This is a genomic window from Phocaeicola plebeius (assembly GCF_003437535.1).
GTDB lineage: Bacteria > Bacteroidota > Bacteroidia > Bacteroidales > Bacteroidaceae > Phocaeicola > Phocaeicola plebeius_A.
Window position 1 is genome coordinate 1 of the sequence record NZ_QSQT01000027.1, and the last position, 48,884, is coordinate 48,884.

General features: G+C 45.9%; 36 protein-coding genes. 7 read left to right on the forward strand and 29 right to left on the reverse strand.

All coding sequences use genetic code 11. The annotated features are described in order from the left end of the window. The first annotated feature begins 408 nt into the window (after positions 1-408). From DXD04_RS12920 to dnaG, 3 genes are all read left to right on the forward strand, one after another. Positions 409-1,410, forward strand: a complete 1,002-nt coding sequence (locus tag DXD04_RS12920; RefSeq protein WP_117673675.1) for a malate dehydrogenase — start codon at positions 409-411, stop codon at positions 1,408-1,410. 394 nt (positions 1,411-1,804) lie between these two features. Continuing rightward, positions 1,805-3,199: a phosphatase PAP2 family protein gene (locus DXD04_RS12925; RefSeq protein ID WP_259299557.1), complete on the forward strand. Its 1,395-nt coding sequence runs from the start codon at positions 1,805-1,807 to the stop codon at positions 3,197-3,199. Positions 3,200-3,250: 51 nt separating this feature from the next. After that, positions 3,251-5,380: a DNA primase gene (gene dnaG / locus DXD04_RS12930; RefSeq protein WP_117673677.1), complete on the forward strand. Its 2,130-nt coding sequence runs from the start codon at positions 3,251-3,253 to the stop codon at positions 5,378-5,380. 49 nt (positions 5,381-5,429) lie between these two features. Here dnaG and folE read toward each other — a convergent pair whose 3' ends face one another. The 18 genes from folE to ruvA form a co-directional block, all read right to left on the reverse strand. After that, positions 5,430-6,023, reverse strand: coding sequence for a GTP cyclohydrolase I FolE (gene folE / locus DXD04_RS12935; RefSeq protein ID WP_117673701.1), 594 nt, complete (start codon positions 6,021-6,023; stop codon positions 5,430-5,432). A 2-nt stretch (positions 6,024-6,025) separates the two neighbouring features. Further along, positions 6,026-6,487, reverse strand: a complete 462-nt coding sequence (locus tag DXD04_RS12940) for an SPOR domain-containing protein (protein WP_373104174.1) — start codon at positions 6,485-6,487, stop codon at positions 6,026-6,028. Positions 6,488-6,609: 122 nt separating this feature from the next. Continuing rightward, the gene (tpiA, locus tag DXD04_RS16960) at positions 6,610-7,365 is read right to left on the reverse strand and encodes a triose-phosphate isomerase (protein ID WP_117747577.1); all 756 of its coding nucleotides are present in this window, start codon (positions 7,363-7,365) and stop codon (positions 6,610-6,612) included. A gap of 24 nt (positions 7,366-7,389) precedes the next feature. Next, complete coding sequence (locus DXD04_RS16965) at positions 7,390-8,706, reverse strand: BT_3928 family protein (RefSeq protein WP_259299558.1); 1,317 nt, start codon at positions 8,704-8,706, stop codon at positions 7,390-7,392. Beyond that, positions 8,696-9,238, reverse strand: a complete 543-nt coding sequence (locus tag DXD04_RS12950) for a DUF1599 domain-containing protein (protein WP_022052766.1) — start codon at positions 9,236-9,238, stop codon at positions 8,696-8,698. Before DXD04_RS12950 ends, DXD04_RS16965 begins: the two co-directional genes overlap by 11 nt. A 144-nt stretch (positions 9,239-9,382) precedes the next feature. Continuing rightward, on the reverse strand, positions 9,383-10,291 hold the full coding sequence (locus DXD04_RS12955) for a peptidoglycan DD-metalloendopeptidase family protein (protein WP_117673678.1): 909 nt from the start codon (positions 10,289-10,291) through the stop codon (positions 9,383-9,385). A 282-nt stretch (positions 10,292-10,573) separates the two neighbouring features. Then, the gene (locus tag DXD04_RS12960; RefSeq protein ID WP_117673679.1) at positions 10,574-11,242 is read right to left on the reverse strand and encodes a DUF3256 family protein; all 669 of its coding nucleotides are present in this window, start codon (positions 11,240-11,242) and stop codon (positions 10,574-10,576) included. Between the two features lie 70 nt (positions 11,243-11,312). After that, a complete protein-coding gene (locus DXD04_RS12965) occupies positions 11,313-14,087 on the reverse strand; it encodes a hybrid sensor histidine kinase/response regulator transcription factor (RefSeq protein ID WP_117673703.1) in 2,775 nt (924 codons plus the stop codon). Positions 14,088-14,212: 125 nt separating this feature from the next. After that, positions 14,213-15,097 carry a carbohydrate kinase family protein gene (locus DXD04_RS12970; RefSeq protein ID WP_117673680.1) on the reverse strand — a complete coding sequence of 295 codons (885 nt, stop codon included), beginning with the start codon at positions 15,095-15,097 and terminating at the stop codon, positions 14,213-14,215. A 10-nt stretch (positions 15,098-15,107) separates the two neighbouring features. Further along, a complete protein-coding gene (locus DXD04_RS12975; RefSeq protein WP_117673681.1) occupies positions 15,108-16,271 on the reverse strand; it encodes an MFS transporter in 1,164 nt (387 codons plus the stop codon). 142 nt (positions 16,272-16,413) lie between these two features. Continuing rightward, positions 16,414-18,183 (reverse strand): glycoside hydrolase family 32 protein, encoded by a 1,770-nt coding sequence (locus DXD04_RS12980; RefSeq protein WP_259299560.1) that lies wholly within the window; start codon positions 18,181-18,183, stop codon positions 16,414-16,416. A 54-nt stretch (positions 18,184-18,237) separates the two neighbouring features. Next, on the reverse strand, positions 18,238-19,809 hold the full coding sequence (locus tag DXD04_RS12985) for a fimbrillin family protein (RefSeq protein ID WP_117673683.1): 1,572 nt from the start codon (positions 19,807-19,809) through the stop codon (positions 18,238-18,240). A gap of 33 nt (positions 19,810-19,842) precedes the next feature. Then, entirely contained in the window at positions 19,843-21,423 is a 1,581-nt protein-coding gene (locus tag DXD04_RS12990; protein WP_117673684.1) for a glycoside hydrolase domain-containing protein, read from the reverse strand. Between the two features lie 18 nt (positions 21,424-21,441). Then, on the reverse strand, positions 21,442-22,848 hold the full coding sequence (locus DXD04_RS12995; protein ID WP_117673685.1) for a DUF4960 domain-containing protein: 1,407 nt from the start codon (positions 22,846-22,848) through the stop codon (positions 21,442-21,444). A 21-nt stretch (positions 22,849-22,869) separates the two neighbouring features. Then, on the reverse strand, positions 22,870-24,603 hold the full coding sequence (locus DXD04_RS13000; protein WP_117673686.1) for a RagB/SusD family nutrient uptake outer membrane protein: 1,734 nt from the start codon (positions 24,601-24,603) through the stop codon (positions 22,870-22,872). A gap of 25 nt (positions 24,604-24,628) precedes the next feature. Continuing rightward, positions 24,629-27,727, reverse strand: coding sequence for a SusC/RagA family TonB-linked outer membrane protein (locus DXD04_RS13005; RefSeq protein WP_407438680.1), 3,099 nt, complete (start codon positions 27,725-27,727; stop codon positions 24,629-24,631). Positions 27,728-27,955: 228 nt separating this feature from the next. Then, positions 27,956-28,783, reverse strand: coding sequence for a prolipoprotein diacylglyceryl transferase (lgt, locus tag DXD04_RS13010; protein ID WP_117673688.1), 828 nt, complete (start codon positions 28,781-28,783; stop codon positions 27,956-27,958). A gap of 228 nt (positions 28,784-29,011) precedes the next feature. Further along, a complete protein-coding gene (gene ruvA, locus DXD04_RS13015) occupies positions 29,012-29,608 on the reverse strand; it encodes a Holliday junction branch migration protein RuvA (protein ID WP_117673689.1) in 597 nt (198 codons plus the stop codon). 171 nt (positions 29,609-29,779) lie between these two features. On the opposite strand from ruvA, the gene DXD04_RS13020 reads away from it, so the two are divergent. Next, on the forward strand, positions 29,780-30,679 hold the full coding sequence (locus DXD04_RS13020) for a diaminopimelate dehydrogenase (RefSeq protein ID WP_117673704.1): 900 nt from the start codon (positions 29,780-29,782) through the stop codon (positions 30,677-30,679). Between the two features lie 68 nt (positions 30,680-30,747). On the opposite strand, the gene DXD04_RS13025 is transcribed toward DXD04_RS13020, so the two are convergent. From DXD04_RS13025 to glmS, 4 genes are all read right to left on the reverse strand, one after another. Continuing rightward, positions 30,748-31,593, reverse strand: a complete 846-nt coding sequence (locus DXD04_RS13025; protein WP_117673690.1) for an SDR family oxidoreductase — start codon at positions 31,591-31,593, stop codon at positions 30,748-30,750. A gap of 1 nt (position 31,594) precedes the next feature. Next, positions 31,595-32,818: an NADH:flavin oxidoreductase gene (locus DXD04_RS13030; RefSeq protein ID WP_117673691.1), complete on the reverse strand. Its 1,224-nt coding sequence runs from the start codon at positions 32,816-32,818 to the stop codon at positions 31,595-31,597. A 14-nt stretch (positions 32,819-32,832) separates the two neighbouring features. Continuing rightward, a complete protein-coding gene (locus DXD04_RS13035; RefSeq protein WP_117673692.1) occupies positions 32,833-33,600 on the reverse strand; it encodes a DUF1295 domain-containing protein in 768 nt (255 codons plus the stop codon). Between the two features lie 221 nt (positions 33,601-33,821). After that, positions 33,822-35,666 (reverse strand): glutamine--fructose-6-phosphate transaminase (isomerizing), encoded by a 1,845-nt coding sequence (gene glmS / locus DXD04_RS13040; RefSeq protein ID WP_117673693.1) that lies wholly within the window; start codon positions 35,664-35,666, stop codon positions 33,822-33,824. Positions 35,667-35,876: 210 nt separating this feature from the next. Between glmS and DXD04_RS13045 the strand changes: the two genes are divergently transcribed. Beyond that, on the forward strand, positions 35,877-36,449 hold the full coding sequence (locus DXD04_RS13045) for a superoxide dismutase (RefSeq protein WP_117673694.1): 573 nt from the start codon (positions 35,877-35,879) through the stop codon (positions 36,447-36,449). 72 nt (positions 36,450-36,521) lie between these two features. On the opposite strand, the gene DXD04_RS13050 is transcribed toward DXD04_RS13045, so the two are convergent. Genes DXD04_RS13050 through DXD04_RS13070 form a run of 5 tightly spaced genes read right to left on the reverse strand, consistent with a single transcriptional unit; the run spans position 36,522 to position 44,593 of the window. Continuing rightward, positions 36,522-38,888, reverse strand: coding sequence for an FtsX-like permease family protein (locus DXD04_RS13050; protein ID WP_259299559.1), 2,367 nt, complete (start codon positions 38,886-38,888; stop codon positions 36,522-36,524). A gap of 22 nt (positions 38,889-38,910) precedes the next feature. Then, positions 38,911-41,271 (reverse strand): ABC transporter permease, encoded by a 2,361-nt coding sequence (locus DXD04_RS13055; protein ID WP_117673695.1) that lies wholly within the window; start codon positions 41,269-41,271, stop codon positions 38,911-38,913. Between the two features lie 35 nt (positions 41,272-41,306). Continuing rightward, the gene (locus DXD04_RS13060; RefSeq protein ID WP_117673696.1) at positions 41,307-41,933 is read right to left on the reverse strand and encodes a GIN domain-containing protein; all 627 of its coding nucleotides are present in this window, start codon (positions 41,931-41,933) and stop codon (positions 41,307-41,309) included. Positions 41,934-41,946: 13 nt separating this feature from the next. Continuing rightward, on the reverse strand, positions 41,947-43,197 hold the full coding sequence (locus DXD04_RS13065; RefSeq protein WP_117673706.1) for an efflux RND transporter periplasmic adaptor subunit: 1,251 nt from the start codon (positions 43,195-43,197) through the stop codon (positions 41,947-41,949). A gap of 25 nt (positions 43,198-43,222) precedes the next feature. Further along, positions 43,223-44,593, reverse strand: a complete 1,371-nt coding sequence (locus DXD04_RS13070; RefSeq protein ID WP_117673697.1) for a TolC family protein — start codon at positions 44,591-44,593, stop codon at positions 43,223-43,225. Between the two features lie 212 nt (positions 44,594-44,805). Here DXD04_RS13070 and DXD04_RS13075 point away from each other — a divergent pair, with 212 nt between their 5' ends. After that, the gene (locus tag DXD04_RS13075; RefSeq protein WP_117673698.1) at positions 44,806-46,179 is read left to right on the forward strand and encodes a sigma-54-dependent transcriptional regulator; all 1,374 of its coding nucleotides are present in this window, start codon (positions 44,806-44,808) and stop codon (positions 46,177-46,179) included. Next, positions 46,169-47,473, forward strand: coding sequence for a sensor histidine kinase (locus tag DXD04_RS13080; RefSeq protein WP_117673699.1), 1,305 nt, complete (start codon positions 46,169-46,171; stop codon positions 47,471-47,473). The genes DXD04_RS13075 and DXD04_RS13080 overlap by 11 nt, the downstream gene beginning before the upstream one ends. Before the next feature lie 74 nt (positions 47,474-47,547). On the opposite strand, the gene DXD04_RS13085 is transcribed toward DXD04_RS13080, so the two are convergent. Next, positions 47,548-47,994 (reverse strand): hypothetical protein, encoded by a 447-nt coding sequence (locus tag DXD04_RS13085; protein ID WP_117673700.1) that lies wholly within the window; start codon positions 47,992-47,994, stop codon positions 47,548-47,550. 167 nt (positions 47,995-48,161) lie between these two features. Beyond that, the gene (locus tag DXD04_RS13090) at positions 48,162-48,806 is read right to left on the reverse strand and encodes a MarC family protein (RefSeq protein ID WP_022052789.1); all 645 of its coding nucleotides are present in this window, start codon (positions 48,804-48,806) and stop codon (positions 48,162-48,164) included. Positions 48,807-48,884 lie beyond the last annotated feature (78 nt).

The following is a 48,884-nucleotide window of genomic DNA, read 5'->3' on the forward strand; positions in this document are numbered from 1 at the left end:
TACGCATGTTACTAAATAAATTGTGTCAACTTATTTAGTACACTACAGTTTGATCTTAAACGCAAGTGCGTTTTGAATTGAACGCAAGTACGTTTTCCAAGGAAGGAAAAAAAACTTGCTGAAGAGAGAAAAAAGGGTGTCTTTATATCCTATATAAATAAGGTGATAGGGAAAAGAATTTAAAGTGACAAAATGCAAACAAAGAAATGTAACCTACTCTTTGCAAAATTGGGATATGACATCTAAAAATAGTGAAATTTTTCCGTAATTGCCGAAAATCATCTTTTTTCATCCTATATTTACCAGTGTAAAGATTCGTTTTTCACTGATAACTTTCCTATCTTTGCATTGAAGAAAAAACAAAGACTGACTATACACTTTTATACATAACTTAAATACATAAGAATTATGGAATTTGTAACAAACGAAAAACTTACCATTGTTGGTGCTGCCGGTATGATCGGTTCTAACATGGCTCAGACTGCTATCATGATGGGCTTAACTCCTAACATCTGCTTGTACGACCCGTACGCTCCAGGTTTGGAAGGTGTTGCTGAAGAATTGTTCCACTGCGGTTTCGAAGGTGTGAACATCACTTTCACTTCAGATATCAAAGAAGCGCTGACTGGTGCTAAATATATCGTAAACTCAGGTGGTGCTGCTCGTAAAGCTGGTATGACTCGTGAAGACCTGTTGAAAGGTAACGCAGCTATCGCAGAAGAATTCGGTAAGAACGTAAAACAGTACTGTCCGGATGTAAAACACATCGTAGTTATCTTCAACCCTGCTGACATCACAGGTTTGATTACACTGTTGTACTCTGGTTTGAAACCGGGTCAGGTAACTACTTTGGCTGCTCTTGACTCTACTCGTCTGCGCAGCGAATTGGCTAAACACTTCGGCGTTTCTATGGACGCAGTTGAAAACTGCCGTACTTACGGTGGTCACGGCGAACAGATGGCTGTATTTGCTTCTACTGCTAAAGTAAACGGTAAAGCTTTGACAGACATCATCGGTACTGACGCTTTGACAAAAGAACAGTGGGCTGAAATCCAGCAGAAAGTAACTAAGGGTGGTGCTAACATCATCAACTTGCGTGGCCGTTCTTCATTCCAGAGCCCGTCATACGTTTCTATCGAAATGATTGGTGCTGCTATGGGTGGTAAAGCATTCCGCTGGCCGGCTGGTACTTACGTTTCTAACGAAAAGTACGACCACATCATGATGGCTTGGGAAACTTCTATCACTGCTGACGGTTGCCACTGCGCTGCTTTGAACGGTACTGCAGAAGAACAAGCTGCTTTGGATAAGAGCTACGAACACTTGTGCGCACTGCGTGACGAAGTAATCGCTATGGGCGTTCTTCCTCCAGTAGCTGAATGGAACAAGCTGAACCCGAACATTAAATAATCGGATTTTCCATTAATATAAAAGGAGACTGAATCATCGGTCTCCTTTTTTTATGCCCTTCCCCAATGTCGTTGTACATCATATAAAATTATAAACATCTCATTTTTACGTATTTATACTTTCCTAATGTACATCTGAAAACTTTCAGTCGCTCTCTTAAAAGCACTACCTTTGCCGCTCTCTTTACCATGTATTTCTAAAACTACGGGCAGCAATGAGAATATGCACTTTATTATTTTTCTTTATTTCAGCACTGACCTGTCACTCGCTGTGTGCACATACTCCCGCGAGCAGTTATTTTTTGATGCAAGACTCTACGTCTTCTCTCACCTCATCGGCTCTTCCTGCGAAACAAAAGAAAACAAAGGAACTTTTCCAGCAAAATTTTTCGTACATGGGAATTCCTTTTATCGTTTCCGGATTAATCGTCAAAAAACAAAACCAGGATTTCCGTACACTGCGCAATCGCTTCCAGCCGACCTTTCACCACGAATATGACAATTATACACAATATGTCCCGTTAGTTACTACATGGGGCATGAAATTAGCTGGAGTAGAAAGCCGCAGTTCATGGAAGGAACTCACAGTCAGCAATGTTTTCTCAGCAGCCTTGATGGCCGGCTTTGTCAACACCTTGAAATATACGACCAAAGAAATGCGTCCGGACAATTCATCAAACAATTCATTTCCTTCCGGACATACAGCCACCGCTTTTATGTGCGCCACAATCCTGCATAAAGAATACGGCATGCTCAGCCCGTGGTACAGCATCGGAGGATATACCTTAGCGGGAATAACCGGTATCACACGCCAGCTGAACAACCGTCACTGGATTGGCGATGTGCTGGTAGGAGCTGGGATTGGCATGATTTCAACGGACTTAGGCTATTTCTTTTCCGATCTGATTTTTCGTAAGAATACCACCAGCAGCCAGTTAACAACCCACTTCAACCGCTACGATACACCTTCATTCCTGAGCCTCAACATGGGATTTGCCACAGGACCTTCTACCCTGCGTACTGCCGAACTATATGACACAGAAGAAGGAACTCCTTTGGGTATGCGCCTGCGTACGGGCACATCGACCGTCGTCAGCGCAGAAGGAGCCTACTTTTTCAATGCGTACATCGGTTTGGGAGGGCGCCTGAGAGTAGCTACCGTACCTGTTATCGCCGACATTCCCGAAGAGAACAAAAAGCATTTTGACCTGGACAATGACCTGAAGGAAGGAGCCCCTGTCAACATGTACCTGCTGGACGGACTGGAATCTGACCATTTAGGCATGTGCGACATCGATTTAGGGCTTTACTTTTCTTATCCGCTCAGCAATCGCTTCCTGATAGGAAGCAAACTGTTAGCCGGACGACGCACTAATGCAAACTTTACCTTAAACTCTATTTCACGGATTAATCCAGCCATTTTCGACCGCCAGAAAGTGAGCCAGGAAGCTTACGACCAATTCTATAAAGCCGACGTAGATTACTATATCCAGCAGGAAGGTCTCAGCATTCAGGAAATGCTACAGAGTACTTTCATTGATGAGGAATTTCTTCACATTCGTAAAAGTTCTACTTTCAAATTAGGAACCGGACTTTCTCTCGCCTACCGCTACAAAGAAAATGCGGCCCTGCGTCTCTATTGCGACTATGACTTTGCCTCCCCCCGACTGACATACGACCTGAAGAACTCCTGGGCAGACGAAGACGGTAACCGGGAAGTCCGTTCGTATAGTAAAAGAACGCCTATGCATAATTTTACTTTCGGAGCTTCCATCGCGTTCATGTTCTAACACGAAAGCCGTTGCACATTCTACTTATTTTTATTATTTTCGCCCTTCGAAATGATTGACCAAGCTACCATAGACCGAATACTGGATGCTGCACAAATAGTAGATGTGGTATCCGAGTTTGTCACACTCCGCCGCCGGGGAGTGAACTACATCGGACTATGCCCGTTCCACAATGAAAAGACCCCTTCTTTCAGTGTATCTCCCAGCAAAGGATTATGCAAATGTTTCAGTTGCGGTAAGGGAGGGAATGTGGTGCACTTCATCATGGAGCACGAACAGCTTTCTTACTACGAGGCACTGAAGTGGCTGGCTAACAAATATCACATCGAAGTAAAGGAACGGGAACTCACCGACGAAGAAAAACAAGCACATAGTCTGCGTGAAAGCTTGTTTGTAGTCAATCAGTTTGCATCCGAATATTTTCAAGACATACTTTATAATCACATCGACGGACAGCGTATCGGTATGACCTACTTACGCAGCCGAGGATTCCGTGATGACATTATCAAAAAGTTCCAGTTAGGATACAGCACAGACAGTCACGATGCACTGGCACGTACAGCCAAACAGAAAGGCTATCAAGAAGAGTTTCTGGTAAAAACCGGCTTGTGCTATAGAAAGGACGACGGTTCACTTCGCGACCGTTTCTGGGGGCGTGTCATTTTCCCCGTACATACCTTATCGGGAAAAGTAGTAGCTTTTGGCGGACGTGTATTGAGCGCTGCCACCAAGAACGTGCAGATGAAGTATGTCAATTCTCCGGAATCGGAGATATATCACAAAAGCCGGGAACTCTATGGCATTTATTTTGCCAAGCAGGCCATTGTACGCCAGGACCGCTGCTTCTTGGTTGAAGGCTATACCGATGTCATTTCCATGCACCAGAGTGGAATTGAAAACGTGGTGGCTTCTTCGGGTACGGCATTGACCTCCGACCAGATACGACTGATTCATCGCTTTACCAATAACATCACGGTATTGTATGACGGTGACGGAGCCGGAATCAAGGCCAGCATACGCGGTATTGACATGCTGCTGGAAGAAGGCATGAACATCAAGGTATGTCTGCTCCCCGATGGAGACGACCCCGACAGCTTTGCCCGCAAGCATAATGCCACCGACTATCAGACCTACATCAATGAGCACGAAGTGGACTTCATCCGTTTCAAGACGAACCTGCTGATGGAAGAAGCAGGAAAAGACCCGATCAAACGTGCCAGCCTGATTTCCAGTATCGTAAAAAGTATCTCTGTGATACCTGACTCGATTGTCCGCTCCGTATATACACGCGAGTGCAGCCAGCTTCTGCAAATGGAAGAGAAAATCCTGATAGAAGCGGTAAACAAACTGATAGAGCAGGCACAGGAAAATAAATACAAGGAAATCCAACGGAAGCAACGACAGGCCACCCAGGATGCTCAACCTGCTCCTCCGACTACTTACCCGGAGGCACAGCCGACAGAGATTCCTATACCGGATGAGACTCAGCTTCCTCCTGCTCCTCTGGAAACAGCAGCAGAGTATATACCTCCAACTGCTGAACAGCCAGCCGGACAACCCGCAAGCACTCCTGTTCCTACGGACAATTACCTTTCGTATATCCCATTGGAAGGGAACGAACAGAAACTGTTCTACAAGAAGGAACAGCTCCTCCTGCAAATGATTGTCCGCTATGGGGAGAAAGTGATGTGTTATTTTGAGGATGAAAACGGAGAAGAGCAACCGCTCACTGTCATAGAATGTATTTCTTCCAGCTTGAAGGAGGATGAACTACAGTTTCACTATCCTTTAGACCGCCGCATCCTAAAAGAAGCAGAGAATCATCTGCATGACGAAGGCTTTGTGTCTGAGCGCTATTTCCTGACTCATCCTGATCCGGAAATCAGTAAACAGGCCGCAGAACTGGCCAGCGACCGCTATCAGCTAAGCAAGTACCACTCCAAAGGACAGGCAATCATCACCGATGAAGAAAGACTTTATGAGTTAGTTCCCAGGTTGTTAATTGATTTCAAGCTATCGATTGTAGAAGAAGAAATGAAGCATACCCTGCAGGCTTTAGCCAATCCGGACATCTATAACAATCCGGAGAAATGTCAGGAAATCATGCAACATTACAAAGAGTTGCAAAAAATTCAGATTCCAATGGCACAAAAAGCAGGCGACCGCGTCATTTTACGTTAGCTATTTCCCCTCTCCACTTACGATAAAAGGGGAAATAGTCTCTTTCATATTAATATTTTGCACGAATCAGGTTCATGAACTCTTCGCGCGTCTTGGCCTGATTGAATGCGCCTGTAAAGTCAGAGGTAGTCGTTACAGAATTCTGCTTTTCCACGCCTCTCATCTGCATACACATGTGTTTGGCGTCTACTACCACCATTACGCCTAATGGATTCAGTGTTTCTTGGATACACTCCTTTATTTGAAGCGTCATGCGTTCCTGCACCTGCAAACGGTGAGAAAAAATATCTACCACACGAGCAATCTTACTCAGCCCCGTAATGTATCCGTTAGGAATATATGCCACATGGGCCTTTCCGTAGAACGGCAGCATGTGATGCTCGCACATGGAAAAGAAATCAATGTCCTTCACAATCACCATCTGGCTGTAAGGTTCCTTGAATTTTGCGGCATTCAGCACTTCTCTCGGATCCATTTCATATCCGCGAGTCAGCGTCAGCATGGCTTTTGCTACACGCTCAGGGGTTTTCAACAGTCCTTCTCTTTCAGGATCTTCACCCAGCAAAGAAAGGATTTCCTTGTAATGCCCGACCAGTTTCTCAACCTTCTCTTGCGGCCAGTTTATCGAATTTGTATCTGTCATCATTATTCTATAGGTATATTAATCTGTTCACGCACAATAGACACTTCCTTAAAAACTCCTGTAGCTTTCAATTTACGCATGGTTACATGTGCTTCTTCAATACTTTTAAAGTCTCCTACCCGGCACAGCCAGCGAGGAGGCTGAAAATAAGTATAAACCGGAAGTTCCGGAAATTCTTCTTTCACTTTCGTTGCTACCCTATTCGCTTCACTACGCGCCTGACGGGAATTATTCCCAGCGTATACCTGTACGCGAAATCCACGAGCTTTTAATGTCTTTACCGGCTCCGAACTGGTAGAACGCACATAACGTTTCCCTATCAAAGAGGTAATCTGTGCATCCTGGTGGATAGTCACTACACCTTCTCCCGCCCGACGGGTCTGCAGGCTTTCGATAATGTTCTGCTGGGCATAAGCCCCGCCGACACACAAAACAGAAACTACAAATAAAAGATATTTCAGCATAAGCGGATTTTTAGATAGACATAGAAAACAAAAGTCAATTGAGCACAGAGACCATACGACGGTGCTACGTCCTCACATCATCTCTGTGCTCATAAGTCGCTCCTGACTAATTCAAAAAAGAATTATTTAAAAGCGTCGATGATACCCTTGAAGTCTGCAACTTTCAAAGCAGCACCACCAATCAGACCACCGTCTACATCAGGATTAGCGAACAATTCTTTTGCGTTAGAAGGCTTGCAGCTTCCACCGTACAGGATAGAAGTATTTTCAGCTACTTCCTGACCGTATTTAGCAGCAACCAAAGAACGGATGTGAGCGTGGATTTCCTGAGCCTGTTCCGGAGTAGCAGTCTTACCTGTACCGATAGCCCAAACCGGTTCGTAAGCCAAGATTACTTTACCGAAATCTTCAGCAGACAAAGAGAATACAGAAGCCAGCTGAGCTTCTACTACTTCATTCTGTTTGTTAGCTTCACGTTCTTCCAATACTTCACCGATACAGAAGATAGGTTTCAAGTTGTTAGCCAAAGCCAGTTTAACTTTTTCTTCCAGGATTTCAACTGTTTCGTGATAGTAAGCACGACGTTCAGAGTGACCCAAGATTACATACTGAGCACCTGTAGATGCAACCATTTCTGCAGAAACTTCACCTGTATAAGCACCAGAGACTTTGTCAGCGCAGTTTTCAGCACCTACACCAATGATAGAGCTGTCCACCAGAGGAGTTACAGAAGCCAAGTGAATGAAAGGAGTACAGATGATTACATCGCAGTTTGGTTTGTCTGCTGTCAATGCTTCGTTCAATTCTTTTGCCAATGCAATACCTTCCTGCAGGTTCTTGTTCATTTTCCAGTTACCTGCTACAATGTTTTTTCTCATTTTGTTTAAATTTTAAAGGGTTAGTTATAATGTTTCTTTTTTATTCTCTTCCTCTTTTTTCTTTTTGCGGCTTTTTATGCGCAACCATATCAGGTCGATCACGGTCAGCAGCAGCAAAGGCCCCAGGAACCAGCCGGTCACTTCTACCACCTTATGCACATTGGTTTTCGGATTCCATGTACTGAATGGAAGTTTCTCCAGCGGTGCATTCAACTGGTATTCATCTGGCAGATTGGAAACACTCCATTTACGCAGCACGACTCCTTTTTTCAGCAGCATCAATCCCGGATTGGAACGAATCATCGTTTTCAGCGTAATCTCATCCATCAACGCAAACGGATATTCCGCTCCTGTATTTTCCTGCCAGTCTATGATATCCTGCTCCGAAGAAGCTGTCAGACAAAGGAAACGATACCCGTGTTCCACGCTGTAATCATACACTTCATTGATCAAATCCATACCACTATCGTCTGCCTGCTTCAACCATGGTGCCACCAGTAAAAACGTGTACTGGTCGCTATGAAGTATGTCATCGGTCAAATCCTCTCCCGTTTCCAGTGAAGTAATCGAGAAGTCGTGAATAGGAGGTTCATAGCCCTTCTCCTTCACCCGCGTCTTCGAATCGACAAAGGTCCACGTGGAATCTGTCGGGAAATTATCAATCGTAAATTCCTGTTCTTTACCGTCTTTCGAATAAATAAAAATCGTTTCATACTCGGTAGGCTTCTCACCTTCAGGAATTGTCATGCCTTTTATGATGTCTGCTCCTACATGATAAGGACGAAAATCGAACACAGGCAGGTAGCGCAGGCAGAACAACATGAAGAAGATGATGAACAGAATACTGTAAAGCGAAATCAGCCAGTCCACCTTCGTGGTGACCAGATTAAAGATATGCCGACGCCACTTAAACACGGAAATAGCCGCAATAAGCAACACGATGTTCTTGAAGAAAGTCTCCCAGTTGGTCAGCACAACCGCATCACCAAAACATCCACAATCGGAAATCGGATTGGCTATGGCCAGCCACAATGTCAACGGTGTCATAAACGCCATCATCAACAAAGCCAGCAAAGGAGCTACCCTCCGACGAATACCGAAGAACAGATAAATGCCAAGAATAAACTCAAACAAGGCACAGAGCATAGCTGCCAGATAAGGCACATATCCTGCGCTCAGGCTCTGCAGCCCCCATGCTTCCAGGTAATCCTGTACCTTATAGACCGTGCCCAAAGGGTCATTGGCCTTAACAAATCCGGAGAACAAAAAAACGACAGCCAGTAAAAAACGGCAGACGTTACTCCAGATCACAGTTGCTTTATGTAGAAACTTATTCTCCAAATTCCAGCTTAATCAATCCGAAAACGGCATAATTAATCATATCCATATAATTGGCGTCTACACCTTCTGAAACCAAGGTGTCTCCTTTCAAAGATTCGATTTGCTTGGTCCGATAAATCTTCATCAAAATCAAATCTGTATAGGAAGTGATGCGCATGCTACGCCAAGCCTCATCATAGTCATGATTCTTCGCCAGCATCAGTTTCAGCGCCTTGTCGGCATAGGTATCATATAATTCCAGCGCACGCTCTTCAGTTATATCTTCCTTCTCAGCATAGCCCAGTTCCAGCTGAATAAGCCCGATAATACCATAATTGACAATTGCAATAAACTCCGGACGAATGCCTTCATCTATCAAGGACACGCCCTTCACTTCGATACTGCGAATACGGTTTGCCTTAATATAAATCTGGTCTGTCACGGAAGACGGACGCATGATGCGCCAGGCAGCTCCGTAATCATGCAACTTTTTAGCAAACAAATCACGGCATACTGCAATTACATGCTCAAATTGTTTCTTGGTTTCTTCCATCTTTTATGCTCGAATATGTGGCAAAGTTACTGTTTTTTCAGAGAGCACACAAAAATAATGGAAATAAAAATGCCATTTCATACAGTCCTGACAGAACTGTATGAAATGGCATTTCCTTTTATTTCAATAAATTTGTTTCCCAGATTAAGAACATCTCAAGACTTGTCCGATACGCAACGTTGTAGTACGTTTTATACCATTAATCTGACACAAGCGGTCGATGGATACGTGATACAAACGAGAGATACGTCCCAATGTATCACCCTTACGGATTTTATGATAGCGGATAGCTGATTTTTCCGCCTCTGCCGCACCGGATTTTCCTGATTTTACAGCAGCCAATGCACGAGTACGCTGATATGCATAACGGTTGGCACCACGCACAAACAAATAGCTGTCTGAAACGATATCCTGGTTCGGGAAATCAAACATAAATTCTGGATTTATCACCTCACCTAAGAAACGAGTTTCAAAATGAAGGTGAGAACCGGTAGAACGTCCGGTATTTCCTCCCAAACCAATCGGGTCACCCGCCTTTACATATTCATCTTCAGCTACAATCTGCTTAGACAAGTGTCCGTAAATGGTTTCCAAACCATTGTCATGACGAATTACTACATATTTGCCATAACCTCTACGTTCATATTTCACCATGCGCACACGCCCGTCGAAAGCAGCACGGATGGTATCGCCGATATAGACCTTAATGTCCAATCCGTTGTGCATACGCCGCCAGCGCGGACCACATTTAGAAGTAATTTTTGTATGAGTTGTCGGCATGCAGAAGCCTGTCAGATCGATTCGGAAACTATCTGGAACCTGTACATTACCACCGTAAGCATGAACGCGATCATTGTTCCAGTTTGGATAAAGACTGTAAGCGGGATATACTGCCTGTTCTGCCTTAATCTGGCGAATCAGGGCTAATGAATCCACTGCTTTTAATTTTCTGTCAATCGGCGCCTGACGAGCCAGAAGATCTTGTCCTGAAACATTGATACTGACCATGGCCAGAGCCGCCATTGCTACTGTTCTAATACACTTTAAAATCATTATACCTTATATTTTTCAGCTAGTATCCGTCGGATGGCCTTTTTCCAGCCCGACCCTTATTCAGAATACCATTACTGGTTTAAAACAAATCACTTTCAGAGTGCACTTCTGCCTTCATTTCATGCAGATATGCTTGACTGCTTTACAAATAGCGTTCCAAAGATAAAAAAAATTCGGTATATCCGGCTGAGGGATTAACGATTTTTCATGTATTTTTATACGCAAAACATAGAATAAATGTTTTACAACATAACATTCAGCAATACAAAGAATTAAACAAAATCACTTTAACGAAGGATTCCAATCTTCCCGAGCCACAAATTTTCCCTCTTTCCACTCCAGACAAACGGGTTGCGATTTCAAATAAGGCTTTAAATCTTTTGCGGTTTCCTTGTCCAGATAGTCGGGCGTAGTATAAGTGAACTTGAGCACCGGTTTGTCAGACGACAATTCAGCCTTCCACAAGTACATGTCGGCATAGGCACGAAGGTTCTTCAAGGAGTCAGCCTGGGCTGTCGAAGCCGGAGTCAAATAAAATTCATCTTCTTGCGGAAGCTGTAAAAAATCGGAAAGCGGCAATTCATGCCAGTTCGTATCATAAAAAGTAATCTGACTGTCAGCAGCCGGAGCCGAATAGGTTGAAACGGCACAAATCACTTTCACGGAGTCATTCAGCGGAAGCAGCTTCAGTTCCAAGGTGCTGGCCGAAGTCGTTTTCAGGAACAAATAATCTGAAGTCAGTTTAGTCATTTCCGACATATTCCCAAAACGGTTCTTCACCTCTGCCTTCATCCCACTTTCCAGAAAATCACCGAAGTCGGCCCGGTTTACCTCCGTCAAAAGCGGTGACAAGGAATCTGGCAATGCCACAAAAAGCGTTTTCAAATCCTGCGCACGCCCTGCAGCACCACATACATACAACACGAATATCAATATCAAAATACGTTTCATAACCAGCTATTCAAAAAAGTGCCCAAATATACAACTATTTCTGTTAGTAAGAAAAAATCTCTCTCCCTTCTCAATTTTTCCCATCCCGCCTTTTCAGGAATTCACTGGGGCTTTCTCCAAAATAGTCTTTATAACACCGGGTGAAGTAAGACGGAGAACTGAATCCCACTTCGTAGGTGATTTCGGCCACCGTCTTTTCAGAGGATGCCAGCAAAGAGGCGGCCTTTTTCAACCGGGCAATGCGTAACAATTCATTCGGAGCATATCCGGTCAGAGACTTTGTTTTACGATACAGCTGCACACGCCCCAATCCCAGCTCGGCTCCCAAATCTTCCACGCTCAATTCGGAGTCGCCCATCTTCTCGTCTATCAATGTCTTCAGTTTTTCCACAAATCCCTTATCCACTTCACCCAACGACTGTTTGCCGCCTCCCGTCACATCTTCTGCCAACGATTTCAACCGTTTCCGGTTGTCTATCAAATTGCGGATACGTGTCATCAAGAGTTTCGCATTGAAAGGTTTGGTAAGATATGCATCTGCTCCCGAATCATAGCCCTGAATCCGCTGCTCATCCATGGCGTATGCCGTAAGCATCAGCACAGGGATATGCGAGGTCTGCAATTCACTCTTCAACCGCTTGCAGCATGCGATACCGTCCATGACAGGCATCATGACATCGCACACCACCACGTCTGGCACATACTTCATGGCTTGCTTCACACCCTCCAGCCCGTTGACCGCCTCAACCACGACATATTTATCTTGCAACAGCATTTTCACATAATCACGCACATCCTGATTGTCATCAATGACCAGCACCATCTCCTTGTCGGCAGATTCTTCCACACCCGTATTTTCTGTCCATTGATGCAAGGTTTCTTGTCCGGCATCCAGTACGGCTCCCTCCTGTAAGATTTCCAAGGCTTCATTCTTCTCTGTCAGCCCCTTTACTTCACCTTCCTGTTTCATGGGAAGTATCACCCGGAAACATGTCCCCTTCCCTTTTCCACTTTCCACCTGCACCGTACCCCGATGCAAATTCACAAAAGCTTCCACCAGAGCCAGTCCCAGTCCGGAGCCCGTATGCTGCACATCTATCTGATAGAAGTGCTCAAATACATGATGTATATGTTCTTCCGACATGCCTATACCCGTATCTCTGACCTCCATACAGATGCAAGCCTGATTGTTTTGCTCTATCCGTGAAAGCACCACCTTTATCTCCCCTTTTTCCAGAGTAAATTTAAAGGCATTGGACAATAAGTTGTAGGTAATGCGCTCTATCTTTTCCGCATCGGCCACCATCACATACTGCGCCACATCTCCTTCCGCCTTCACTTCAAACTGAATATGTTTCCGGAACGCCAAAGTATGGAATGCCTCTGTCCAATCCTTTATACATTCCAGCGCATTAAATTCAGAAAGCCGCAAAGCCAGTTTGCCATGTTCATATTTCTGGAAATCCAGAATCTGAGTAATCAATCTCAATAAGACTGCGACGTTTTTCCGCACAATCTCCAACATATTCCGCTCCCTCTCACCTAAATGCTTTTCCTCAAGCAACTGGTTGATAGGGTCTGCAATCAGTGTCAACGGTGTACGGAAATCATGCGACACGCTGGTAAAGAAAGCCAGTTTGGCGTGTGTGGCCTCCTCCAACTGGCGTGACAAGACAATCAGCTGGTCACGCTGCGCCTGCAACTGGTCGCGCTGCTGCTCCAGCTGCTGTTTCTGGCTGGAAAGTTCCGTATTCAGCCGGTTCTTCACCCAGAATGCACGCACCAGAAAGAAAAACAAAAAGCCTGCTAAAACCAGTATCACGACACAAGCGTACAGAAACATTTTCTGTGCAGAATAGCGAAGGAAATAATCATCCAGTTGCCGGTTCAACAACTCAATCTTCTGGTCAAGTGTCAGAATGTGCTTCATCTGCATCTGCATCACACGGGCATTGGCACGGTTCACCAGTGCCGTAGATAAGATATTCTCTCTTTGATACGGCTCTCCCCGTAATATAGCCATGGCTACCTGCATTACCTTATCTCCTCCTGTAGGATAAATAAAAGTAGCATCCAGCCTGCCTCCTGCCACACTTTCCACCCCGTCGGTTACCGCATCTACCCCGACAAAAGCTATCTGTCCGGCACGCTTCTTCTGGCGAGCCTTTTCGTATGCCCCGATGGCCATCCGGTCGTTCTGTGCAAAGACCAGGTCGACTTGCGGATACACATCCAGCAAAGAATCCATCACCTCCCCAGCCTTCTGCTGGAACCATCCGGCTTCTACAGAGGCTATTACCTGCACATCCGGAGCTGCTTTCAAAGCCTCCACCATGCCCCGATGACGCTCTACCGCCGGAGTAGAACCTTTCAGTCCGGCAATTTCTATCACCCGCCCTTTCCCTTTCAGGCGGTCTGCGATGTATTCACCTGCCCTACGGCCAATCTCATAATTGTCGGCTCCCACGTATGCCGTATATTTTTCAGAGTTGATTTTCCGGTCAACCAAAATGACAGGAATGCCCGCGTCGTACACTTTCTCGATGACCGGCGTAATGGCCTCTGCCTCATTAGGGGCCACAATCAGCAAGTCAACCTTTTTCTTAATCAAAGACTCAATATCCTGAATCTGACGGACATTGTCATCGTGAGCCTGATACACCTCGATATTCACTCCCGGATAGAACAGGGCTTCCCGAAGAATTTCTTTATTCATCTGGGCACGCCAGTCATCTTCGCTGCATTGTGACACGGCGATGGTATAATCCGCTTCCTTTCGGGAACAAGCCACTGACAAAAACAGCAGGCAGAAGCCTCCTATCCAAGCACAGACTAAACGTTTCATATTCTTTATATCCATTTCTGCAAATGTATGAAAATAGTAGTTACCTGGAAATTCTGATGAAGATAAAATCTCCGGAAGTACAGAAACATACCTCCGGAGATTTTTCACAAGATAAACTGTAAACCCTAAATCTTTTCCTTCAAACACATCGGAAATTCCGGCATGGCTCCATTCTGGGTGCATACAAACGCCGAAGCCTCCACAGCCAGTTCATGTGCCTCACGCACCGTCTTCCCCTTCAAAATAGAAGCCACGAAAGTAGCTGTAAAAGAGTCACCCGCCCCCACCGTATCGGCTACATTCACTTTCGGAGTCTCTACGAATGACACATTACCCGGAGTAAAGACATAACTTCCGTTCACGCCACAGGTCAGAATCAACATCTTCAAATTATATTTTGCCAGCAGAATCCAGCACTTGTCCTGCAGGTCAATACCCGGATAGCCGAACATACGGCTCACAGTGACAAGTTCTTCATCATTTATTTTCAGCACATTACATTTATGGAAAGAATTGCAGAGCACTTCCTTGGTATAAAATCCCTGACGAAGGTTAATGTCAAAGACTTTCAACGTGCCTTCCTTCGGCATGGCATCGAGGAATTGATTGATGGTTTCTCTGGAAACCACGCTCCGCTGAGCCAGTGAACCAAAACAAACGGCTGTGGTCTGCCTGGCCAGCCCTTCCAGTGCCGGGGTATAAGGAATGTTATCCCACGCCACACCTTCCTTTATATCATAACAAGGAATTCCTTCCGCATCCAGCTCCACCTGCACCGTACCAGTAGGATAGGGTACAATCTCAATCATACAGTTCAGTTGCTTTTCACGGAAATTGTCTAATATCTCAACTCCCAGTTTGTCATCGCCCACGGCACTGACCACACGGCTGTCCAGACCAAACTGAGATACATGATAAGCGAAATTAGCCGGAGCCCCGCCCAGTTTCTTGCCTTCCGGAAGCACATCCCAAAGCGCTTCACCCATTCCAACTACAATAGTGTTATTCATGACAATAAAGTTAATGTTTGATTTTCAAAGTATAAAACAAAAGATAAATCACGCCGACCGTCATCACGGCAACCGCGCCGTCCTGGCCTACCGCATCGCTGGCGAATCCCATCAGCAACGGGAATATCGTACCTCCAAACAATCCCATAATCATCAGGCCGGACACTTCGTTCTTCTTGTCGGGCTGAGCGAGCAGGGCCTGCGAAAACACGATAGAAAACACATTCGAATTTCCGAATCCGATTAAAGCAATACATATATATATAACAGCAAGCGAATGGAACGCAAACAGCCCAGCCATAGCCAACAACATACAGCACACGCTGACCAGGAAAAACAACCGGGCAGACACGGCACGCAAGATGAAAGCTCCGGAGAAACATCCCAACGTACGGAAAATGAAATAAAGGCTCGTAGCGAATCCGGCTTCCGTCAGACTCATGCCCACCCGTTCCATCAGAATTTTCGGGGCGGTAGTGTTCGTACCCACATCAATTCCCACATGACACATGATGCCGAGAAATGAAAGCAATATAAACGGCTTTCCAAGCAACTTTAAACAGGCTTTAAAACCCGATGCACTGTCCGCTTCCTCTTCTTCGATAGGCGTAGCCGAAAGGAAAAAGATAGCAAACACCGCAATGACCATATAAATGGGGAACAGCACACGCCAGCCCAATCCGAAGGTAGGAATGCTCTGCACCGCCCCCCACATCGCAATATAAGGAGCAAGGAACGAAGCAATGGCCTTCACAAACTGACCGAAAGTCAGCGTACTGGCCAGACGGTCGCCCGGAATGATGTTACTCAACAACGGATTGAGCGAAGTCTGCATCAACGCGTTTCCAATGCCAAGCAGAGAGAACGAACAAAGCATCACTCCATAACTGTCGCCAAACATCGGGATGAGAAGCGAAGCAAATGTCACCACAAGACTGAGCAGCACCGTCTTCTTTCGGCCGATACGATTCATCAATATGCCCGTAGGCACAGAAAAAATCAAAAACCAGAAGAACACCAGCGAAGGAAAGATATTGGCCTGCGAATCGCTTAATCCCAAATCCGCCTTCACATAATTTGAAGCGATTCCCACCAGGTCAACAAAACCCATCGCAAAGAAGCACAGCATTACGGGAACCAGCTTGGCATATTTCATTTTATTTTCAGTAGTCATTTTGTTCAGTTAATAGTTAATTATTGAATTAAGAATGAAGAATTAATAACGGTCTGGAGCATTTCGCTCCCCTCTATTCATTCTTCTTTGTTCATTTTTCATCATTCTTCATTCTTAATTTTTCATTATTAATTCTTCATTCTTAATTAATCCGATAGACCGTCATTGATTTCACCGTAAAATTGCCACGGTCAGAAACAAACGACATCCTGTTGTATGGCTCGGACGGAAAAACCTGATTGGTCATCACAAACTTGCCGTTCTCACCGAAAGCCTCAATGCTGGAACGGTCGACAAAGAGACGCAGGGTAATGTCGTCAGTTTCAAACACCGGAGCCACCGTCACGGCAGGGAAGTCCACACTGAAGTCCACTTTTCCACTCTCACTACGGTCCATCACGAACTGCTTGCGCATGATGTCGTAATACATGTTCACTTTTTCATCTTTTTCATTCAACAAGGCAAACATGATTTTCGATGCACCGGAGTTCTTTATCGTCATCTCTATTTCGTAGGCTCCGTCGTTGTCCTTCAACAGACTGGCTATCTCATAAGCATCCTTCACTTTAAACGGCTTTATATCGACCTTTTCCTTTCTAGCCTGTTCTATTTCGACAGAAGGAGCACAACGCAACCACAGTTCACCATCTTGCCGATAAAGAGTAAGGTCACGGGCAATCGTATTCGCCCCACGGAACTGCATGGTCGGAAGCACATTCTGATACTGCCAGTTGCTCATCCATCCCAGAGCCACGCAGCGTCCGTCAGGCGCATTGCTGAAAGTAACTGTCGCGTAGTGGTCTTTCCCCCAGTCCATCCATTTGGTCTGTGTGGGCGATTCATTCACGAACTTTTTGCCATTGAATGTACCTACAAAGTACTGTGCGGCATTCCCTCCGAACGGCCCGCCCGGATTGATGTTGCAGATAAGCACCCAACGCTTTTCCTTCGTGCCTTCCACAGGAAGTTCCACCAAGTCAGGACATTCCCACACTCCACCGTGCGCTCCTTGCTTCGCTCCGAAACTGCTCTCATACTTCCACTCTTTCAGGTTCTTCGAAGAATAAATATCCATCTCCTGACCGCCGGCCAGAATCATCACCCAATGCTTGCCGGGTGCATACCAGAACACTTTCGGGTCGCGGAAGTCACGCTTTGTGGAAGTAACTACCGGATTGTTCTCGTATTTGGTAAAGGTCATTCCGTTGTCCGTGCTGTATGCCATGCTCTGCGTCTGACAATCACCCCAGGGTGTCGGCTTGGCAGAAGTGTAGAAAGCCACCACTGCTCCTTTGCCGAATCCTGCCGTATTATTCTCGTCTATCACCGCCGAGCCGCTGAATATGGAGCCCCATGCATCGGGCACAACAGGCGTTCCTTCGAACTTCCAGTTCACAAGGTCGGTACTCGTGGAGTGTCCCCACGTCATGTTCCCCCACGTAGAGCCGTATGGATTGTGTTGGAAGTACAGATGCCATACGCCGTCCTTGTAGAACATACCGTTCGGGTCGTTCATCCAACCGTAGGCCGGAGTATGGTGATACACCGGACGGAACTTCTCACGGTTCGTCATATCGAACGTGTCCGACAGTTTCATCTTCTTCCAGCAAAGCGAGCCTTCAGGCATATTCTGTACATCTATTGAAAACTCTTTTCCTTTATATGCCGACAAATCGAGCGGCACATAATAATCCACTTTCTCGCGCGCCAGACGGACATTAATTCCACTACCCGTGTGAAGGTTATTGACTACAATGTAAATCTTACCTTCCGGTGCATTGTCCTGTACGGGGAGAAGCAAATACTTCTTCTCCTCCTTCAATGTGAGGATGTTCTGCTCGTTGGCCAGATGACGAATCTGCAGGTTTCCCTGCGCACCGGCCATGAGGCCGGTACACAGAAAGATTCCCATGCACAACGTTTTTCTGGCAGCAGACAAATTGTAATGTTTCATCGCTTTCACCTTTTATTCCTGCATCAAATAATCAATCGTATTCTTCGCAAGCTTGTAAAGGTTCTGGATTTCAGTTGTTTCAGCCTCTTCGCTTGCCTTGTTCCATTCAAAAGCGGGGTCACCGATTGCAATCACATTGCCTTCGGCTGTGTTTGTGAACTCGGCCATGGTGACGGTGTTTTTTTCACTACCATTCTGAGCGAGGACGGTTGCACCGGTTGCCCCAGTCCATTCTTTTTTACCTGTTTCATCGTTTGCATCCTCTCCAAACTTCCAGAAAAGCATCTTTTTCTCAGAATAGAAACCATTCGGACGCAAGTTTACATGAGTTCCTGCAAACCCATCAAACATAGGATGCTCCGTGGCTACAATTTCAATTCCTGGAGCATAGCCTAACGTCTCTGTCACTGCATCTCTGGCAAATTCCGTAATTCCTCTTCCGCTAGGTATAACACCCCATGCAATCAGTTTGGTCACCGCTTCACGTGAAGCAAGGATATTCCCACCAGCCGCATAGTATGACTTGACAGCCTCATCTATATTATATGCAGCATCGTTCACTACAATCTCATTCCAATGCGCCCACACCATCAAGTAATCACTCAAATCCGCATTCGCCTTTGTAACCGGAATATAATCAACTGTCACATTCGTATAATTGGATGTCAGCCAAGTATAGGCCGCTTTTTCTTCGTCATTGAGGGCATCCGAAGTTTCCGCATCACCAATAAAAGCGATTTTCCCGGCGGCATCCTTCCAACCTTCAATGGTATTGCCGTTTATCGTAATCTGCGCACTGATTTTTCCGTCATCTATCGTGGCGGTCACAGTGTATTTATATCCTGCCTGAAACATATTCTGTCCTAATGACAGTTTCGCTTCCTGCTCACCTATCTTTACCGCCAGTTCGTTGGCATCCTGCGGATAGATAAAGCCGGAGAACTCAAATTCCGTACCAGAGACGGCAGTCCCGACTGTCCAGTCCTGTGCTTGAGCTTCGGCTTTGGGCTTCGCTTCACCTATGACCGTATTGAAACCACCGTCATGCTTCAATCCACCAATCACCACATTCTGTCCGGACAAATCTTCATCAGAAGTGACCTGCACTTCCAACAATGCCATCTGATGGCGGAAAGTGAAGCTTACCACCGGAGCTTCCGAATAAGGACGGTTGTTCACGCTTGACCATAAGAAGTCAACGCCCTCCTGCGTCTCCGTTGTATTCTTATAGATAAAGCCATTGTCCAGCGTTTCGGCATAAGGATAATAAGCAGTAAACGACATAGGAGCATCAGCTGTATAGCAGATGGCCTCAGCCACCGGATTGAAAGCAACCGAAGCACCCGCCTCAGCCACCTGATACTGCACGTTGGAGTAAGACGTGCCGCCACCCGTTGCCGAGATGCCAACCTTGTCTTCTGCATCCCAACTGCTTCCTGACGCACGGCTCAGAATGCCGGCTGAAAAGCTGACTTCCTCCGGGCTGTCCAGTGCCTGTACATCACTTGCCAATTCATTTTCGTCACCGCATGCCACCAATGCCAGTGCCAATGCTGCAACCATAGAGTGTTTCATAGTTTTCATACTTCCTTTTATTTTTAAAGTTAATGTTTATTTTCATTCCTGAACGCTTACCTTAATGTCGCTCACCTCAATCGAACCACCATAATTATTGACTGACCAACAGTTTTTTTGCATACCGTAGATACGATTGGTATAGGCCACATTGTCATTTATATAAACCACACAGATTGAATTATCCGTATAAACCGTTATATGATAGATGTTATCCGCCGGCGTATCGAATATGTAACCATCAATGCCGTCAATAAAGCCTTTTCCTTCCTCTCCTTCTTCTTCAAAGTTGAGTTTCCGCTTTACATCTGATTCCGGATTGACAATCACCGAATAATACTTCTTGGAATCCGTTCCGCGAACCAGCGAAAAGCCGAACTTGTCAGTAGCAGAAGACGTCTTGACCGTAAACGAAATTTTATTGTGTACCTGCAACCTGTTGAACAACAGGTATGAATCGCCCGTCATCGTATAGACACCGTTGTTGGCTGTCACACCCGATTCGCTTTGCGCCATTATCTTTACTTCCTGCTCCGATACATACTTCTTGTCGATTCCTTCCACCGCACCTAAAGTAAGCGTACCGTCCTCGTGTTGGATTATCTTATGAGCCACCAGATTTCCTGCCCATTCCGGTTCGTTAGGTGAGGCACCGACCTCTGTATTGTCGTTTCCTGAACGGGTCGGACACCACCCCCAGATATAACGGTTCGTACCGTCCGAAGCTGTCTTTCCGGCATAGAAGCCGCGCGAGTCCAAGAAGCCTTCGTGATTGTCCGGCCAAATGCCTGCATCATTCGCAGTAGTCGCTTTCAGTTCATCCAAAGTCCGTCCCTTGAAATACTGCACCTTACGGATTGCCGCATGTTTCTCGGAATAAACCAGATACCACCAGTCGCCCATCTTGAACACATCGGGACACTCATAGAAACGATCCCACATCATGGTCATGAACACACCTTTATGCTCCCATGATTTCAGATTCGGAGAAACAAATTCCACCAACACGCCTTTTGTGCCCTGCATGGTAGACACCAGCATGTGGAACTGGCCATCGTCACCCTTGAACACAAACGGATCACGGAAGTCCCTTACGCTATAACCATAATCCGCGCCTTGCAGATAAAAGCTCCGGTCCTTCGTCCATTGCTTGAAGTCGGAGGAAGTAGCCACCATGACCACCTCCTGACTTGCCGTATGTCCGGTATAGAATGTATAATACATCTTTTCCGACTCATTATAAATTGTGCTTCCCGTACCGATTGCCGCATCAGGCTCAGCCGCTGTTCCGGTAGGAATCACTTCTCCCATAGAAGTATATGAAGCGGCATCTTTAGTGCTTACTCCCCAGATGGGATGGTAAGTTTCTGGATTCGGACGAAAATCCTGAAGATATAACACCTTGAAATCCTGTGCCACCGGATCATAGAACGGCATCGGGTCGCCCACATATCCCACGTACGGCTTATAATATGTAGCGAAAGTCATTTCATCGGTCGATGCAAAATAAGTTGCCGTACCGTCCCAGTCTTTCTGTGTCAGAACCGGACTGTCGTCATCGCTGCAGCTGCCCAACGGCAACAACAAAGCGGTTAAAGCTAAAGAATATATCATTGTTTTCATACTTTACATTGTTTATAATTATTCACCTTTCAGATAATTGATTGCATTAAGAGTCATCGTTGCCACATTGCCGTGATACTGGTCATTGGAAGCATCTGTTGTTGTATACCAATCATAACAGCCCGACCCGATACACAAGATTCTTCCTTTATTATCTTTGGGTTCAAATTCCCAAATGACAACTGTGTTCGGATCGCCATAAGCCAGATCAATCGCACCGGTCTTTGTTCTCCAATCGTTATAGTCTATATAAGTGCTCCAGTCTTCTTTTTCTTTAGTAATCCACTGTGCCGTTGTATTGGTTATGCCATAGCCTGTATCACAAGTGTAAACCCTATTTGCTTCTGCCCCGGAAACCAAGTTTGCATAAATCGGATGATTCTCATGTCCGGTCTGTTTCACAAAGCTCCATGCACCCGTTGTTATCTCCGGATTGCTTTCAGCTCTTCCCAACCAACAATTGTTAGGGAACACACTTTCATCGGTTACGCCCAGCACTGCCGGATAGAACGTAGCATAACGGGTAAGCAGCAGACTGCCGCCATTCTGATAAAACTCTTTCATACTCGTAGAAGCAGAAATCGCATCAGCAGCACGATTCCTAAAATTATCCACATTGTCTATCGTTTCGTCAACGTGGAAGTGCCACCACATCACCTTGCATTCATCCAAATCCACCGCATTAGTACGTACTTCTTCAAATGAAACATAACGGGCATTCGGCACATTCTGCAACATCCAGTTAGCTGCTTCCTTCTCTTCTGGATTCAATTCATCAATTGTAGCAGCCAAGCCTACATAAACCGCACTCGGAGAATCCGACTGAATCACAGTCACTGTATAAACTGTTTTCGCACTCTGGCAAGTTACCGTAAACTCTACAGGATTTGTAAAATCGACAGCCTGTCCAGAAAGTGGAGAAACTTCAGCCCCTTCGGATACTTCAATCGCAGGAATTAAATCCGTCACCTTCACCGTTGTCGGCACATAGACCAGAATCGTATGATTTCCTTCGTTGATAATTCCCTTATAACTGCCGTTCAACTCGAACGAAGTGATTCTTGCCTCATCGTGCTTCACTGTTACCGTATAGTCCAGGAAAGTATTTCCACTGGTCACGCGCACCGTTTGAGGAAAAGAAAAGTTAGCCACATCACCTGCTCTCATTGAAGCAACTGCACTTTCGGAAGTCTCGATAGCCGTCACTTTCATCTCATCAGTATTATATGATTCGGGAACTCCTACCACAACCGTACATGTTGTATTATCAATTACCCCCGGATAACTGTCCAGTTCAAAGACCGTCAGCCATACATCTTTATCTAACTGTAGACTCGATTTATTATCGTCACTGCATCCACCCGTTGTGATTACCACAGCCATCACAAGGAAAAGAACCGTAAATTGTCTTATTATCTGTTTCATTGTTATTGTCTTTTTAAAATTTTACCAACCTCCACAATTCTGTGTATAATGCCCGTTGCTGGCACTGATTTGTGCAAACGGAATAGGCAGGTATTCATTCTTGTTCTTTGTAAACGAAGCATTCGAATAAATTGTACAATTATCTGCTTCACCCGCATAATATTTATTCAGCACCTCAGATGCTTCACCCCAACGAACCAAATCAAAGAAACGGTCGCTTTCCATCGCCAGTTCCACACGACGCTCAAATTTCAGCATCTTCAAAGCTTCTTCCTGTGAATAAGTACCATTGTATGGCTGCACATTGAAGTTTACATTATACCTGGCAGGATAATCAGAAATCATTGCCGTACTCTGCTTTGCCCTGTTACGGACTTCATTGATAAGACTTACCGCCTCAGCAATACGTCCGTCATTCAACTGAATTAAAGCTTCTGCCCGCATCAGCAACACGTCCGCATAACGAAGTACAATATGGTTCATCGGGCTTCCCCACCAGGCTCCTTTTATCAGATAGTCACCGTCTGGGTCTACATTATGTTTCAGAGTCACATAATATCCGTACAAGCCGTTGCTTCTGCTCCATGTGGATGAATTATCCATCATATAGTTTGTATTGAATTCATACGGGAATCCGGGCATACCTACAGTCAGGAACAGACGAGGGTCGGCTGTATCTTCCGCTTTGTCATAATCCTTGTCATTGAAGGTATCCAGATAAGGATGGCCATTTGCGTCGGTACGGAAAGCGTTCACCAGATTCTGGCTCGGCTTATAGAAGTCACATCCTCCGTCGGTGACACCCGGTATGTTCGGGACAATCAGACCATACGACCAGTTACAGTTACCATTGGTCGTACCATCATTCATGGAATACTGCATTGCCCATAAAGACTCCGGACCGTTTTCATATTGAGGCTCCGGACGAAAATTATTATGGAAGTCCGGTTCCAAAGCGTACCCCCCTGCCGACATGATGCCCTTTTCCGTATACTGAACTACTTTCTTCAAATCGTCTGCATTGATACCTGTCACTTCATTGCTCTCCGGGTTATCCTGACGGTAGGCTTTATACAGATAGGTCTTTGCCAGATAAGCCGCCGCTGCTGCTTTTGTGGGACGTCCTTTGTCTGCTTGCGTATCAGGCAAATTGTCGTATGCGAACTGGAAATCATCCGCAATCAGCTGCCATCCTTCATCATTCGTATAAGCCGTATTCGACAGGTTATTGTATTCTTCAGGAGAAAGATTTTCATCGTTCGCAAATACAATGTTCTTATACAGCTGTTTCAACAAGAAATGTCCGTGACCGCGCAGGAAACGCATCTCGGCAATACGCTGCTGTTTTAGCGGATATGTACTTTCATCCAATTGGTTCAACAGTTGCAAGGCTGCATTTACACGTGAAATGCAATTATACAAACGCTGCCACATATCACTGATGTTCCAGTCCGTGGTCATAATACCTTGAGAGATTTCCAGTTTGTGAAACACATCACCATCTTCTGTTCCGTTTCCTCCTTTATAAGCATCGTCCGAACGCACGTCGAAATTCCACATGGAGAAAGAAGAGTTAATGTCTTCCGCTGAAATCCATACAGCATAGGCAGAAATTACCAGATTGTCCACATATTCCGGATTCTGTAGCTGTTCATTGTCTATTGTTCCCTGTGGCACCTGGTCTTCCAGGAAATCGGAACATCCCGTACAAGCCAAAGCAAGTCCTAAAACTGTAGTATATAATAGTTTTTTCATAATCTTCAAATCTATAATTCATTCATTAAAAACTGACATTCACACCAAAAGTCACGTTTAACGGAATCGGATAGCCGTAATTAGGATTCTCCGGATCGACACCGGTAAATTCTTTACTCTTAATCGTTAGCACATTCTGTGCACTTACATACAAGCGCAGCCGCTCCATCTTCATCTTCTGAGCCCATGCCTGAGGTACGTTATATCCCAGCTGGATATTACGTAGTTTCAAGAACGAACCATTCTCCACAAAATAGGTGGAAACACGCTTTTCGTTGTTCACATCGTCACGGGACAAAGCCGGAATATCTGAATCAGGATTTGTGGGAGACCAGGCCTCAAGCACACGTTTACCTTTATTCAGGAAACCGATATTCAATCCACTCCACAAATCGGTTTCTTTTTTCAAATCACTGATAACGTCCACTCCCTGCACACCCTGCCAGAACATGGTCAGATCGAAATTCTTGTATTCGAGATAAACGTTAAGCCCATAGCTGAAAGCTGGAGTCGGGTCATAAATCCATTGCTGGTCTTTTTCATTAATCACCCCATTCCCGTCGAGGTCACGCCAACGGATACGTCCCAATCCGGCACCTTCCTGAGTAGCATGATTGTCAATCTCTTCTTGCGATTTAAATATTCCGTCGGCCACATAACCCACTTGCGAGCCGTTCGGATGGCCGATTACACTTTCAACCCCATTACCACCGAAGGTTCCGTTTGCTGCAACCGTGGCGGGAAGAGCCGTTATCTTGTTACGATAGGCAGAAATGTTCGCGTTCAAATCGTATTTTAAGCCAAAAGCCGTTGTATTCCTGTAACCAAGATTCAGTTCAAACCCTTTGTTCTCCATCTCTCCGGCATTAATCCATTGCGAACTTCCCTCACCCATGGCTGCAATACCTGCCATCTGCACAAGAATATCCGTAGTCTTTTTCCAATACCAATCGAACGATCCGTATAAACTCTGATTGAAGAAAGAGAAATCAAGACCTAGATTAGTCTGGGTTGTTGTCTCCCATTTAATATCATCATTTCCAATCTGGTTACGTTTGAAACCGGATTGCAGAATGCTTCCTCCGTTCGTTCCGGCAATGTCATACGAGGTTCCGTAACTTTGGCCTCCTGATTCAGTCACACCGTAATTAGGCACATAAATCGTGTAACGGGCGATATTAGAAATCTCCTGATTACCAGTCTGTCCCCATGAAGCACGGATTTTCAAATCATCAAGCCAAGACACATCTTTCAAGAAATTTTCACGGCTGAGACGCCATCCGAGAGAAACTGAAGGGAATGTCGCATAACGGTTGTTTTTACCGAAACGTGAAGAACCGTCACGGCGTATTGTCAGAGACGCCAGATATTTATCATCATACGTATAGTTCAACTTGCCGAAAAATGACACCAACGAATATCCTTCACCCGAACCGTATGCCTGAGCTGTGCCCACACCTGCATCCGGCCACATAAAATCTGTATTCAAAATAGTAAATTCTTCCTTATAGCCCGAGAACCAGCTATCATCTTCACGGTTCAACTCTATACCAACCATTGCATCGCCACGGTGTTTTCCTATTTCCAGATTATATGTGGCAATGGCATTCCACATCCATTTTGTCCAATGTTCTTGTTTGGCTTCCACCGCATTCTTGTCATTCGCCACATTACCTTCCGTCACCGGAAACGTAAAGATACGTTGCTGTTTCTGAGAATAGTCCAGTCCGAAAGTAGAACGGATGTTGAATCCTTTGAATGGATTCAGATTAATGTATGCGTCACCAAACATACGCCAGTACGTATAACGGTTATTAGAATTGCGTTCCAGACGTGCCACCGGATTCTCACGGTCTGGATACCCCCCTACAGGCCCCGCATACTCGCCATTCACATCATATACAGGCAAAGAAGGATTGAACTGAAGCACATTCTGCAAGAAACCACCAGGAGCCTGAACCTCAGATGTACGATTTAATGTGAAATGCTCCCCTACTGTCAGAATCTTATCAATCAAATGATACTCTGAATTCATACGTGCGGAAAAACGTTCGAAATCACTCTCGTTGATAATACCTTTATTCTTGTAATATCCTAAAGAGAAAAAAGAAGTTCCTTTCTCTGAACCGTTACTAACAGAAACATTGTATTGCTGAATCACACCAGTACGGGTAGTCTCGTCAAACCAGTCCGTATCGGCAGAAGGAACCGTATTGCCGGAATCAAGGAAACGCGACATGCTGATACCATTCAATTGCGGATAACCATTAGCATCATATCCCCAATCATATCTATACCCCAAAGCATTTGTATTAGGATCTTGACCACCATTGACGTATGCCTGCCACATCGCCCTGCCATATTCTTCCGCGTTCAGCACTTCCATCTTATTATTATACATAGAAGCAGAAACTGACGCATCAAAATTAATTTTCAACTGCCCCTCTTTTCCCTTTTTTGTAGTAATAATAATTACTCCATTGGCCGCACGAGAACCATAAATAGAAGCCGATGCCGCATCTTTCAGCACCTGAATCGACTCAATATCATTGCCATTCAATTCATGCATACCTCCCTTTGTCGGTACACCATCAATAATATAAAGAGGATCATTGTTATTCAAGGTTCCGATACCCCGGATACGGATTGTTGTAGAACCACTAGGATTACCGTCAGAAGTAATGTTCATACCCGGCACACGTCCCTGCAAAGCTTTCATCGGATTGTTTTCGTTCTGTTTCGAAATGTCATCCATACTTACCATAGAAACAGCACCTGTCAAATCAGCCTTACGCTGAGTTGTATACCCAGTCACAACTACTTCTTCCAACATTTCAGAGTCTTCTTCCAGCACTACATTCAAAACTCCATTGGCTTTTAATGTCTGGGACTTAAAACCTACGTAAGAAATTACAACCTCAGCCCCTTTCTTCACCGATAAAGAAAACTTACCGTCAAAATCAGTAATTGTACCATTCGTTGTTCCCAATTCCAGCACTGTTGCTCCAATAACAGGCAGCCCATCGGATTTGGAAACAACAGTACCAGACACCTGCAAGTTTTGTGCCTGCATCATCAAACATGTCATCAGAAACAGACATGTAAGAAAAAATGTTCTTTTCATGCTTTCCATTGTTTGCATTAAAAATAAGTTCAACATAATTAAAACACGTATGTACGTTCTCATAACAATCACTTCGCTAAGGAACGACATCGCAAATGTATTGTGCACAAGCCCAAGGATATAAAAAAAATGTTTCCTCCCGTTGCATTTTTGTTACAAAGAAACAAAAGTACAACAAGAGGAAACATTTATAAGATATTACATTTCAAACTCTTAACAAATTCCGATTCAAAAGGCTTCTTTCCTTTTTCCGCTGGTTGCAATCAGATATATACCTAACAATATCAATGGTACACTCAGCCATTGTCCGATGTTCAACGTCATGCCTACTTCTTCAGCTACCTGCGGATTCTTCATGAATTCCAATCCGAAACGGGCACCAAAAAAGATTAGCAAAGAAACGCCCGTAGTCAGTCCGATTCGTTTTCCTAGATGAAGCTTGTGATACATGAACCACGATACGACCAGTGCCACCAGACAATAAAGCATTTCATAAATCTGGGTAGGATGACAAGCCTGTGCCACTCCATTCTGATTGTATAATTCCTGCCATTCACGCGAGCGGACAAACTCAAATCCCCAGGGTAAAGTTGTAGGATAACCGAAAATCTCGGAGTTCATCAGGTTACCGAAACGGATACACATACAAACCACCGCTACGGCAGGTATCATACGGTCGAACAACCACCACACGCTTTTTTTCGTCACTGTCTTAGAATACCAGATTAAAGCCAGTATCAAGGCAAATACACCTCCGTGACTGGCCAGTCCGCCTTTCCAAATTTTCAGGATTTCTGCCGGATGCGCTCCATAATAATCCCATTCATAAAACAGGCAGTGCCCCAGACGAGCTCCAATTACACTGCTGACAATACAATATACAAACAGTTTGTCAGCCCAGTTTTCCGGATACCCTTCCTTCTTAAACAAACGGGAGACCATTTCGTAAGCCAAAATAAATCCCAGCCCCCACATCAGCCCGTACCAACGGATTTCGAGCGAACCCAAATGAACCAGCACCGGATCCACATCCCATACAATGCTTGCAAATGTCATGCTACTTAATTTTTAATCAATAAACTTCACAAAGGAACAAAAAAAATGCATTGCTTCAAAACAGAAGAAACACTCTTTGAGGGTGCGGCGCCCTTTCACGCGAAGACCAACCCCACCGCTCAGTACTCCCTAAGCAGTACTTCAGTACTTCCGTGGGAGTACTCCAATACTGCCAGGAAAGTACTACAGTACTGCCAAGGAAGTACTGGCAAACGATAAAATTCTGATTTAAAGTCGCTTTAAAGCAAGCTTGATCACTTTTTCCACAGGCGCATCCGGTTCCTCTTTAAGAATCTGCGCGGTCACCTTTTGAGAAGGCGCCTGTGCAAATCCCAACATGGCCAATGCAGCCACTGCCTCTTCATATATTTCCGTATTGGCAGCTACAGCCACCGATTTGACGGTTGCCGCACTCTCTATACCTGTCACTGCAATCTTATCTTTCAGCTCCACAATGATACGCTGGGCAGTTTTCAAGCCAATCCCCTTCACGGTCTTCAGCAGCTTGTCGTTTCCACTGCCAATCACGTTACACAATTCCGAAGGAGAAAGTGCCGACAAAATCATACGTGCTGTATTTCCTCCAATGCCCGATACACTGATAAGCAACAAAAACAATTCCCTCTCCTGACGAGTGGCAAATCCGTATAACACATACGCATCTTCACGGATGGCCTCATATATATAGAGTTTGACCTCCTTTTTTCCCTGTACGGCAGAGTAAGTATTCAACGACACATTAATTCCATATCCTAATCCATTACACTCTACAACCACCCACGCCGGAGTAGCATCCACAAGTTCTCCTTTGATATATTCAATCATGTTTTTCTAACAATTTATAAAATGGAGAACAAAAATAACGATAAGAAAGTTATAAATTGTAAGTTCAGCCAGATTTTTTTGGAATTCGTGGCTTTATTGCTTGTTTGGAATGATTCTAATTCTGTATTTTTGCGCCAACTAAAACGAAACAACTTAAAACAAATAAGAAATATGAAAAAGATTAGAGCAGCCGTAGTAGGTTACGGAAACATCGGAAAATTCACACTGGAAGCACTTGAAGCAGCTCCTGATTTTGAAGTAGCAGGTATCGTACGCCGTAATGGAGCAGAAAACAAACCTGCAGAACTGGCCGATTATCCTGTAGTAAAAGATATTCGCGAACTGAAAGATGTAGATGTAGCTATTTTGGCAACTCCGACCCGCAGCGTAGAACAATATGCAAAAGAAATCCTCGCATTAGGAATCAACACGGTAGACAGCTTTGACATCCACACTCAGATTACCAGCCTGCGCCGTTCTTTGGGTGAAACAGCAAAAGCTCACAACGCAGTAGCCATCATTTCTGCCGGATGGGATCCGGGAAGCGACTCTGTAGTACGTACGCTGCTGGAAGCCATCGCTCCGAAAGGAATCACTTACACTAACTTCGGTCCGGGCCGCAGCATGGGACACTCTGTAGCCGTTCGCGCCATTGCCGGAGTAAAAGATGCATTGTCTATGACTATTCCGGTGGGAACAGGTATTCACCGCCGTATGGTATATGTAGAACTGGAAGAAGGTGCAGATTTCAAGACAGTAGAAGCAGCTATCAAAGCTGACCCCTATTTTGTAAACGATGAAACACACGTTATCCAGGTTCCTTGCGTAGACGACCTGAACGATGTAGGTCACGGTGTAAACCTGGTTCGCAAAGGTGTATCAGGTAAGACTCACAACCAGCTCTTCGAATTTGACATGAAGATCAACAACCCGGCTCTGACAGCTCAGGTACTGGTTTGTGTAGCTCGTGCTTCTATGAAGCAGCAACCGGGATGCTACACCATGATTGAAGTTCCGGTTATCGACCTGTTAGCAGGCGACCGTGAAGAACTGATTGCTCACTTGGTATAATACATAATCTTTAACGCTACGGGCCGACTTGTCACACAGATAAGCCGGCCCGTTTTCATTTATACATCTTATAACCATTTCTTCACAATCTCCTCCGTACGCTCCCACAGTTCCCGCTGTTGCACATGAGGAAGATACTTCCCGGATAACCTTACAGCATGTCCGCTTACATTCAATGTACCGGTACGCTTGCCTGCCTCTTCATCCAGCAGCAAACCGATGGCCGTGGCTGCCCCTTGACGAGGTGTCCGGATAAACGGCCGGAAGAAAATATCCGTCAAAGGATCAAACCACATGTGCATGGTGATAATATCCGTCGAAACAATGCCCGGATCAGCCGCATTCACCACAATTCCTCTCTCCTTCACACGAGCTGCCAATTCAAGCGTAAAAAGTGTCAAAGCTAATTTCGTATTGCTATAAACCGGAATTCGCCAGAAACTCCCCTTCTTTCCGCGCAAGAAAAAATCCGGGAAATCCAGCCGGCCGATTGCATACGTACACGACACCATGTTGACTACTCTGCTCCCCTCTCCCATTAGTGGAAGCAACCTGCGTGTCAACAGATAAGGCCCCACATAATTCACACTCACCGTACGTTCCAGTCCATCCTCCGTCAGTCTGCGACCGGTTTCCATCGTCCCGGCATTGTTCATCAGCAATGCCAGTCTCTCCCCACGGGCACAGAGTCGCTCCGCAAAGTCAGCCACAGAAGCCAACGAAGCCAAATCAATATACATGACCTCCACCTCCGGATTCCCCGTTTCCTTCACCAGCCACTCTCTCTTAGCCTCAGCCTTTTCCTTGTTACAGCAGGCCATTATCACCCGATAACCAGCCAACGCCACCGCACGGGTAATCTCTGTTCCCATTCCTCCGTCGGCACCTGTAATCACTGCTAATTTACGCTTCATCTCATCCCTTGCTTTCAATTCGTTCGATTTCTTTCTTCAGACAAGGCGGCAGTTCCTCCTGCAAATGCTGATGACAAGCCATGTCCAACGTGTACATACGGGCAATGCAATAATTACTGTGACGACAATTGCACCGTGCATTCTCCTCACGTCGCATACGATTCACAAAATCGGGCTCATTCAGCAGCGCACGCCCCATCTGTACCGCTTCAAAACCATGGCTCAATACCTCCTCTATTTTCTGTCGCGACACCAGACCTCCCACATACACCAACGGTATGTCCAGTGCCTCACGAAACTTCAAGGCATCTTCCAGGAAATAAGCCTCACGGAAAGGCACAGAGGGTATCATGTATTTACCTACCAGTCGTACGCCATACTTTAGCCACCAGCAGGTCATGTAGTGTGTCATGGTTCGGATAGGCATCTCCCCCCGCATCACATACATTGGTGCCTTACTGACAAATCCGCCGCTCAGCACCAGCGCATGTGCTCCCAATTCCTGCAGTTTCCGTGCCACTTGTAACGACTCATCCAATTCCATACCTCCCCGAAAACCATCGCGCATATTCATTTTCACGAGTACAGCCATGTCATTTCCCGCTGCTTTCATCACTTCCTCCATCACCATCTCCATGAAACGCATACGGTTCGCTAACGTTCCGCCAAATTCATCCTTCCGGTGATTGGTAGAAGGGGAAAGAAACTGACTAATCAGGTATCCATGCCCGGCATGTATTTCCACCGCATCGAATCCTGCTTCACGCGCCAAACACACAGACCGTCCGTAAGCCTTCGCCATTTCCGGCAATTCATCGGCACGCAACCCACGCACAAAAGTAGGTGAATACAAATTGAATCCGCTGCTTGCTCCTACCGGAAGGCATCCGCAAATACTCTTATGCGACATATTACCACAATGCCCCAGTTGAATGCTTGCTGCAGCCCCTTCGGCATGCACCGCATCCGTCAGCTCACGCAGCCCCGGCACAATCTCCGGCCTCATCCACAACTGCCGGTCGAATGAAAGTCCACTACGCGTCACGGCTGCATACGCCACCGTAGTCATCCCCACTCCACCGGCAGCCACCGAGCGATGATAATCCAGCAATTGCGGTGAAGGCACATTTCCCGGACACATGCTTTCAAATGCGGCTGAACGAATGCTACGGTTGCGCAGTGTCAGCGGCCCCAAAGTGACCGGAGTAAATAAAAGTGAATCCATCTTTCCTCCTTTCCCTAATATATATAAGGTATAATTCTTTTTCTGCTGCCTACCGCCTGTTTTCCGAACTCCTCACAATAGCGTTTGTAAATGGCATCGGCACGCGGCACCAAGTTGGCAGCTGTCCACCACACAAACACCCAGGCCGCAGGAGAAGCCGTCAGTAAGGCAAATCCAGTCCATTCCACCAGCTCCCCAAAGTAATTGGCAGAAGTCACATAGCGATAAAAACCTTTCTCCGGCAGGTAATGACGCGTATCTCCCGGCTTCCGTAAATTCCGTATTACATGGTCTGCATGCAGATTAATGGCCATTCCTATGAAAAATATCGCGGCTCCTACCCAAGGTAAAGGATTTATCCAAAAGGTGGCCGGTTCGTACATTCCCGGCAAAGCACAACTGAAAAAGCTGGCTGCCAACAAGGTCGCATTGATTACATTGAAAAGTATCCCCATCGCCATGATAGCCAGCGGCATCCGGCTCTTCCCTTTCATCAGTAATGGAAAGACAAACGAACGTTGGAAATAATGTAGCATGAACAATCCTACGAATATGACCTGCGGAGTATACGCCTCTACTCCTGCCTTCCACGCCCAAAGCCCCATTGCCACAAATGAAGGAGCTTCCATCAGTACCCAGCCTACTTTGTTCGGCACAGACCATCCCCACGAGCGGGTACGAAACATGCCGTACCCGGCCTTCACAAAATAAAGTGCTATAAAGACTATCACTGCCAGAAAGGACAGGACATATAGCATGATTTGATAAGTTTCGTAATTCATAGCATGCGGTTTTGCCTTTGAAGATACAGAAAATATCTGTAAAGAGGAAAAACAGCACGCTTTCTTCTTACTTATCAACCATTAATTATGAATTACTTACGGTTTTCTCTTTTTCAACACTACGTTTTCAAATCTAAAACAGTAAAGAGTAAAAATCCCTGCATTTCTCACCAAAGGCGTCAGAAATACAGGGATTTAAGTGTATCTGTGAAAAACTTACGTCATTCCACCGTTACAGACTTAGCCAGATTGCGTGGCTGGTCGACATCCATTCCACGGCATACCGCAATGTGGTAAGCCAGCAACTGCAACGGAATAGAAGCTACTAACGGATTCAGACATTCCAGTGTAGCCGGAAGTTCGATGCTGTAATCAGCCAAGTTACGGATAACCGTGTCTCCTTCGGTCACTACGGCCACGACTCTTCCTTTTCGGGCCTTGATTTCCTGAATGTTGCTCAGCACTTTTTCGTACAAAGGCGACTGTGTGGCCACGATGACCACCGGCATTTCGGCATCAATCAGGGCGATGGGACCGTGCTTCATCTCGGCAGCCGGATAACCTTCGGCATGGATGTACGAAATTTCTTTCAGCTTCAAGGCTCCTTCCAAGGCAATCGGAAAGGCGTATCCCCGACCTAAATAAATGAAGTTGCGGGCGTAGGTAAACATCTTTGAGAAATCGGCGATGAACAAATGCTGCTTCAAGACGGTCCGCATCTTTTCAGGGACGGCGACCAGTTCTTTCACTATCCGATGATACTCTTCTTCCGAAAGTGTACCTTTTTCTCGCCCCAATGCCAAAGCCAGCAGGGTGAGCACGGTAACCTGTCCGGTAAAGGCTTTCGTAGAAGCCACTCCGATTTCGGGACCCACATGGATACAGGAACCGGTATCCGTAGCACGGGCAATGGAAGAACCGATGACGTTACAGATGCCATAGATAAAGGCTCCCTGCGACTTGGCCAGTTCAATGGCAGCTAATGTGTCGGCAGTTTCTCCGCTTTGGGAGATAGCAATCACTACGTCATCAGGATGAATCACCGGATTGCGGTAACGGAACTCGGAAGCGTATTCCACTTCCACCGGAATGCGGCAGAAGCTTTCAATCAGTTGCTTGCCGATAAGTCCGGCATGCCACGAAGTACCGCAGGCTACGATAATAAAGCGTCCGGCACGCAACAGTTGTTCCTTGTAATTGGACACAGCGGAAAGGGTGACCGTACAAGTGTCCGTATTCACGCGCCCACGCATACAGTCGCTGATGCAGTCGGGCTGGTCGAAGATTTCTTTCAGCATGAAGTGGGGGAAACCTCCTTTTTCCAGCTGCCCGATATTAAGGGCTACAGTCTGTGCCTCATGCGGACACTCTACATTATTCAGGTCGACAATCTTCAAGGGAGCATCTGCCCGCAGTACGGCTATTTCTCCGTCAGAGAGATACACCACCTGATTGGTGTAAGTCACCATAGGAGTAGCATCGGAAGCTAAGAAGAACTCTCCCTCGCCTACTCCGACAACTAACGGACTACTCTTGCGGGCAGCAATAATCTCGTCGGGATGCTTACGGTCGACCACTGCAATGGCATAAGCACCGATGACTTCCCGCAAAGCTAACTGAACGGCGGTCAGCAAGTCCAAATTTCCTTGCTGCTGGATGTAGCCAATCAACTGCACCAGCACTTCCGTATCGGTACTGCTCTTGAAGGTGCAGCCCTTGGCCTGCAGCTTTTCTTTCAGCACAGCATAATTTTCGATAATCCCGTTGTGTACCAGTGCCAGATCACCGTTCTGGCTGCAATGCGGATGGGCATTTACCGTACTGGGCTCTCCATGGGTGGCCCAACGCGTATGGGCGATTCCCACACAGCCGGACACATCCTGCCCTTCGGCTGTCCGTTCCAAATCGGCTACTTTTCCCACAGACTTATACACATTCAACTGATGAGTGTCGCTCATCAAGGCCGCTCCGGCACTATCATATCCGCGATACTCCAGGCGCTTCAGGCCTTCTACCAATATCGGCCAAGCCTTTCGCTTTCCGATATATCCTACAATTCCACACATGTTACTTTTAACCTTAAAATATTATAGAAATCTACCTAATCTGTCAGCGAAATTACGATTTCTCACAATATAGAGGGAATTTAGGGAGAGATTTTCTATGAAAACACCGATTTTTATATTAAATTAGTACCGCAGTTTCAACTTTACGAACGATTTGTTTGTTTATATAGAAACAGAATTGAAATTTATCAACTTTAAATCAAGAAAAAAATGAAACATTTACTTCCTGAACTTCCTTATCAACTGGAAGCACTGGCTCCGAAAATGAGCAAAGAAACACTGGAATATCATTACGGAAAACATTTGCAAACGTACATAGACAACCTGAACAAATTGATTGCCGGTACGCCTTACGAAGAAAAAACGCTGGAGCAAATCTTGCTGGAAGCGGAAGGGCCGATGTTTAACAATGCAGCCCAGACCTGGAACCATACGTTCTTCTTTGATACACTGACTCCTCAGCAGCCGGAAATACCTCAACCTTTAGCAGATGCGTTGACTCGCGATTTCGGTTCGGTAGAAACTTTCAAAGAGAAGTTTACACAGGCAGCCACCACACTATTCGGTTCGGGATGGACTTGGCTGGTGAGTGACAAAGACGGACATTTGTCCATCGTCAGCGAATCGAATGCCGGAAATCCGCTCAAGAAGGGACTAAAACCGTTACTGGTTATCGACGTGTGGGAACATGCGTACTACATTGACTACCGCAACCGCCGGGCGGCCTTCATCGAAGCATTCTGGACACTGGTGGACTGGCAGAAAGTAGCTGCCCGTCTCTAAAATATAAATCGGGGCCTCGGCAAATGAGCGGAGGTCCCGATTGTTTTATCTGTTTTTACACACTATGAAAAATTATTCCGTCTTAATGTGATTCACCGGATTTTCACGAACGGCTCCCCAACTGATGAGACACACGGAGCCTAAAGAAATCAAGGCTACCAACAGAAAGGCGACGCCAAACACGCCCCACATCGCCATGGGTGAATAGTGCAGGATACCGTCTATCTGCTGTACGCCGAACCATGCCAAAGGAACGGCCAGCAGCATACCTGCCAGCAAAGACAGCAAGGAGAAACGAAGCAGTCGTGCCCGTTCCATACCTGCACTGGAACCAAAAACCTTTCGGATGGCCATGTCGCGCTTGCGCTGGCTGATGAAATAAATGCTCATGGCAGTCAGTCCCAACAGGGAAATCAACAGGGCCGCACACGTAAAGGCTACAATAGTAGTACGCATATGCAACAAATCTTTGTAGACTTCCTTGATTTCATCGGCATACCATTTGGATTCAAAGGGAATACCCTCCACCACTTCCGAAAACAAGGCATCAAGTTCTCTCTTATATGCTGCCTGGTCGCCTTCAATGGTTTCTACCAGCACGTTCCAGGGCCTTACTTTGTCCGGATGCTCTACTGAAATCATGGTGGGTGACTGCGGAAGGAGAATGGAACCGAATTTGATGTCGGCATACCGTCCGCCTACAGCATACTGGCGGCCATATTCATTCCGCAATTCTGCCGTACGCGCGTAATCCAGCTGCAAAGAATCGAACGTACTTTCGGAGAAATACATGTTCCCCCATTTCCGTGGAAGTTTCCTATCATCGAACACCTGGATGTGAAAGATGTCCAAAAAGGCCGAATCGGTACGGAATACCTGAAAACTGACATTTTGAGGTATCCCGTTACTATCGTAAAGCTGGGTGGTATTGTTGTTTCCCCGGTTTACAGGCGTACCGGCGGTCAAGCAGACATTCCTTACAAAAGGCTTCTTGCGGGCTTCGTCACGGAAAAGACGTATTTTTTCGGAAGAACCGACTGTCATGGCAGGATAGTCGAGTACATGACCGTATGTATAGCCCAACGGTTCACGCAGAATCCGGTAGATTTGTGCGGACAGATAGAGGGTACAAGTCAGCATGGCTACGGTGAGTCCGCTCTGCACCACATACAGTGCCCGAAGGTACACCGCCTTGGTTTTCCGTCGGAAAGTGCCTTTCACCACATCTAATGGATGGTAGTGAGAAAGCAGAACGGCAGGTACCACTCCGGCCAGCAAGGAAAGCAAGACAATGCCTATCAGATAGATTAGCAAAGTAATGGCGTTCAAGTCGTCCCAAATGTCCAATCGTGTCTGTAGCAGGTCACAGACAGTCGGTTCCACTGCCTTAGCCAACAGCAAAGCCAGCAGAAAGGCTCCTGTGGTAAACAAGGCCGACTCTCCCAACAAGCGCCAAAAGATGCTCCGTGCGGAAGAGCCCAGCAACCGACGGGTAGCCATTTCCTTGGCACGGTAGCTTACTTGTGCCACGCACATGCTGACGTAATTGAATATAGCCATCAGCAGAATCAGAATACCTGCCACTAAGAATATCCATACTTTTACCGGATTGTATTGACGCAACTGAGGGCTCATTATTTCGGAGAAACATACGTCTTTCAACGGCATCCAGAATGCCTCGCGGAACAAGTCATGCTGATACCCCCAGGAAAAGGTTTTGAGAAAAGACAGCATGTCGGCAGCTTTCTGGTCGGGATTGACACCTTGAGGAAAACGGACCAGTATCGCCGTTCCTCCCATGTTGTTCATATCCGGATTGTGCATGCTGCTTCCCCAGTTCACAAAATCAACATAATCGAACGGTACAATGGCTTCTACCTCATCGGGGATGACGGAATTCTCAAAATCTTTTATGATGCCTGTCACTGTGTACATCTCCTTCTTGTCTGCAGACAAACGAAGCATCTTGCCTTCCGCAGGTTCATCCCCAAACAGTTTACGGGCAGCCGATTCGGTCAGCACGATGCTATGTGCATCGACCAGTGCCTGTTCCGGATTTCCCGACAACAGCGAATAGCCAAAGAAACGGAGGAAATTATCTTTCACACAATATATTTCGAGGCTGGTTTTCCGGTTTTCTATTACCGCATAACTCCCCGAGTTACAAGCTTCAGCATTCACAGCGCACCAGTCGGCCATTTCCGGATAACGGTTGGCCAGCCGTTCACCCACCAGGTAATTGCTGGCGCTATATTCCTCGTTCGACAACACATAAATATGCTCGATGTCCTTTATATCGCTGCCCACAGTGAGCTGCCGCACCACCATATTGGCAATGAGCAGCACAAACATCAGAGAGATGCCCAGTCCTGCCACGTTGACCAATGTAAACAGCTTGTTGCGGTGAAGATAGGTAAAATAAGTTTTCAGTCCTTTCATCGTATTTTATAGTTTTATGTGTTTATTCCGTCTTAATACTCCGTACAGGGTTTTCATTGGCATTCTTCCAGCACTGGAATGTCACTGTCAGTACCGTAATGAGACTGACCAGCAGGAAGGAGGCCACAAATACCCAGGCACGGATAGGCGTCTTGTCGGAGAAGCTTTCCAGCCAGTCGTGCCCTATCCACCAACCAAAGGGAACTGCCAGTACGAAGCAGACCACCAGCATGACAAAATAACGCTTGGTAAACATATAGAGAATCTCACCAGTGGAACTTCCCATGATTTTCCGGATACCAATCTCCTTCCGGCGGTATTCGCTTTCAAATAAGGTCAGTCCGAACACACCAATCATACTGAGGACAATAGCTATCAGGGAGAACAACAGAATTTGACGAGTAAAACGCAACTCCCGACGATAGTTCTGGTCAATCACCTCATCCATGAAACGGAATCTGAAATCACGGCCCGGTGCCATCTTTTCTGTTGCCTCAGCCAAGCGGTGAAGCATGTCCACTTTGTCTACTCCCGCAGCCACCCGGATGTTCAAGATATTGTTGGCATCCCAATTTGCATAATCTTTTCCGTAAATAAAGAAAGCCATCGGCTCTACGGCATCGTTGTTGCGAAAACTGCTGAAACGAATATTCTCACAGAATCCGACCACAGGATAGTCACCAGGAGTAGCGGGTTCGTCCACCTTCATCCAGGAATATTTCTTCTGGGCTGCTTCGTTGAAAATATACACATCTCCGTCGCCCGGTTTAAAGTTCCTCCCCTCAGTAATCTTGATGCCAAGCACAGATAAGTAGCGGTAATCTACCGGAAAACAGACCAACTGTATGTGATGTTCTCCTTCTCCTCTTCCCCACGACATGTAATTATCGGCTGAACTTAAAACGAACTGGGAAATCGAAATACCTTCTATACCCGAAAGTCCGGACAATTCACTGACAATCGCTTCCCTGCGATCGAGATATTCATAAGGAATCGCTCCCACCAGTACGACCTCCTTGTCATAGCCATAGTCGCTCTGCTGAATATAACGGCTCTGCAGGTACATGATGCCCACGGAGATAATCAGCATGAAAGAGACAAAGAACTGGAAACAAACCAGAAACGTACGCAGCATCTTTCCTTTCGGGGAAAGACCGAACGAGCCTTTCAGTACCAGTGCCGGCGGAAAAGAGGTGACGTAGTAAGAAGGATAGGCTCCAGCCAGCAAGCCCATGCACACGGCCATTCCGCCCAAAGCTATCAGTAGGTTCGGATGATTCATCAAAGAGAGGTCTGATGCCACCAAGGTATTCAGGGAGGTGTCTTGCAACAGATAGAGCCAGAGCAAGGACAACAGGAAGCCACACACACAAACCAATACGGATTCTAACAGCAGATACATCCGCAAGGAGAAAGTGGAAGCCCCCAACACCTTTTGGGTATTGATGGAACGTAACCGCATGGGAGTTTCTGCCAGCGAGAAGTTCATGTAGTTGACTGCTGCTGTAAGCAGAATCAGCACCGATACACACAGCAGCAGGTACACGGCGGCCTTGCTGGTAGCCGCCTTGTTGCCCACCGTAGAATAGTGCACTTCGTCCAGCGGTGTAAAATGAATGAAATTCTCCCAGTCTTCCTCTCCCTCTCCGCTAATCAGGTCTCTTGGAATATTCAGCTTGCAGCTTTCGATGACCGACCGCTCCACATCGGTCAATGAAGCTGGACTGTCAAGCCGGATATACAAGGCATAATTCCAGTTTCTCCAGGAATCTTTGTTCAGGTTCGGGGAGTAGGAGGAAAAAACACAGTTTCCTAACTGGGAGTTTTCCGGCATGTCCTGATAAACTCCTCCTACCACCAACGGCTGGTTACGAGATTTACGGTCTACGTAGATGGTCTTGCCAATGGCATCCGTGGTACCGAAAAAGCGACGGGCCATGGATGCGGAAATCAGGGCATGGCCGGGTTCATTGAGGGAGGCGGTTGTACCGCACACCATAGTAGGCTGAAATACCTCCAGGTAATCACCAAATCCCGTAAACCAAGGTTCAGAGTAAATGTGTTCGTCTACCTCAAAATCATTGAGAGAGTTTGACAATGAAGTAACTGAAATGGCCTGTATGTGTGGAGAAGAAGCTCCCACCAGCTCACAGAAAGGACGAGCCAGCCAGATTTGCCAGCCGTAATCTCCGCCTGCATCCACTTCTACCCGGTAAATACGATCGTGTGCCGGATAGGCTTTGTTGTAGTTATAGTCGTAGTCCACCTGCGTCAGAATGACGAAACAGGCCGCAAAGGCAATACTCAATCCTAACAGATTCAATACGCTGGCCGTAAAGAAACGCCGGAAGGTATGCGAGAAATTTCTAAAAAGTGTGTTCATGAGTGGTAAGTGTTTTTATACTGCAATTACGAAATTTATTCACCGACTTTCAACCTCCGGGTAGAAACGCTACCGATTCCGTCTTTGGAGATTTGAGCCGATTTAGCTTTTCCACTTAAAGTGAGACTACCGACACCTTCTATGCTGGCATCCAGGTGTTCGCAATCTACGGCCAGTTCACCGCTTCCTACACCTTCCAGACTGACTTGCACATTCCGGGCATGCAAATCGGCCACGTGCAGACTGCCCACGCCTTCCACATCAAACTTCACATCCTTCAGGTTCAGGCGGGACTTGCAATTGAATGAACCAACACCTTCAAAAGCTACTTTCTGCAAATCGGGTGCACTGATGTAAATAGAGAGTCCGTTCACGTTTCGGGTAGTTTTCTTTCCTTTCTCAGCCCACGCAATCAGCAATACTCCGTCTTTCACCGTACACTTTGTCTGGTCTACCCATTTCTTTTCTCCCTCTACACGAAGAGAATAGGTATCCGACTGAGTAAAATACACACTGGCCACACTCTCCACTTCAATGGAATGGAAAGGATTCACACTGCGGGTTTCACTTACTTTTTCTTCGTTACCACTTCTTGCACTGGCACAGTTTACACACATCAAACCCATTACCAAACCTGCCAATATACGTACTATCTTTTTCATCACAATTTATTTTTTAGTTTAACACCAATACTTCATTATCTTTATAACTCTCATAACCTGAAACGATGACGCGTTCGCCTTTTTCCAGTCCTTCCAGCACCTCATAATACTGCGGATTCTGACGTCCGATGCGGATTTTACGACGATAGGCCTTCTTCCCATCCTTGTCGACCACGAAAATCCAGTTTCCTCCGGTCACTTGGAAGAAGGTACCCTTCGGAATCAGCACGCTTTCGGTAGGCTCACCCAGCTGCAGGTCGATGTAGTAGGTCTGTCCGCTACGGATGTTCTCCGGACGGTTGCCCTGAAAGATGAAATCCGTACGGAAACGTCCCTCACGCACTTCCGGATACACCTTGCGCACCTTTAAGTTAAACGAAGAACCCTGACGTTCAAAAGTAGCGGGCAGCCCGTTAGTCACACGGTCGATGTAGTGCTCGTCAATCATGGCCTCGATTTTGAAGTCCGACAAATCATTAATCTGTCCCACCATCTGTCCGGCGTTGATATTCTGTCCTAATTCTGCATCCAGCAATCCTAATTCTCCGTCAATCGTAGCCCGTACCTCCAGTTTATCCTTCCGTTCGCGAATCAGCAAGACATTCTTGCGCATGTTCTGCAAGTTATCTTCCATCTGATCCATCTGAATGTTACGGTAAATGGAGTCCTGCACCAGACGTTCCGTAATCAGTTTATGCTTCTTTTGGGCCACTTCATAATCTTCCTTGGCTTGAAGATATTCTTCGCGGCTGATAAGACGTTCCTTGTACAGACGCTGGTACTGCTGGAACGTACGCTGTTTGCGGCGCGTATCAATGTCGAGCTGTACTTTCTCGGTTTCGTTGTTCAACTTGTCCTGTTGCATGGTGACCTGTGTATTGCGGAGCAAGTTCTGCTTTTCAGCCAGTTCAGACTCCGCATTCAGAATCTGCAAATCCAGGTTGGAGTTACTGAGACGAAGAATCACGTCGCCTTTCTTCACGTGAGCTCCTTCTTCCACCACCTTTTCCTGCACGATACCTCCCTCTTCGGGACTAAGTTGTACCACGGAAATAGGCTGCACCTGCCCGTTCACACGGATATAGTCATTGAACTTTCCATAAGTCACGTCGGCAATGTTCAGCGATTTACCGTCGACTTTCAATGTAGAAGCATGGTTGCCGAAAATAATCCAGCCCAACAGCAGAAGAATAACGGCTCCTCCCCCAATATAAGGAAGATGTTTCTTCTGGATTCCTTTTTTCTTTTCTAACTGTATATCCATAATATCTTCTTTTTTCAATTTCTATTTATTTGTCTGCGGCATCAAACCCGCGAATGATTTCTTCTCCCTTGTAATAGTCTACCAGACGGCATTTCATCAGGTAGGTCAGTTTGCTTTGCAGCAGCAAGGTCTCGCTTTCGAGCAAGGTGACTGCATTGTTCTGTACATCGAGTGAGGTCATCAGGCCTTCTTCGTACTTGCGCCGGGTGACATGATAAGCCAGCGAGTCGGAACTGACTTTCTTTTCCATCTGTATGCTCTCCTTCAGGTAGCCTTCCCGGTCCTGTACGGCCTGAAGCACCAATTTCTGCAATTCTTCTTTCTGCGATTCATATTGTTCACAAGCAATGCGGTAATTGTTTTTTGCCTGCCGCATGCTGGTCACTCCCGAAAGCCGGTTGAAAATAGGAATACTCATGCTGATGCCCACGTAGGAACCGAAGTTATTATTGAACTGGGTACGGAAATCAGGATAAGCCGTAGAATGAAGTTCCTTATAATAGGAACTGGAAATTCCACCGAACAACGTGATGGACGGTACCACATTGGCCCATGAAATTTTACGGCGCATATCGGCTACTTTCGTATTCAATGCAGCTTGCTGCAGGGTAGGATTGACATTCAGTGCGATACGGAACACATCGTCCGCACGCTCCTGAGTTAACTGAATATATTGAAGTGTCTGTGTATCGAGTACGGCAGTGTCCAACTGTAAAGTATCTTCTGCCGGGAAATTCATTTTCTGTTTCAATGTCAGCAAGGCTGTTTCATACAAGTTCTTCTGGTGGGTTAGGTTGTAACTGTCCGTAGCCTGCTGGGCTTCCATCTGGGCTACATCCGACAAGCCTTTCAAGCCTAATTCCTCCTGACGACGTGTCTTGTACAGCAGCGAATCACTTTCCTGCAATTTCTTGCGGGCCAGTCGCATCGTGCCGTAGCAATACAGGGCATCAATATAAACCTGAAAAGTCTCTAACGCTGTATTGTCTTTAGCTTCCTGCCAGGCAGCTTTTCCCATCAGCCAGGCAGCCTTTGCCCGACGCACCTCGTTCACCAGTCCCCCACCACGGAAAATGGGCATGGAAGCTTCCATGGAATAACCGTTGTTGAAAGTAGACAAGGTGTTGTAGGTATTGGTTTCCGGATCGACCGAACGACCGAAATTATATTGTACGCTGGTACTAGCAGTTACCCCAGGCAAGAAACTACCGATAGCCTTCATGCGATCCAATCTTGCATTGTCTGCTTCCAGTTCCCGCTGCCGGACGGTACGGTTGTGCTGTACGGCGTAGTTCATACAACGGTCTACGTCCCATATCTCCTGTGCCGCAGCTTCCAGCCCCATCCAACCGGAAAAGAAGCAAATCGTCATGCGTAATAGATTCTTTTTATTCATATTGTTTTATTTTATCCGCAAAAGAGCATTCAAATACCGTGCCAAAGTTTTATTTCATTCATTTTCAACGAGATATAATATTACACAGAACCTCAAGTGTCTAATTTTTTGACAATGAGTGTCTAATTTTTTGTCACTGTACATATTTTTTAGACATTTTTGAGGGCTATGCCTTGAAAATTCCTATTTTTGTCGCAAAATCTCAATCACAGATGGCAAAACAAGGAACTTTACTCGTTGTAGATGACAACCGCAACATACTTACTTCACTGCAATATCTTCTGGAAGAATATTTCCAGCAAGTAATCACCCTGAATTCTCCCGTAACCATTCCTTCCCTGCTACAGCGGGAAGCGATTGATGTGGTGTTGCTGGACATGAACTTTTCTTCCGGTATCAACAGCGGGAATGAGGGACTTTACTGGTTGCGCGAAATCAAACGGTTGCGTCCACAGATTCAAGTGGTATTGTTCACTGCCTACGCCGACATCAACTTAGCGGTAACGGGACTGAAGGATGGAGCGACCGACTTCATCGTAAAGCCTTGGGATAATGCCAAACTGGTACAGACTCTGCAAGAAGCCTATGCCAAAGCCCGTGGAAACGAAAAGAAAGGAAAGCAGGCCTCACAACCGACGGAAAAATCGAGTATGTACTGGGGAAATTCTTCCGTCATCCGTCCGCTACGATTGTTGGTTGAGAAGGTCAGCACGACCGATGCCAATATCCTGATTACCGGAGAAAACGGTACGGGAAAAGATATGCTGGCACGAGAAATTCACCGGCTGTCTCCCCGCCGCAACGGTCCAATGGTAGCCGTCGATATGGGAGCTATTACCGAATCACTGTTTGAAAGCGAATTGTTCGGTCATGTAAAAGGTTCGTTTACCGATGCACACACCGACCGGGTAGGACGTTTTGAAGCTGCTGATGGCGGAACCTTGTTTCTCGATGAGATTGCCAACCTGCCCTATCATCTGCAAGCCAAACTGTTGACGGTGATTCAGAAGCGCTATTTTATCAAGGTGGGAAGCAATACTCCCCAACCTACCAATATCCGGCTGATTTGTGCCACGAACCGCAACCTAGATGAAATGGTACACAACGGAGAGTTCCGTGAAGACCTGCTGTATCGCATCAACACCATTCATTTGCACATTCCGGCTCTTCGGGAACGGAAAGAAGATATCCTTCCTCTGGCACAACGTTTCTTAGAGCAATATAATCAGCAATACCTGCGCACACTGACCGGCTTCAGTGCCGATGCAGAACAACGCCTGCTGAATTATCCCTGGTATGGAAATATCCGTGAGCTACAGCATACCATTGAAAAGGCGGTCATCCTTTCAGATGGAAATCTGTTGAAAGCTGAAAATCTGCAACTGGCAGAAGTTTCGGGACAGGATGCTCCGGCCACACACGAAGAAAGTAAAGAAGACACTCCGCTGCAAACCTTGGACGAGATGGAGAAGAATCTCGTCAAGAAAGCCATCGAACAATGCGATGGTAATTTGTCACAGGCAGCGGCACAATTGGGCATTACGCGGCAGACACTTTACAACAAGATGAAACGTCATGGCATCTAAATGGTTATCTTCTCCGCTGGCATGGCTCGCATTCCTCACAGGAGGTACCGTATTGCTGACACTCGGTATCAGCCAGAATGAGAACGAATGGCTCTGGATAGGAGGTTTTCTGATTGCTTTAGCCATCTATCTGTTTTATGCCAGCCAGAAACAGTTGCGCGAAAAAAGCTGGCTGATGCTGGAAGCTATCCGCAACAGAGATTATTCTTTCCGCCTTCCTACGCATGGCTTCATCGGAGGAGAACGTATTCTGCAAAATGCGCTCAACGAGTTCGGTGCCATGATGGGCGAGCAGAAACAATTGATGGAACAATGGGAACGGTTTTATGAACAGGTTCTCTCGGGCATCAGTTCCGGCATCATCGTATTGGACGAGCAAAATAAAATCATACAAAGCAATCCGGCTGCCACAAGGCTGTTAGGACTACCGGCCCTCGGTACCCTGCAACAACTGGAGCGTTATGGGAATGACATACCTGAATTACTCAGTTCGCTTCCTGCCGGTGAACGGTGCAACCTGCAATATGCTACCTCCAAAGGGGAAATCCAACTGTTAGTGCGTGCTTCCATTATGGAATTAGGAGGAAATACAGTAAAGATTCTTACCCTGAACGATATTCGTAACGAAATGGACACGAAGGAGCTTGAATCATGGATAAAACTGACCAGGGTACTAACACACGAAATCATGAACTCCATCGCTCCGATTTCTTCTTTGAGTGAAACCTTCCTGCTACGAAAAGATGTAATTGATAGTCCGATTTACGAAGGTATCCGTGCCATTCATGAAACCTCTACCGGACTTATTTCCTTTGTAGACAGTTACCGGAAGTTTTCTGCACTTCAGAAACCTTCACCAGAGCCGTTCTATCTGAAAGAAATCCTTTTGCAGGTAAAAAGCATTCACTTAATCCCCTCGCACATTCAGCTGACTCTCCAGATTGAGCCGGACGACCTGATGCTGTATGCCGACCCTAACCTGATTCGCCAGGTACTTATCAATCTTCTCAAAAATGCCACACAAGCTATTGGAGAAAATAAAGGAAAAATCCACATACGAGCCTATTCCACCAAGGAAGAACATATCTTAGTCTATGTCAGCAACGACGGTCCTGCCATCCCTGAAAAGGAAGCAGAAGAAATCTTTGTACCGTTCTTTACCACTAAAAAAGAAGGTAGCGGAATCGGTCTCTCTCTTTCCCGACAGATTATGAAGCTTTCCAACGGCAGTATCAGCCTGCTGAAAGCAGAAACTAACGGATGGAATACTACCTTCGTACTAGAATTCTTTTAAACGCAGAGAAGCCCCGAACTACAGTCATTCAGGGCTTCTCTACACAAATTGAATCATAACAACTAACGGTATTTTTAAACCATTGCTAAGCCGGAAGAATCCGACTCACGTTTTCTCAAAAGCATTTTCAAACCTTCCAATAAGTTCCGACATCCGTCATTCATTTCCTCATTGCCATTCCTATAACCAAAATCCACATCACATGAGGGCATATCGGCTTTAGACTTGCGTTTGCAGATATCTGCAAACAAATGAATTTTGTGCCAATTACGATAATCCATAAAGCGAGTCAGCAAATCTTTCTGCCACGGCTCCATTACTACTACGAAGTCGGCTTCATCACGTAAAGCTTCGTTCATGCTCCGTTCCAACTTTCTCCCTCCCGGAGAACCAAATTCTGTCATCTCAGCTGTTACCACCTCCACATCGGTCATGTCAGCTTCGGTGAGTTTCTTCTTAAAAAGAGACTCCATTGAGAACAGCTTTCCGACACGTTCCAGACCGACTAATAGCACTTTCATAAAATCAAATTTTAAAAGTTAATAAAAAGAAGGTACTGAAAATCCTTTCTCGAATTAAATGTAACAATTTAATCCGGTCAAACCAAGCGAATAACAGAATATTAGCAATAAATACACATTAATTATGATTTGATATACTCAAAATACAAATTATAATAAATTATTATCTACAAACGGCTTCCTTGAATGATATCAATCAAAATCGGACGCATTCCTCCGACAAAGCATTCCACTGCAATTACCATCAGAATCAACCCCATCAGACGCATCATCACATTATTACCTGTTTCCCCAATAATGCGAACCAGTTTCGTAGATAAACGTAGAATAATATAAGTAAGTATATACACCAAAGCTATCACGGAAACAAGAGTAACTTTCAAGCTCCACGTATGAGCATCATCCATCATGATAATGCCATTGGCAATAGCGCCCGGTCCACACAGCATCGGAATAGAAAGTGGTGTGATTGAAATATCATTTGCATAAGCTTTGATTTCCTCGTCTTTCAGCTTCGTATTGGTATAACGTGCCTGCAACATATCGTAACCAATCTTCAGAATGATAATACCTGCTGCAATACGAAATCCATTGGTAGATATTCCGAAAAACTTAAACAAGAACTGCCCGCAAAATGTAAATGCAATCAATATAATAAAAGAAATGATTGTAGCTCTTTTCACAATATGCTGTCGCTCCTTTTCTTCCAGCCCATTCGTCATTGTCAAAAAGACCGGCATTGTACCCAAGGGGTTGGTCAACGTAAAAAAGGAAGTGAAGCACAACAGTGCATAAGGTAAGATTGTATCCATAAAATATATATTTTAAAACCTAAAACAAAGATACAATAAAATCTGGGTTATGGATACAAAAAACCCTGAAGCATTTCT

Coding starts and splice junctions, on each gene's coding strand:
- DXD04_RS12920 (WP_117673675.1), top strand. CDS start 409: ATGGAATTTGTAACAAACGAAAAACTTACCATTGTTGGTGCTGCCGGT.
- DXD04_RS12925 (WP_259299557.1), top strand. CDS start 1,805: ATGGGAATTCCTTTTATCGTTTCCGGATTAATCGTCAAAAAACAAAAC.
- dnaG (WP_117673677.1), top strand. CDS start 3,251: ATGATTGACCAAGCTACCATAGACCGAATACTGGATGCTGCACAAATA.
- folE (WP_117673701.1), bottom strand. CDS start 6,023: ATGACAGATACAAATTCGATAAACTGGCCGCAAGAGAAGGTTGAGAAA.
- DXD04_RS12940 (WP_373104174.1), bottom strand. CDS start 6,487: ATGCTGAAATATCTTTTATTTGTAGTTTCTGTTTTGTGTGTCGGCGGG.
- tpiA (WP_117747577.1), bottom strand. CDS start 7,365: ATGAGAAAAAACATTGTAGCAGGTAACTGGAAAATGAACAAGAACCTG.
- DXD04_RS12950 (WP_022052766.1), bottom strand. CDS start 9,238: ATGGAAGAAACCAAGAAACAATTTGAGCATGTAATTGCAGTATGCCGT.
- DXD04_RS12955 (WP_117673678.1), bottom strand. CDS start 10,291: ATGATTTTAAAGTGTATTAGAACAGTAGCAATGGCGGCTCTGGCCATG.
- DXD04_RS12960 (WP_117673679.1), bottom strand. CDS start 11,242: ATGAAACGTATTTTGATATTGATATTCGTGTTGTATGTATGTGGTGCT.
- DXD04_RS12965 (WP_117673703.1), bottom strand. CDS start 14,087: ATGAAACGTTTAGTCTGTGCTTGGATAGGAGGCTTCTGCCTGCTGTTT.
- DXD04_RS12970 (WP_117673680.1), bottom strand. CDS start 15,097: ATGAATAACACTATTGTAGTTGGAATGGGTGAAGCGCTTTGGGATGTG.
- DXD04_RS12975 (WP_117673681.1), bottom strand. CDS start 16,271: ATGACTACTGAAAATAAAATGAAATATGCCAAGCTGGTTCCCGTAATG.
- DXD04_RS12980 (WP_259299560.1), bottom strand. CDS start 18,183: ATGGGAATCTTTCTGTGTACCGGCCTCATGGCCGGTGCGCAGGGAAAC.
- DXD04_RS12985 (WP_117673683.1), bottom strand. CDS start 19,809: ATGAAAACTATGAAACACTCTATGGTTGCAGCATTGGCACTGGCATTG.
- DXD04_RS12990 (WP_117673684.1), bottom strand. CDS start 21,423: ATGAAAACAATGATATATTCTTTAGCTTTAACCGCTTTGTTGTTGCCG.
- DXD04_RS12995 (WP_117673685.1), bottom strand. CDS start 22,848: ATGAAACAGATAATAAGACAATTTACGGTTCTTTTCCTTGTGATGGCT.
- DXD04_RS13000 (WP_117673686.1), bottom strand. CDS start 24,603: ATGAAAAAACTATTATATACTACAGTTTTAGGACTTGCTTTGGCTTGT.
- DXD04_RS13005 (WP_407438680.1), bottom strand. CDS start 27,727: ATGAAAAGAACATTTTTTCTTACATGTCTGTTTCTGATGACATGTTTG.
- lgt (WP_117673688.1), bottom strand. CDS start 28,783: ATGACATTTGCAAGCATTGTATGGGATGTGGATCCGGTGCTGGTTCAT.
- ruvA (WP_117673689.1), bottom strand. CDS start 29,608: ATGATTGAATATATCAAAGGAGAACTTGTGGATGCTACTCCGGCGTGG.
- DXD04_RS13020 (WP_117673704.1), top strand. CDS start 29,780: ATGAAAAAGATTAGAGCAGCCGTAGTAGGTTACGGAAACATCGGAAAA.
- DXD04_RS13025 (WP_117673690.1), bottom strand. CDS start 31,593: ATGAAGCGTAAATTAGCAGTGATTACAGGTGCCGACGGAGGAATGGGA.
- DXD04_RS13030 (WP_117673691.1), bottom strand. CDS start 32,818: ATGGATTCACTTTTATTTACTCCGGTCACTTTGGGGCCGCTGACACTG.
- DXD04_RS13035 (WP_117673692.1), bottom strand. CDS start 33,600: ATGAATTACGAAACTTATCAAATCATGCTATATGTCCTGTCCTTTCTG.
- glmS (WP_117673693.1), bottom strand. CDS start 35,666: ATGTGTGGAATTGTAGGATATATCGGAAAGCGAAAGGCTTGGCCGATA.
- DXD04_RS13045 (WP_117673694.1), top strand. CDS start 35,877: ATGAAACATTTACTTCCTGAACTTCCTTATCAACTGGAAGCACTGGCT.
- DXD04_RS13050 (WP_259299559.1), bottom strand. CDS start 38,888: ATGAAAGGACTGAAAACTTATTTTACCTATCTTCACCGCAACAAGCTG.
- DXD04_RS13055 (WP_117673695.1), bottom strand. CDS start 41,271: ATGAACACACTTTTTAGAAATTTCTCGCATACCTTCCGGCGTTTCTTT.
- DXD04_RS13060 (WP_117673696.1), bottom strand. CDS start 41,933: ATGAAAAAGATAGTACGTATATTGGCAGGTTTGGTAATGGGTTTGATG.
- DXD04_RS13065 (WP_117673706.1), bottom strand. CDS start 43,197: ATGGATATACAGTTAGAAAAGAAAAAAGGAATCCAGAAGAAACATCTT.
- DXD04_RS13070 (WP_117673697.1), bottom strand. CDS start 44,593: ATGAATAAAAAGAATCTATTACGCATGACGATTTGCTTCTTTTCCGGT.
- DXD04_RS13075 (WP_117673698.1), top strand. CDS start 44,806: ATGGCAAAACAAGGAACTTTACTCGTTGTAGATGACAACCGCAACATA.
- DXD04_RS13080 (WP_117673699.1), top strand. CDS start 46,169: ATGGCATCTAAATGGTTATCTTCTCCGCTGGCATGGCTCGCATTCCTC.
- DXD04_RS13085 (WP_117673700.1), bottom strand. CDS start 47,994: ATGAAAGTGCTATTAGTCGGTCTGGAACGTGTCGGAAAGCTGTTCTCA.
- DXD04_RS13090 (WP_022052789.1), bottom strand. CDS start 48,806: ATGGATACAATCTTACCTTATGCACTGTTGTGCTTCACTTCCTTTTTT.